Here is a 57,671-nt window from a genome sequence, read left to right on the forward strand (position 1 = left end):
TGCAAGTCTGTAGATAGGTAATCTTTTCCAAAGATAGCCATCAGACATTCTTCGCTTCAAAACGCTTTCATAAATCTCTCTAAAGCGCTTTTTATAATCAACACAATACCCTTATAGTGTGAGAGATAGCCCTCTTTGGGAATTGAGTTATTTGACCTTAAATTTTTATTAGCGTTACAATTTGAGCCATTCTTTAGCTTGTTTTTCTAGCCAGATCACATCACCGCTCGCATGAAATTCCACTTTAGGGAATGCGTGTGCATTTTTCTTAAGGGCGTATTTTTGTTGCAAATACTCTACAATAGCATCGCCCGAATGGATGAGTAGGGGGGGCGTTGGAAGGGCAAAATGCCCCATGAAATAGCCCTCAATTTTTTGAGCGATTAAGGGAAAATGCGTGCAACCTAAAATGATCACTTCAGGTAAAATCTTTAAGGGAGTGAAATAATAACGCATGCAAGTTTCTAACAATTCGCCCTCTAAAATACTTTCTTCAATCAAAGGCACAAAAAGGGAAGTGGCTAAATGCGAAATGTTCAAATAGCCTTGTTGTTTCAGGGCGTTGTCATAAGCGTTGGATTGAATCGTCGCTTTTGTCCCTAGCACCAAAATAGGGGCGTTTTTATCTTCCACTTGCCGTTTGATCGCTAAAATGCTTGGCTCAATCACGCCCACAATAGGGATTTTAGAATGCTTTTGCATCTCTTCTAAAGCCAGAGCGCTCGCCGTGTTGCATGCCACAATCAATAATTCAATCTCATGCGGTTTGAAAAAATCCAAAGCCTCTAAGCCAAATTGCTTGATCGTGGTGGGGTCTTTAGTGCCATAAGGCACTCTAGCACTATCGCCATAATAGATGATTTCATCAAACAATCGCGCTTTTAAAAGGCTTTTTAAAACGCTAAACCCCCCCACACCGCTATCAAAAACGCCTATTTTCATGACACTTTTTTAATTTAATGGGATTAATTAGGGATTTTATTTTTCATTCATTAAATTTAAAAATTCTTCATTGTCCTTAGTTTGTTGCATTTTAGAATACACAAAGATTAAGGCTTCTATGTCATCCATTTGTTGCATCACATTCCTTAAAACCCACACTTTAGTCAAGCGGTCTTTGCCAAGCAAGATATTATCTTTTCGTGTGCCGGATTTTAAAATATCAAAGGCCGGGTAAATGCGCCTGTCCGCAATATTCCTCGCTAAAACGATTTCGCTATTCCCGGTGCCTTTAAATTCTTCAAAAATCACCTCATCCATTCTAGATCCCGTTTCAATCAACGCCGTAGCGATAATCGTCAAGCTCCCGCCTTCTTCAATATTCCTTGCGGCCCCAAAAAAGCGCTTAGGCCTGTGCAAGGCGTTCGCATCCACGCCTCCGCTTAAAACCTTACCGCTTGAGGGCGTCACGGCGTTATACGCCCTTGCTAAACGGGTGATAGAATCCAATAAAACCACCACATCTTTACCCATTTCCACTCGCCTTTTAGCCCTTTCTAAGACTAATTCAGCGATTCTTATGTGGTTATTGGCCGGCAAATCAAAAGTGGAGCTAAAAACTTGACCCTTAACGCTTCGCTGCATATCCGTAACTTCTTCAGGGCGCTCATCCACTAAAAGGATGATCAGCTCCACTTCAGGGTGGTTAGAAGTGATGCCTTGGGCGAGCTCTTTCATCAGCTCCGTTTTCCCGGTCCTTGGCGGCGCAACAATCAAAGCCCTTTGCCCTTTCCCCACAGGGCTGAATAAATCTAGCATCCTACCGGTAACTTTAGTGGATTCGTATTCTAATTTGATCTGTTCATCAGGGAATAGGGGGGTTAGATTGTCAAACAAAGGGCGGTTTCTAATCTCATCTGAAGGCGAGTAATTGATAGCCTCTACTTTTAAAAGGGCGTAGTATTTTTCCTGGTCTTTGGGGGATCGCACTTGACCGGTAACAATATCGCCATTCCTTAAAGCAAAACGCCTGATTTGAGAAGGGCTAACATAAGTGTCATTATGCCCGTCTGAAAAACTCCCATCAAACCCTCTTAAAAAGCCATAGCCATCAGGCATGATTTCTAAAATCCCGGTAAAAAGAATGTATCCGCCTTGCGTAACTTGGGTTTTTAAAATTTCAAACATCAAGTCTTGTCGTTTGAATTCTTGGGGGTTTTCCACTTTGAGCTTGTTAGCGATTTCTAAAAGCTTTTCAGTAGGGTAGGCGCGTAAATCTTCAATGTGATAACCGCTCACTGGCGTGTGGGTTTTAACCTTGTGCGAACTTTTGTGCGTAGGCGCGTTTTCGTTCATTAAATTTCCTTTTAATTAAAAAGAGGTTTCTAGTTGTTTCAATTAAGATAAAAGTACAAAAAGCTAAAGCATTCTTAAAGAATTAGTGTAATCAAAAGATGCTAATAAGTGGCGCATGCCACAAGCGTTGAATTTCGTAATGCTTCGTTATGCTATCATAATTTTTTTAACAAAGTCAAATTTTATTTTAACTTTAGAGTGGTTTTAATTTATTGTTACTTATGCTATAATTTTAAGTTTAAATTTAAGAATAAAGGATACTTGATGAAAAAAGGCATTCACCCCGAATATATCCCATGCAAAGTTACTTGCGTAACGAGCGGGAAAGAAATTGAAGTTTTAAGCACCAAACCTGAAATGCGTATTGATATTTCTAGCTTTTGCCACCCTTTCTATACCGGTAGCGATAAAATCGCTGACACTGCAGGGAGAGTAGAGAAATTCAAGCAACGCTACAATTTGAAGTAACTTTTTTAAAAAGCGTGGCTTTTTGTGTTGTATTTTTTGCCCACCCCAATAGGTAATCTCGCTGACATCACGCTACGCACTTTAGAAGTTTTAGAGCGTTGCGAGGTTTTTTTATGCGAGGATACAAGGGTGAGTAAGAGGCTGTTGCACTTGCTTGCAAAAAACCCTATTATTGGCCATTCTTTCCCTAATATTGCGGCTAAAAAAAGGGAGTTTATCGCCTTCCATTCGCACAACGATCAGGAATTTTTAAACCAAATAGAGCTTTCTTTTTTTGACAAAGAAGTTGCTGTGATGAGCGATGCGGGCATGCCTAGTTTGAGTGATCCATGCATGAGTTTAGTCGCTTACGCCTTAAAACACAACCTCCAATACGATGTTTTGCCCGGGGCTAACGCGCTCACTACGGCGTTTTGCGCGAGCGGGTTTTTAGAAGGGCGGTTTTTTTACGCCGGCTTTTTACCCCATAAGAGTAAGGAAAGGCGCTTAAAAATCGCTAAAATTTTAAACGCTTTAGCGTATTTAGAAGAAAAAACCCCAGTAGTTTTTTATGAAAGCCCGCACCGATTGCTAGAGACTTTAAAGGATTTAAATGATTTGGCTAAAGGCATGCATTTGTTTGCGGCTAAAGAGCTTACCAAACTCCACCAGCAATATTATTTAGGAGAGGTTTCTCAAATCATAGAGCGGTTGCAACAAAGTAATATCCAAGGGGAGTGGGTTTTAGTGCTTTTGAATGAAAAAAAAATAGAGCCTTGCATGGGGCTATCGGCGTTATTGGAGTTGGATTTACCTCCTAAAATTAAGGCTAAAATTCAAGCCACTATGACACAAAAAAACGCTAAAGAGCTTTATTTCCAGCGTTTGTTAGAAGAAAAAAATCAATAAAAGGGGTTTAGCATGCAAGCAGTAATTTATGGCAAGCAGGTGATTATGCACATTCTAAACTCTCATCAAGAAAAATTGCAAGAAATCTATCTTTCTAAAGAAATAGACAAAAAATTTTTTTTCGCGCTCAAAAAAGCATGCCCTAATATCATCAAAGTGGATAATAAAAAAGCGCAAAGCTTGGCTAAGGGGGGGAACCATCAAGGGGTTTTAGCTAAGGTGGAATTGCCATTAGCGGTTTCTTTAAAAGAGATTAAAAAAGCTCAAAAACTTTTGGTGCTTTGCGCCATTACGGATGTGGGGAATATTGGGGGTATTTTTAGGAGCGCGTATTGCTTAGGAATGGATGGTGTTATTTTAGATTTTGCTAAAGAATTGGCTTATGAGGGGATTGTGCGATCCAGCTTGGGGCTTATGTATGATTTGCCTTTTAGCGTTGCGCCTAACACGCTGGATTTAATTAATGAATTGAAAACGAGCGGGTTTTTATGTTTGGGCGCGAGCATGCAAGGCACTAGTGAAGTAGAAAATCTATCCTTAAAAAAATGCGCTCTTTTTTTGGGGAGCGAGCATGAGGGGTTGTCTAAAAAAATCCTTGCTAAAATGGACGCTATATTGAGCGTAAAAATGCGAAGAGATTTTGATTCGCTCAATGTGAGCGTGGCAGCAGGGATCTTAATGGATAAAATCAACTAGGTGGTCAATTGAATGGAACAGAATAAAAAAAGTTTAGAAAATTTAGATATTTCTGATGTTCAAAACATTTCTAAAGATATTTCTGGTGCGGCATTAGAAGAATTATCGCTTAAAAATTTAGATAAAAATTTGCAGATTTTAAGAGAGATTGGCATACAAGAAATTTACAAGGCGACTAAAATCGCTTCTAAAAATATCAACTATATATTAGAAAAGCGTTATGAGTCTTTATCAAGGGTGCGTGCTAGGGGTTTTATACAAATTTTAGAGCGCGAGTATAAAATTGATTTGAGCGCATGGATGAAAGAATTTGATAAGGCGTGCGCTTTTAAAGAGGGTGCAAGTGAAGAGCAAAATCAAGAAACAGACCCTGAAGAAAAAACAAAAAACCCTTTGAAAGTTGAAATAGATTACAGCATCAATCAAGCTAATATCAAATTATCTAAAGGATTGTCCAAATGGAAACCCTTTGTTTTGGTTTTAGGGGTGGTTGTCATTGTTTTGGCGGTCGTTATCATTCAAAACAGCTCTTCTTTAAAAGAAGAGAGAAAGCAAGAAAGCGCTATTAAGCCCGACACCAAAAATAGTTCTTTCAATGAAGTTAGTCCTACAGAAGAAAAAAAGTTAGAGCCAACGCCTAAACCAAAAGAAAAACAAGAAAAACCAAAAGAACAAGACAAGCAAGGCAAAGAAGCGATCAAAGAAAATCCTAATACCATTTACATTATCCCTAAACGAGATATTTGGGTAGAAGTGATTGATTTAGATGAGAAAAAAAACTCTTTTCAAAAGGTTTTTAAAAAAAGTTATCCTTTAGAGGCTAAAAACCACCGCTTGTTGTTGCGCTTTGGGCATGGGCATCTTATTCTTAAAAACAACCATCAAGAACAAGATTATAACGACAGCAAAACTAGGCGGTTTTTATACGAGCCAAATAAAGGCTTAACGCTCATCAATGAGACCCAATACAAAGCGCTCCAGCAATGAACAAGCTTTTTTTAGCTTTTATTGTTGGGGGAATGCTATTAAGCGCTGATGCTTTAAACGATAAGATTGAGAATTTAATGGGGGAGCGATCCTACCACATGAACAAGCTTTTTTTAGAGCGTTTGTTTAAAAATCGTAAGGATTTCTATGTAATGGGGCGTTTGGATTCCTTAAAATTGCTTAACACTCTCAAAGAAAACGGGCTTTTATCGTTTAATTTTGACAAACCAAGCGTGTTAAAAATCACTTTCAAAGCTTCAAGCAATCCCCTAGCGTTTGCCAAAAGCATCAACAATTCTTTGAACATGATGGGGTATTCGTATGTTTTGCCCATTAAAATGCAAAGCTCTTTGGGCGAGAATGTTTTTTCATACGAGCTTAAAACGGAATATGTTTTAGACCCTAACATTTTAATAGAAACGATGAAAAGGCATGGTTTTGATTTTACAGATATTAGACGGGTGTCTTTAAAAGAGTGGGAATACGATTTTGTCTTGCAAAAAATCAAGCTCCCTAACGCGAGAGTCTTAGTTTTGAGTAGCGATCCTGTGGAGTTTAAGGAAGCGAGCGGGAAATATTGGCTGAGCGTGAATGAGAATGCGTATTTAAAAATAAGCTCTAATAACCCTCTATGGCAACCCAAAGTGATCTTTTATGATGAAAACTTAAAGATCATTCAAATCATTGCTAAAGAAAACAGACAACAAGAAATCGCTCTTAATTTGCTTGATGGCGTGCGTTTTATCCATATCACTGACGCAAAAAACCCTATCATTTTAAAAAATGGGATTAGCGTGGTTTTTGATGCGATGCCTTAAGTATAGGGGTAACCCTTATTTAATTGATTGGAATATAAGAAAATCCGCTTTTAGATTTGAAAAAAGAGAGCCTTAATAATAGCGATCCACCCAATATTTACCAAAAAAAATCTTTTGTATCACACAGCCCACCAATAGCCCAGCTCCCGCTTCTATAAAAAAGACAGCCCACCAATTAATAAAACCAAACCATACAAAAAATAAATGCGCTGGTAAAGCGCCAAGCAATAGTGAAACGCCGCTCACAATAGAAATTCCAAAGCGGGTTTTAAGGATTTTACTTTTTTTGCCAAACGCCATGTCTGCTACAAATTCCCCACTAAAAGAAATCAAAAACCACCCAATCAAATGTTCAGGCATCAATAACCAAGCAACTGCACTACTTCTATTAACCGCTGTAATGACAAAAAGTGAGAAAAAATACACGCTTGCAGATGCAAAATGCCTACCCCTATTCCTTAAAGACCAATTCCTAGAAAAGCGGCTTTTGATTTTTTCATGTGTAACCATGGGATTTCTTTCTTTTTTAAAATACTATTAAACCTAGCTTTTGTATTGTAAAATAAGAATGCTTTCATTCAATACTCTGATCATGATGATTGTCTTTTTATATTCAAACAAAAGGATAGAATAGCAGATTAGTAACACAATGATGTTTTTTATATTATTTTACAAACTATGTAAAATATCCGCTTTTTTCTAAAATAATAGCAAGTGGTGAAAAATTTGGCTTTGTTTTTATCGAGCGTTGGTTATCAAAAAAATATTGCATTTTTAAGATTGGATAATAGAGAGCCTGATTTTATCAAGCGGTATTTTTAAAAGCGGTCTTTTAGGGGATTTTAGTTGGGGAATTATTTCAAAACACCCCTTATCTCCTTAAGAAAATGGGTTTAAAATAAAGCTTAAAAACACAATTTTAAAAGTTAAAGAACCAATCATCAATATATTAAGGTAAAGTTTTTTATAGATCTAATTCATGCTCTCTACAAACGAACCAAGCGACATTAATTTTTGGTAGCGGTTGTCAAGGAAATGAGGGTCTTGTTGGATAGTCCTTAGAGCGTCTAAAAAATACTCTTTGATCGTGTTGGCGGCTGAAAATTTGTCTCTATGAGCCCCTTTGCTAGGCTCTAAGATAATATCATCAATAAGCCCCGCCTCCTTTAAGTCTCTGGGCGTGATTTTCATCGCTTTAATAGCCACTTCAGTTTTGCTAGGGTCATCCCAAAGAATCGCCGCGCAACCTTCTGGGGATATAACGCTAAAAATGGAATATTCCATCATAGCCAATTTGTCAGCCACTGCAATTGCTAGCGCGCCACCACTACCCCCTTCACCGATAATTACAGAAATAGTAGGGACTTTTAAGGAAGCGAACTCTTGGAGGTTTTTAGCGATCGCTTCACTCTGGCCTCTTTCTTCTGCACCAATCCCCGGATACGCCCCGGCTGTATCTACAAGCATTAAAATAGGCAAATTAAACTTTTCAGCAAATTTTGCCATTTTCAAAGCCTTACGATAGCCACAAGGGTTAGGCATGCCGAAATTTCTTAAGAGCTTGTTTTTAGTCCCTCTGCCTTTTTCTTCTCCGATCACCACAACCGGAACATTATCAATTTTCCCTATAAAACACACAATCGCTTTATCATCGTTATAGTGCCTATCCCCAAAGACTTCATACTTATCTTTTAAGATGAGATCAATGTAATCCATAGCGTAGGGTCTGTCAGGGTGTCTTGCTAACTGGAGTTTTTGAAAATCAGTGAGATTGGAGTAAATGCTTTTAACTTCCTTATCCAATCTTTTTTCTAAGATTTCTTTAGCGTCCTCATCGCCTCTAATAAGGGCTAATTCAATTTCATTTTGAATCTCTTTAATATGATTTTCAAAATCTAAATAGATCGCCATTCACAAAATCCTAAATTAAAACTAGGCTTTTTTGAAAATCACAACACCATTAGTGCCACCAAAACCAAATGAGTTACTCATCACCGCATCCACTTGCTTTTCTCTGGCCACATTAGGGATATAATCCAAATCGCATTCTGGATCAGGCGTTTCTTGATTGATGGTAGGAGGTAAGATCCCTTGATTCATGGCCATGATAGAAATAACGGCTTCTAACGCGCCCGCAGCGCCCAAGCAATGCCCAATCTGCCCTTTAGTGGAACTAACAGGGGGGACTTTTTCTTTAGAGCCAAACACATTTTTTAGAGCGATGCTTTCATACCAATCATTATAATGCGTGCTTGTCCCATGAGCGTTCACATAGCCTACTTCCACTTTCGCCATTTCCAAAGCCATTTTCATGGCTCTAAAAGCCCCTTCGCCCTCAGGGGCCGGAGCTGTGATATGGTTAGCATCGCCGCTCTCGCCATATCCGGCAAACTCTGCATAAATTTTTGCCCCTCTTTTTTTCGCGCTCTCGTATTCTTCAAGCACCAAAGCCCCAGCGCCTTCGCCCATCACAAAGCCATTGCGATCCTTATCAAAAGGTCTTGAAGCTTTTTTAGGCTCATCATTCCTTGTAGAAAGGGCTTTAATGCTCGCAAACCCTCCAATCCCTACAGGACAAATGGTGGATTCCGCTCCCACGACTAGCATTCTATCAGCCCCATTGAGCAAAATGGTTTTAACGGCTTCAATAATCGCATGAGTGCCTGCTGCACAAGCCGTTACGCTAGAGAGGTTAGGCCCTTTAATGCCAAACTCAATGGAAGTGAAACCTCCAATCATGTTCACTAACGCAGAAGTGATGAAAAAGGGATTGACTTTTCTAGGGCCTTTTTCAAAACAAAAAATGGAATTCGCTTCAATATTGCCTAACCCGCCAATCCCAGAGCCAGAGCTTACGCCCATGCGGTTTGCCAACTCTTCAGGGCATCTATTGTGAGCGTCTAAAATCCCACTATCTTTCATCGCCTCTCTTGTGGCTTTCAAGGCTAATTGAATGAAACGACCCGCCTTTTTAACATCTTTGGGATTCATCACCTCTGTAGGGTCAAAGTCAGTGATTTCTCCAGCGATACGCACAGGAAACGCGCTCGCATCAAAACTTTCTATATGTTTGATACCGCATTCCCCTTTAGCGATCGCCAAAAAAGAATCTTCTTTATTTAAACCTAGCGAATTGATCATTCCCATTCCAGTTACTACAATCCGACGCACCAATAGCTCCTCATTTCAAAACTTTAATTCAATAAAACTAGATTTTAGCTAAAGCTAAATTTTTGACTAAAACCTGGAGACAAACGCTCCAAGTTAAAAAAAGATTAAGCCAGTTTATTGTCCTCAATATACTTCACCACATCGCCCACATTGACGATTTTTTCCGCTTGCTCATCAGGAATTTCAATGTTAAACTTTTCTTCTAACGCCATGATCAATTCCACGACATCTAAAGAGTCCGCACCCAAATCCTTCACAAATTCCGCCTCTGGGGTAACTTGCGCCGCATCCACATTCAACTGCTCAGCAATAACTGCCTGAATATCTTCAAATAAAGCCATGATTAAAACTCCCTTGTTTTGTAAAAATTAAATCCAATCATCATTGGAGCGTTTATTTTTGCTCCAAAACATCTAAAATCCTATACAACAAATAAATTACAATGAGAAACAATATTAAGTAAATAATCCCCATTTGACAATAACCTCTTTGTTTTAGAATAACCTCATAATGGTAGCATGATTTTTGCTACTTACAAACTTTTATCGCTAAAAGAATGTTTAGGACTACATATAAAGCCCGCCATTGACCTTGAGAGTCTCCCCGGTGATATAACTAGAGTGATCGCTCAAAAGAAACGCTACCGCTTGCGCCACTTCCTTAGCAGACCCTAGCCTGTTTAAAGGAATGTTTTTAACATAATCCGCTTTGAGTTCGTCTTTCAAATTAGCGTTCATGTCGGTTTCTATAAAGCCTGGCGTTACAGAGTTGAAACGAATGTTCCTTAAAGCTCCCTCATAAGCAAAGGATTTGCTCATCGCAATCATCCCCCCCTTACTCGCTGAGTAGTTTGTCTGCCCCATATTGCCTCTTTCACCAATGATAGAAGCGACATTAACCACGCTCCCAAAACGACTCTTACTCATCACCTTTAAAGCCTCTCTGCAACCTATAAAAGCTGAAGTGAGATTATTGTCTATGACATGGTGAAAATCTTCTGTCTTCATTTTGATGGCTAATTTATCGCGCACCACACCAGCGTTATTCACCAAATAAGACAAACCTCCATCGCTTTGAACAATGGTTTGTATCGCTTCAACAAAATCGCTTTCAGAAGTCGCATCAAATTTAATAACGGCCGCTTTATAGCCTTTTTCTTCAAGCTCATTTTTCAAAGCATCAGCCACTTCAGCATTACTGCGGTAATTGATCCAAACTTTCAGCCCCATAGAAGCGAGAGTTTTGGCGATTTCGGCCCCAATGCCTTTAGAAGCTCCAGTAATGAGAACATTTTTCCCTGTGAATTGCATTATTCAATAATCCTTAAATTTTAAATTTGTTCAAGTTCTTATAGTCTTGATTCATAACGCCTTAACATGTAAAGACGCTTTAAGACCTTCTTTTTAGCGCTGATTTTTTGTTTTTTGCGTTTTTCAGTTTTAGACTCAAAGAACCTTCTAGCGCGGCATTCTGTTACCACTAGATTGCGATCGGTTTGCTTTTTGAATCTCCTGTAAGCTTCATCAAACGCATCGCCTTCTCTAACCTTAATCCCTGGCATACTGCTATCACCTCTTTTCCATAGCTTAAAATCATTGCTTAACAATGGCTACAAACGAAATAATATTATATAAGACAGATTAACCGATTGTCAAGAATTTTCACTTTTTTCTAGCGATTTTGTTAATAAGGTTATAAGGATCAAAGGCGACCGTCATATACACTTGGTAGGATTCTGACCAAGGCAAGCTCCTATCAAAGCCTCCACGCATCGCATTAAGCACGAAGTTGATCCGAACAGACGCAAAGTCGTTTTTCCAATTGTAATAAAAATCAAAACGATTGTATAAATTGGCTTGAAAGAATGGCACACCACGATAAATAGGCGTGGGGCAATAAGAAGGCGTGCAATACATTTCAACATATTGGTATTGGTTATAAAAAGGCATTTCTGGGGTTTTAGCGAAATAAAATAAATTGTGTATTCCAAAGCCTTTGTATTGGATCTCCACATCAAATTGCCCCCCCACGCTATTCATAAAAGGCACATTTTTGTGAATTTGCCTCAATCGGCTTAATTCAGAAACCATGCCAAAACTGGCATCGAGCTTTTCCATAAAGGGGGCGATGTCTAAAAGGCTTGTCCCTATGTAAGCGTTAAAATAAAGGCGATCCATAAGATAAATATTATTGCTATCAATCGCCTTTTTTTCATTAAACTGCATGCCATCAGCCCCATTCAAAAGGTATTTGTCTTCGTTGTGGAACAAGACAAAATACCCTCCAATACCCAATAAATCCTTAAAGAAATTATAAGCGACAGAGCCGTTCATTTGAAACCTGTCCATTGCATTCCCATAAGGGTTTCTCCCGAATTTACAAGTGTTATAACAATTGCCTCCAAACCAATCTAGCATAAACTCCGCATGCCCATAATAGGGTTTTGAAGGCGAATAATGGTTTTGAAATTGCAATAAAAACCCTCTAGCGTTGGGATCTATGAACCAATAATAAGGGGCAAAAATATTCAAACCATACCTCCCTAAGAGGTTTTTTCTAGGAAAGATGCCGCCATAAAAAGTAAAACGCTTTCCCCTAGCCTTATAATACATCGTAGGCCCCCAACGGTAGGGAAAATTGGTGCTGTAGTTATGGAAGTTTTGAAAGAAATACGCCCCCACAGTCAAGCTTTGCTCCACACCTCTTGTATAAAATTGGATCCCAAAATTTGGAGTCAAACGGGTTTTAAGATTGGTGTTAGTATTGACCCAATAAGGCGTTGAGCCTTCATGGTCCATGATGAACATATTGAAACCCAGATTGTATTTAAAAATATTCCAATCAAAAGCGTAAGAATTAACCGCTAACAAACAGACTAAAAAAGAATGTTTTAAAAAGGTGTTTATTGCCACTTGTTACCCCTATGTCATCATTATTTTTGATAAAAAAGCTTATCTTGTAACCAATGGGTATTCTAGCACATCTAAAAATATTTTTCTTTAGATTTAATATTAAAATAGCGCTTATTTCATGTTAGAATTTATGATGTTACAACATACTAACTAAAAAAGGAAATTTTAATGGAATTAGGAAATAAAAATATAAAACCCGGTCGCAAGCGTGTCGCTGTAGATGAGTTGAAACGCAATTTTTCAGTTACTTTTTATCTCTCTAAAGAAGAGCATGATGTTTTAAGACGACTAGCTGATGAAGAAGTAGAAAGTGTCAATTCCTTTGTCAAACGCCACATTTTAAAAACAATCATTCATAAAAAAGGCGCTAACCAAGATTCTTCTATCAATTGTGATTCTTCTAGTAGGCTTTAAGCCTACTTTAAGGCATTCGCTCTTTAAGAGCAACACCCGCTAGAGCATTTAGTTTTAATCCCTACCGATGAGCGATCCATCAAGCAAAACCCTTTCCCCTCTAAATAGCGTTTCGCATCAAACCCGGCCACAAACAAGCCTCCAGCAAATAACGCCAAGTCTTTAACCACTAGCCTTCCAGCCCCAGAAAGCCATGGGAAATGCTGATTGACAAACACTTCTGGCGTTGTGAACAAAAAGGATAGAGTCGTGATCGTCATTCCAGCGACAAGCAAGCCCCCAATCACGCCCATTAAAGGCATCCAAAGCCCTAAAAGCACCAAAATACCTAGGATCATAATCGTGATCCCTAAGGCTTCAGCCACTAAATAAGTGCGGTTTTCTTTATGCCATTCTTTGTTTTCAACGATTTTAGGGTCATCTTGCATTTCTTCTTGCATGGATTGGGATTCAGACATTTTGTGTTGTTTGTATGCGGGCTTTTCAAATTTATACATGAAAGAAAAGAAAGGGGAATTAGCCACAAAAGGAGCGATCCCTTCGGCTTCATACGGCACAAACTTAAGCCCTCCAATCCAAATAAAAATGATGAAAATAGCTATATGCATCAAATAGCCGCCTAAATTTTGAAGTTTTGTAATCACTTCAAGCAATGATTTTAACGCTTGCATGGTTTTATTCCTTTAGGATATTTTTTATATTGCTAAAAACAGCTCGCAAATGATAGCGCATTATGTTTAATTACGACAAAATCATTACCATTACAAGAAATAATGATCAAAAACACCCATTTTCAAAAACACTGCCCAAAACGCTCATGCCAATATAACGCACCGCGCCCTTATAAAAAATCCCATCATTTTTTAAAGAAAGCTCTAAAGATTCGTTGCTTTTAGGGATGAGAGTGGCTTTTTTAGGCGTGTTATAAAAAATGCGCGCGGCGATAAAAACCGCCGCCATGCCTGTCCCGCAAGCTAGCGTGAAATCTTCAACCCCTCTTTCATAAGTTTGTAAAAAAATCGTCTCTTTATTTTCTATAAAAGCGATGTTAATATTAGCGTTAAACGCATGCCTTAAAGCCCTTAATTCCAGCGTGTTAAGGGAATTTAACCACTCTTTATTTTTTACAAATCCCACTAAATGCGGCACTCCTGTATCTATGAGGTAGAACATAGGGATATTTTCTAAAACGCTGTTATTAGTAAAAAATTTTTTGCATCTTAAGGCGGGTATGGTGTCTAGGATTTTGTAGTTACCGAGATTGCTCTCTATGATATTGGGTTCTTCTATACGGATAGAAATCTCTCTTTTTCCGGCTAAAAAAACATGCTCTTTAGGGGCTATATTATGCTGGTAGGCAAATAACCCCACGCAACGGCTCGCATTCCCGCACATGCCCGCTTTAGAGCCGTCTGAATTGTAAAAATCCCATTCATAGTCATAATTTCTGCTCGGTAAGACGACCACAAGCCCATCAGCCCCAAAACCCTCATGCCTATGGCACACCTGTTTGGCTAAATTAGAAAAATCTTTTTTTTTGAAACTTTGCGTGATTAAAAAATCATTCCCGCTCCCTGAATATTTGTAAAACACCATTAATGCAAGCCTTTTTGATTTTAATTATAAGTTAAAAGAGGTTTTTTATCCTTAAAAGAGCGTTTTTTAGCTAACATTTGATAATTTTTGGTTCAAGTTTAATGGGGATAATTTCATGAAAGCTCAGTATTTCTTTTGGATTCTTTTTTTGATTGGTTTTTATTGGATGATCTATCTATATCAAGATTTTTTAATGGATGCACTGATCGCTGGGCTTTTGTGCGTGGGGCTTTTTCAAGTGAAAGTTTTTTTAGATAAGCGCTTTTCTAATGTTATCAGCTCGTTTTTATGCGTTTTAGTTTTAGCGAGCGTCTTGATCGTGCCGTTGTATTTTATTGTTTATAAAAGTTCTAATATCATTTTTGAAATCAATTTTGAAAAATTTTCAGCCCTAATCAAATGGCTTAAGGGGACAATCACTGAAAATTTATCGCATTTTCCTGCCATTCATGATGGAGTGAGCAAGTTTTTAGAAAATTTTAGCGCCGCTTCCATCACGGGTTATTTGTTGAAAATAAGCAGCTATGTGGGAAGATACAGCTTGAAACTCATTACAGACGCTTTGTTTATCTTGGGGCTGTTGTTTTTCTTTTTTTATTATGGGGAGAGATTTTATCGTTATTTTTTAGGGGTCTTGCCTCTTGGAATGAATCAAAGCAAAAAGATTTTTGAAGAAGTGGCTGGGATTTTACGCATCGTGCTTTTAACTTCTCTCATCACGGTTATTTTAGAGGGAGTGGCGTTTGGGGTGATGATCGTATGGTTTGGGCATGACGGCTGGTCTTTAGGGATTTTATACGGCCTAGCGTCTTTGGTGCCGGCTGTTGGGGGGGCTTTGATTTGGATCCCTATAGCGATTTATGAGCTTTATCATGGGAATGTGAATGAGGCGATATTTATCGCTTTGTATTCCATTTTATTGATTAGCGTGTTGATTGATAGCGTGATCAAGCCAATTTTAATCGTCTTCATCAAAAAAAGAATCTTTAAAACCACCCTTAAAATCAATGAAATGTTGATTTTCTTTTCTATGATTGCTGGGATTTCACAATTTGGTTTTTGGGGGATCATTGTGGGGCCTACTATCACGGCGTTTTTTATTGCGTTACTGCGATTGTATGAAAATTACTTTATCCAAAACGATCAAAAAGCATGCGAATGATATAAGGGCTCACAACGAAATTTTTAAAAATGATATATAAGAGTGAGTTATAGAAATAACCATTCTTATGAAGAATTTTCAAACACCTCATTCAATGCGAACGCAAATTTAAACCCATATCTTATAGATAGATGCAAATTTTATTTTTTATAACGAATGAGAGGGTAGGAGCAGTTTTTGCATAAAAGTTCTAACGCTTCGCCCTTTAAAAAATGGGTTTTGATAACCATAGCTTTTTGGCTGTTTAAAATATCTTTTAAGGGCGTATGGTTTAAATCGCCAAGGTTGATATGAGCTTGCGTGTCCATGCAGCACGGCACGACAACGCCATTAGATAAAATAGCGATTTGCTTGATCAAGCCGTAACAATAGGGGATTTTTGATTCCTGGTTTAAAGGGTTTTGGGCGTTTAAATTCGGCCATTTAAAGGTTTTTTGGATATTCAAAAAACTTTTTTTAAACAAACGAACGCGGCCTTGCGATTTTAGAGTCTCTAAAGAAACGCATTCAAAGCTTTCTAAAAAAGGCTTGATCAAATTCTGGTGTTTTTCAAGAGTGCTATCTTGAATGCGTAAATTCAAAAACACTTCGCTATTTTTTTCACATTTGTAGCGGCAAAATTCTAAAATTTTTTGGATATAGCGGTGCTGGTTGAGTTTGTTATGATTGTCTAGCCCTGCGTCTAAAGAAATAGAAATTTGATAGATTGCATCTTGTAAAAGCGTCTCAAAATTATGCAAATACGCCCCGCTAGTAACCAGATCCACTTTTAAAGAAAAGCGTTTGGCGGTGCTTAAATAGTGGTTTAAATTTTTGAGTTTGCAAGGATCGCCTAAAACATGAAAGGTGATGATTGGGGTTAAGGGGGCCGCTTCTTTGCAAATTTTTTCAAACAATTCTAAAGGCATCACGCCTCTGATATTTTTAGGGTTAGGGCAAAAACTACACTGCAACCCGCAAATATCGCTTAATTCTATATAGATCTTTTTAAAAGGTTTCTTGTTGGGTGTCAATTCTTGAAAAGATGCTAGACATTGAAGCGAAAATGCAATACATCGCCATCTTGAACGATATAGTCCTTACCTTCAATGCGTAACGCCCCCTTTTCTTTCGCCCCGGCTTCGCCCTTATAAGCGATAAAATCGTCATAACTGATGGTTTCAGCTCTGATAAAGCCTTTTTCAAAATCCTTATGGATCACCCCAGCAGCCACAGGCGCACTAGAACCTTTTTTAATCGTCCATGATCGCACTTCCTTGACTCCAGCGGTAAAATAATTGATCAGACCTAATTCTTTAAAACTCAAACGAATGGTCTTTTCTAGCCCGCTTTCTTCTACGCCCAAACTTTGCAAAAATTCTTTGACTTCATCTCCACTCATAGAAACCATTTCTTCTTCCAATTTAGCACACAAGGCGACAAACTCGCTATTTTGCCCTTTCGCATGGTTTTTAACTTTTTTGGCATGCTCATTGAGGATATTTAAATCTTCTTCGCCCACATTAGCAACATAGATCATTTTTTTATGAGATAAAAAACGCAATTCCTTATCCAGCTCCAAAAAAGCCTCGCTCGTGTTTAAGGGGAAAGTTTTCGCCGGTTTTAATTCTTCTAAATGCGTTTTTAAACTCAAAGCGCATTCTAAAAGATTTTTAGCGTCTTTTGAGCTTTTTAGGGCTTTTTGCAAGCGATCGATCCTTTTGTCTAAAGTGGCAATGTCCGCTAAAATCAACTCCAATTCAATGGTTTCTATATCATTTAAAGGGTCAATCTTGTCGTTCACATGCGTGATATTGTCATCTTCAAAACAGCGCACCACTTGCAAGATCACTTCGCATTCCTTGATATTGGCTAAAAACTGATTGCCCAAACCCTCCCCCTTGCTCGCTCCCTTAATCAATCCGGCAATATCCACAAATTCCACCACAGAATGCAAAATGCGTTCAGGCTTTACGATTTGAGCCAACGCATCAAGCCGCTTATCAGGCACATTCACAATGGCTTTATTGGGTTCAATGGTGCAAAAAGGGTAGTTCGCACTTTGGGCGTTTTGGGTTTTGGTGAGCGCGTTAAAGGTGCTGGATTTGCCCACATTAGGCAAACCCACAATGCCTACAGACAAGCCCATTTCAAGCCTTTTTCAAAAGCTCTTCCACAAAAGCTGTGCAAGCTCTCACGCCAGCCCCACTCGCTCCAAAGCTATTCACATCCCATTCTTTTTCCACATAAGCAGGACCTGCAATGTCAATGTGTAGCCACTTATCCTTAAACTCATCTCTAATAAATTCATTCAAAAACAAGCCCGCCGTGATCGCACCGCCATAGCGTGAAGAAGAAATATTGCACACATCAGCGATTTTAGATTCAATCAATTTCTTTAAATGGCGGTTAAAGGGGAGTTTGGCTAATAATTCGCCGGATTCTAACCCTGAAGTTTCAAAGAGATTTTTCAATTCTTCATTATGCCCCATGATCGCTGAAGTGAATTCGCCTAAGCCCACAACGCATGCCCCAGTAAGGGTCGCAAAATCCACGATCACATCAGGGCTTAAATCTTGAGCGTAGCTCAAACAATCCGCTAAAACCAAACGCCCTTCAGCGTCGGTATTACGGACTTCTATGCTCTTGCCTTCTTTAGAGATTAAAATATCATCAGGCTTGTAAGCAGCCGGGCCTATCATGTTTTCTGTAGCCCCAATAATGCCATGCACTTCAGCTTCCACGCCCAGTTTGGCTAATGCGTTTAAAAGCCCAATCACCGCAGAGCCACCGCCTTTATCCGCTTTCATGGTAACCATGTAATCGGCCGGTTTCAAGCTCAACCCTCCGCAATCATAAGTCAAGCCCTTACCCACTAAAGCGATTTTTTTCTTCGCTTTTTTAGGTTTATAGACTAAATGGATCAAGCGGGGGGGATTGACAGCGAGAGAGGCTTTATTGACCGCTAAAAAGGCGTTCATTTTCTTTTCTTCTAAAAATTTTTCATCATGGACATGGATTTCTAAATGGTTTTCTTTAGCCACTTTTTGCGCCACTTCAGCCATATAAACCGGGGTGCCAATCATAGGGGGGGTATTGACTAGATCCCTAACGATATTCAAGCTTTCTGTCATGATTTCAGCGTATTTTAAAGCTTCTTTAGCGCTCTTTTCTAAAGAATTTGCGCAAGTTTTTTCGCAAGGTTTGTGCAATTCTAAAGCGACAATGACTTCTTTTAAAACGCTTTCTTTTTTGTTGGATTTAAAAGTGTCGTATTCATACAAGCCTAATTTCAAGCCCAAAAACAGCGCTTTCAAGTTTTCTAAAAGCACATTATCTTTAGAATGCGCGCCGCAAGTATAAACGCCCACTTTAACGCTTTTAAAAGCGAGTTTTTTAAGGGTGCGAACGGCTAAACATGCGCCCTCTCTCAATAAATGCACATCATCTTCTTTAACGCCCACATACAGGATTTTATTTTCTTGGTCTAAAAACGCGCCTTCGCCTTCGTATTTAAAGGTTTCTAACAATTTTTTATTTTTGACCCAAGCATGATCAAAATCCTTATTGATAATAAAAACTAAACTGCATTCAGCTTTCGCGTTTTCAAAAGTGGTTTTTTCTAATTTGATTTTTAACATAAAGTCTCCTTTTTTAATTTCATATCTTTCAAGAATTGTATTGCGCTCTAGCGGTTTTTCTTACTATAGTATTGGAAATACCATAAAACCAACGCCAAGAAAGATACTAATAGTAATATTAGCGCATAAGGGTGTTTTTTAAGCCATTCTAACGCATGCAATAACTCTTCTCCTAAATACCACGCTAGAATAATGGTAATGCTCGCCCACACCATCGCGCTAATGAGGTTGATGATAGCGAATTTTAAAGCACTATAGCGCGTGAGTCCTATGCTAATGGGAATGATGGTACGCATGCCATACATGTAGCGTTGGATAAAAATGATAAACCAGCCATGTTTTTGCAACAATAAATGGGCTAGGGCTAGTTTTCGGCGTTGTTTTTCTAGCTTTTTTTGGATGTAAGCTTTATTGGTGCGGCCGATGTAAAAATAGATCTGATCCCCCACAAAACCCCCAATCCCTGCGACTAAAATGGCTAACCCCAAATGCATATGACCGGTATAGCTGGCAATCCCTGCTAAAATCAACCCGATCTCGCCTTCTAAAATGCTCCACCCAAATAAAATGAGATACCCCCAAGTCGCTGCATGCTGATTCCATAAGTCAATGATGTATTCTTCCAAAATTCACCCTTATCCTAGCATTCTAACAAACAAAAGGTTTTCATGCGCTCTTCTAAAAGTTGGATACCCGGTAATTCTTTTAACCCTATCAAAAAGCATGCTTCTATGCATTCGGCTTGTAGGGCTTTGATAAGCTCAAGGCTCGCTAAAGCTGTGCCTCCAGTGGCTAATAAGTCATCAATTAACACCACCCTTACCCCCTTAACCCCCCTAAAAGCGTCAGAGTGGATTTCTATGCTGTCGCTCCCGTATTCTAGGCTGTAGCTTTGAGACAGGGTGTGCGCGGGGAGTTTGCCCTTTTTCCTCACAGGCACAAAACCCACCCCAAGCGCATAAGCGAGAGCAGAGCCTAAAATAAACCCTCTCGCTTCAATGCCCACGATAAAGTCTATATTGAGAGCGAGATAGCGTTTTTTAAGCGTGTCAATGAGTTTGTTAAAAAGTTTAGGGTAGTTGAGTAGCGTGGTAATGTCTTTGAATAAAATCCCTTTTTTAGGGTAGTCTTTCACTTCTCTGATGCTTTGTAAAAGTTCTTCTTTGAGCGTTTCATTCATTTTGATTTCCTTTAATATAACGGATTGGTTGTAGAATTTTGATTTATTATAGCGTTTTTAAAGGAGAGCTTCTATTTTTTGCTCCAATTCTTTAATACGATTTTTATATTTATCCGATTCGCCTTTGTATTCAGAGTTGCGCTGTTTAAGGGCTTTCAGTTCTGTTTTTAACGAGCTCATTTCTTGGGTAAGAATATCGATATTACCCAAAGCTCTTTGGAGTTGCAACTGGTGTTTTTGGATCAAAATTTCAGCTTCTTGTAGGGTGAGCTTCATGGACGCATTGGTGCGTTCTTGCCGTTTAGCCACGGTTTTAAAAAAGAAAGTGCGCACGCCCATATAAAGGATAAAAACAACAGCGATAGTGATGATAAACCATTGGGTAAACATTCTATTAAAATATCCTTTTAGCGAAACGATGCAATTATACTATATTAGCCCTATGATTTCAGCGATTCATCTAGCTTTTGGATACGCAACACATGACGGCCTTGTTCAAATTCTGTAGAGAAAAACGCTTCCAAAATGCTTTCTGTTACGCCGATACCGCTAATCTTTTCGCCCAAGCACAAGACATTGGCGTTATTGTGCAAGCGAGTCATTTTAGCCATGTAGGCATCAAGGCACAAGGCGGCTCTAATACCCTTAAAACGATTAGCACCCATGCTCATGCCTATCCCTGTGGCGCACACTAAAATGCCATAGCTTTGCGGATTTTCTAAAACTTTTTGGCACACTAATTTGGCGTAATCAGGGTAATCCACCCTCATGGTGGGTAAAAAAGCTTGGATCTTAAAATCCTTGTCTTCTAAAAAATGTTTAACAAATTCTGCAAGATGCACCCCTGCATGATCGCTTCCTATAAAAACTTGAGCAATATTCAAAGGCTTATTCATCAGCCCTCCTTGATAAAAGATTAAGAAAGGAGTAAGGAAAATAAAAATCTTGTGGGCGCATGGATAAAAAACTCCGATAAAGGGGGGATAAATAAAAAGACAAACACTACCAACATGCCGTAGCGTTCCATTTTAGAAAACCATTCCAATAAAAACGCGCTTTTAAAATGCAACGCTAAAAAGCCTAACGCTTTGGATCCGTCTAAGGGCGGGATAGGGAGACTGTTGAAAACGCCTAAGACAAGATTATAAAGAATGCCTTGAATGAGAAAGGTTACTAAAGCGAGCTGATAAAGATTCAATTCATTGATGCTTAAAGCGTTGATCCCTAGTTTTTGAAAGCTCCAATGCGTGATGGAAGCGAGCAGAACGGCTAGAGTGAAATTATAAGCCACCCCAGCTAAACTCACCACTACGCATGCTAGAGAGCCTTTTTGAGAGACAATGTAGCACATATCCACAGGCACGGGTTTGGCCCACCCAAACAAAAAAGGGGCTTGAAAAATGAGTAATAAAGCCGGTAAAAGCACCGATCCCATCATGTCTAAATGCCTAATAGGGTTTAAACTCAAACGCTTAGCGTCTTTAGCGCTCCTGTCCCCAAATAAAAACGCGCTCAAGCCATGCATGATCTCATGCCCTATGATAGCGATTAAAAGGGCTAGGATTTTCATTAAGGTGGTAATAAAACTTTCTAAAGAGAAATCAAAAAATTGCACAAAAAACCTTAACGCGTTGCGTTTTCTTTTTTAATGATTTTTTCTAAGCCTTCAACGCTTTTAAACATGCGTTCCCAACGCACCAGATAGCGTTTTTTGGGGTTATTTTCTGCATCCATCTCCAAGCTATTTTTTAAACTCAAACTGAAATAAACAAACCATGGCGAACCCACGATGTTTTTATAAGCCACGCTCCCCCAAAAGCGCGAGTCGCTAGAATTATCCCTGTTATCGCCGATCATGAAAAATTCATCGTTATTGATTTTTTTATAAAACACCTTTTCGCCCTCCATTTGGATGAGTTGCATGCTGATATTAGCTTCTGCGCCTTGAGTGGCTAACTGCTCCATTAAGTGGAAGGTTTCATTGTCTTTTTGGTAATGGATACCCGGATGCTTATTTTTATAAGGGTTTAAAACAAAAATTTTACCCATAAATTCTTTTGTCATGGCGTTAGGGTAATGTTTAGCGATGTAAGTTTTGTCCGTGTCGCTCTCAAAAGGGTGCAAATAAAACCCCTCACTAGTGAATAACACCTCATCGCCCCCAATGGCAAAATTCCTTTTGACATAGTAAGATTTTTTTTCATGGGGAGGGATAAACACCACCACTTCGCCGCGTTTAGGGCGATCCCCCTCTATCAAATGCCCGTTATTTTTAAAATCAGGCATAACAGGAAGCTCAATCCATGGGATTTTAGGAATGGGTATGCCGTAAGAAAACTTTTTGACAAAGAGCATGTCGCCCTCATAGAGCGTGCCTACCATAGAGCGAGAGGGAATGATAAAGGCTTGCGCGACAAAAAAGATAACCAACAGCACAATAATGATCGTCCCTACCCAACTGGAGCAAAATGCATAAACAGAGCGTAAAAATTTCATTTAAAATCCCTTCCTTTGTTGTTTTTCAAAAGCGATTAGAGTGTTTTCTAAAAGCGAGACGATCGTCATAGGCCCCACGCCTTTAGGCACAGGAGTGATAAAACCGGCAACTTTTTGCGCGTTGGTGAAATCCACATCGCCCACGATACGCCCATCGTTCAAATGATTGATCCCAATATCCACCACTACAGCCCCTTTTTTTAACATGCTCGCTTTAATCAAATCAGGCTTACCCACGCCCACGCAAACAATATCAGCGTTTTGGGTGTAAAAGCTAATGTCTTTAGTCAAAATATGGCACACGCTCACGCTAGCCCCAGCGTTTAGCATGAGCATGCTCAAAGGCTTTCCAATGATATTGCTCGCCCCGATAATCGCCACATCCTTGCCCTTGATTTCAATGTGATAATGCTCTAAAAGACGCATCACGCCCATAGGGGTGGCTGGCAGAAACGATTCCTTTTGGGTGCAGAGTTTGCCGATATTAAGGGGGTGGAAACCATCCACATCTTTGTTTGGGTCAATGGCTTCTAAAATCATTTTAGTATCAATGTGTCTGGGCAAAGGGAGCTGGACTAAAACGCCTGAAATGTTTTGATCGGTATTGTAATCTTTAATCAAGGATAGCAATTTGGCTTCAGTAATATTTTCTTGGAGGGTTTTTAAGTCAAAATCCATGCCCACCCTTTCGCACGCTTTGATCTTCATATTGACATAAGTGATACTAGCGGGATCTTTCCCCACTAAAATCACGGCCAGTTTGGGGCGTTTATGCGTTTGTGCGGTTATTGTTTGGATTTTATTTTTCAAATCTTTTTCTATATCATAAGCTAACGCTTGCCCGTCTAATAAAACAACGCCCCTATTTGGCATGCCCATTTATCCTTTATCAATTAAAATCCTATTATTGTAGCAAAAATCATGCGTTTAATGGATTAAAAACCCAGTTTGTCAATCTTTAAGATTAGCCCCATGATAGAGCAAGTAGAAACTAAGGGCTTTCAAAGATTCTAATTGCTGATAAAACTTAGAAGCTTCTATTTTGTCGTTTTGTTTCTTGTCGTTTTGTTTATCCTTTTGCTCTTTGTGTTTTTCGTTCAAATACCTTAACCCCAAACTTGGGTTATAAAAATAATCTTTGGTAGCGATCGCTTCATAACCTAGCGCGTAATTGGGGTGGCTTGGGGGGGTTGTTGTATTGTTAGAAAATAAGGGTTTTCCAAAACTCACAAATTGAAAACCTTTAGGAGCGACTAATTCAACAATCGTAGGAGCGATGTCTAAATGCGATCCGACTTGACTGATTTTTTTAGGCTTTAAAGTAGGGGCATATAAAATAAGCGGCACGGATTTAATGATATATAAATCGTTTTTAGCGTATTCATAGCTCCTGTCAAAATGATCTCCTGTGATGATAAAAAGCGAGTTAGGGAATTTTTGGCTGGCTTTTTTGATGAAATTGACTATCACTTTGTCATACCAGTAAATATGCCCTAAAGAATTAGCGTCCGGTAGATTTTCTGATTTGGGGGTTTTTTCCACAAATTTTTGGATTTTTTCTAAAGGCACACCAAAGGCTTTGAGATTCACGTTTTTGATCGCGTGGTTGCTTAAAGTCATGACCATGCTGAAAGTTTTCTCATTGGGGTTGGTGTTTTCTAAAATATAGTCAAATAAAATATTATCATGCACTCCCCAGTTGCTCTCTATGGGTTTGGGGTAGGGCTTGTTTTTAACAAATTCTAAGAGGTGATTGTTAAAATAAAGGGCGTGAAAACCTTGTTTTTTGGTGAAACTGGTTAATTTATTCCAAATCCCGCTGCCTCCATAATAAAAGTTGTTTCTATACCCTAGAGTCTTCATGATATTGCCAATCGCCATAGGAAAGCTAGGGAGGATCACCCCTGAATTGACTAAATTATTATCATTGATATAGGGTAAGCCTGTGATCTGGACATCCAAGCTTTTAACGGTTCGTGGGGCGCCTTCAATAAAAGCAGAGAGCATGTGAGCATGTTCTTTTTTAACCAAATCTTGTAAAGCGCTCGTTAGCCCTATAGAATCAAATTTTTTATCAAAATGCCATGAGCTTAAGGACTCTGAAACGATATAGAAAACATGTTGAATGGTTTGAAGAGAATCGTTGTGGCTTGTTTGAGAAAGCAACTCATAGAGGTTGTTTGAAGGGTTTTCTTTAAGATGGAAATAATTTTTCGCCACTTCTAAAGGCGTTTCTTTAGCAAAATCGCTGAATTTAAGGTTATGGCTTTGTCTGTAATTGCGCGCTAAAAGATAAAGGTTGCGAAACGCTCCGGGGGTGATTTTCATTAAAAAAGGATCTTTGGCTGGCTCTATGCTGAGATCTAAAGACGCACCCACAAAGCTCAATTGCGCGTTAATGTAAAACATTTGCGTGAGGGAAAAAAGCGCAAATAAAATGAAAGTTTTAAGGGGTTTGGTGGTTTGATAAATATTGGTGGGCTTAAAAAGGGCGTTTTGGAGTTTGAAATAGATAAAAGAAATTAAAACGCTAAGGATTAAAAAGAGTGAAAAACTAGAAAAAATAGGGTATTCCCAGCTCATTTTTAAAATCGTGAGCGTGTCTTCATGCAAAAATTCCAATAAATTTTCATCAAACACATTCCCATAAATGCCATAATAAACAATGTTAGCAATATTTAAAAACAGGATAATAGCGATAGAAAAATACGCCATAATATTAAGCATTTTTACTTGGTGTTTAGGGGCAAATAACCCCAATAACCCGATGATGATAAAAAGAATCGCTAAGCTTGAGACCACACGATTATCGTATCTTGCCCCGTTGAGTAGGGTTTTGATGATTTCATCAAAAATAGGGTTTTTTAAAGCATGCTTATAATAGCCTGTATAAAGGATAAAGCCGATACGATTGAACACAAACAACAAGCTCATAAAAAAGGTGAAGTAAAAACCTTTTAAAAAGAGCGAAAATAGGGCATTAGATAAGGGTTTCATAAGCGTTAATATAACCTTTTTTTAACAAGAGATAAAGTTTTAAAAAAGACAAAAAGAAACAAGGGGAAATCCAATAAAGAATCTAAGATTTGAAAATGAGAACGCATCAAAAGCGAACTGGATAACGCTACTAAAGCGATCACGCCTAATAAGGGGCTGCTCAAAAATAAACTGCTGCAAAAAAGCGCGCTAAAAATCAGAGAAGCCATGAAATGATGATAGATTGAAAAAGGCAAAAACCCTAAAATATCTGTCAAAAGCAACAGATTGAAAAACAGCATGACGCTATAAGATTGCAAGGTTTCTAAAGGGGGTTTTTTGAGTATATGACAAGAAAAGATCACATAAGCAAGGATTAAAAGACAGCTAAAGGGGCTTAAGGGGGCTGTAAAACTGCTTAAAAATTCATTGAGCGATAGAGAGTCTTTCAAAGCGATATTGCTTAAAATCACGCTTATAAACGAGAGCGAAAACCTCAAACCCAATGGCTTATTTTTGAAAAAAAAGAAAATTAAAAAAAGCCATGCAAAACTCAGCGTGTAAGAAGAAGATATAAGCATGACTGATTACTTGAGAAGGGATTTTAAATAATCCATATTGAAACGGATGTGTTTGATATGAGAGCGGTTATAGGTATAGACAATATCTATAAAATGAGGATTAAGGCTATAGCTTGGGTAACTCACTTCATCCGCTTTATCTAAAATTTTTAAGGTTTTAAAAGAGTTTGGGTTTTCTAATTTAGAAAGCAAGAGTTCCTTACGACGCAAAGATAAATCGCTAGGGTTGTGGATCAAATACAATTCTTTGTTTAAATTGATCAAATTCAAAGCGTCATTCAAGTTTTTCAAATTCGTGAGCGTGGGTTTTTTCCAAGCGGTGGGGGTTTTACAGGTTTCTAGCATGAGGCTATCTTTAAAAGAATGGTTTCTAAACGCCATGACAGCGCAGTCTTTAAAGGGGGTTAGGCTTGGCTGGAGCTGGTGGTTTAGGGCATTAGGCCTTAAAAGCTCTCTTGGGTTATTGTGTTTGTCAAATTTCAACAATAAGGGGTATTGGGTGGCTAATTCGTGATAGAGTGGTAGCATAAACCCGCCATCAGTGGTGTTTAAAGGCTTATTTTTTATCAAATGGCTTAAGTTTAAAAAAGGGCTTAAAGAGAGTTTTCGCACAAACTTAAAATGAATCGGCTCTAAAGCGCTTTCAAGTTGATAGATTTTAGAAGTGGCCCACCCGCCCATGCTCACCCCTACGACAAACAACAAAATTTTATCGCCATGCAAAAAAAGCAAGGGGTTACCCAGTTTTTTGATGTATTCATGCGAATAATGAGAAAGCTCTTCTTTGGTTAAAATAATGAAGGCTTCGCTCCAGCGATTAGTCTTGTTATTAAAAAGATTCGCGCTGATTTTCACATCCCTTGCCCCTTCTTTAGTGCCGCTAAAATAAGCGTTCAAAAGATTGTCGTTAGGCAAGCTGATTAAAGAGCTTGCATGCACGCTTAAAGCGTCATTTGGTTTAGGGATAGTGAGTTGCGTGAAATAGGGGGGGGTTTGAGTAACAAGGGTTTGATTATGCGTGAAAGCATAGGGGGGGGTTTGGCGCTTCATTATAATTAAAAATGAAACGATAAAAAGCCCCACAAAAAAGGCGGCATGTTTTAGGCGATTTCTTGAAGATTCCAAGATAGCGTTTCGCCCCCTCTTAAGATAGCGATTTTTTCATTCAAGCAAAGCGTGTGCGTAGGGACTATAAAGGGTTTTTTAGACAAATGCGCTTTTTTACTGGGCAGATTGTCTAACGCGTAGATTTTTTTAGCGTTATCGCTGATAAAGGCTTGCAAATTTTCTAAAGCGTTGTGTTTTTCAAAAAGTTCGCACAGTGCAGGCAGCAAAATAGGGGCAGAAAAGATGCCTGCCGGGATGTTAGCGCTATGCTTTTTAGAGACAAAATGCGGGGCGCTATCCGATCCAAAAGAGATTTTAGGGTGGGCTTTTAAAGCAAGGGATAAAAGCCTTTCTTGGTCTTTTTTGGTTTTGATTAAGGGTTTGCAAAAACAATGCGGGTTCAAACTCCCCCCTAATAAGTCATCTAAAGTCATGCTGATATGGTGTAAGGTCAAAGTCGCATAGAGGTTGTCATGCTTTTCAATTAAAGCGATACTGCGCCAATCGCTCAAATGCTCTATAATGATTTTGAGTTTAGGGAATGAAAGGGCGAAAGTTTCTAAAACGCTATGGCATAAAAATTCTTTATCCAAACAAAACCCGGCTTGTTCTGCGTGGATGCATAAAATAAAGCCTAATTTTTGGGCGTTTTCTAAAATCTCTAAAGTTTTTTCACCCAACAAATCCGAAGTGCCGTTTTGCGCGTTTGTGGTCATGCCTTTGGGGTAGAGCTTTAAAAACCTGACGCCTTTTTCTTGGGCGCGTTGCAATTCTTCTAAAGTCAAACCATCATTAAAATACAAACTCATTAAAGGCTTGAAGTTTGAAGAATGGTTTAAAATTTCTTCTTCGTATTCAAGGGTGGTTGGAGTGTTGATTAAGGGCTTACTGAGATTAGGCATGATCACCGCAGCACTAAAAGGCTCGCTAGAATATCTTAACACCGCTTTTAAAAGCGCATTTTCTCGCACATGCAAGTGGGCGTCTATGGGGTCAAAAAGCGTGATTTCCATTTTCTAATTGCCCCCTAAGTAATAACGCACTCTAATGCGAATGAGGGTTTTAGTTTTGGGGCGTGGGTAATCCTTATAAGCGATCTGAATGGTTTTTAAAGTGTTGTCATCAAGCATTTTGTATTCAGAGCCAATAATGATTTTAAGATCGGTAATATCGCCGTTAGGGTGCAAGTAAAACTCTACCGCATTCGTCCCGTCCTGCCCTAAATAAGCCGCTACTTGAGGGTATTCTAAATACTTTTGCGTGATGCGCCCAATATCCCTTAAATTATTCCTGATGAAATCTTTTTCGGCTGTGCCTAAATCCCCAAATTCTTCGCCATACAATTCATCAATATCCCTTCTGGTTTGGTTATCCAAGCCTTTATTATTTTCTTGTCTGGGTGGCGCAACTTCTTTAGGCAAGAAAGAAAGCTGATTAGGGTCAAATTCTTTTTTAACAGGTTTTTTCTCTTCTATTTTTTTCTGCTCTACTTTTTGTTCCACTACTTTTTTCTCCTCTTTTTTCTCCTCTACTACTTTTTTCTCTTCCACTTTTTCCACTTTTTTGAGCGCCTTATGTTTGTGGTTGGGCTTTTTGGGTTCTGGTTTGGGCTTTGGTTTAGGCTCAGGCTTTGGCTTTTCTATAGGTTTTGGTGGGGTTGGCGGAGTTGGCGGAGTTGGGGGCGTGGGTGGGGTAGGGGGTTTTTGGGGGCCAGCTAGCGTGGGTTTAGGAGCGCCTGGGTTGTTTTTACTGGGATCTTGCGAATGGCCTCTTTTTAAAACCAATAAGTTTTCAGGATCTAATTTAACGAGCTTGGGTTTTGAAGGAAAAAAATCTTCTCTGTGTTCAAATAAAAAATAAATCAACCAGTGTAACAATACAGACAGAATGAGAGAAAAGAAAAAATTCCTGTTAGAATGATCCACAGGGTCAAAATTTTTCCCTAACTTAGCAGGTTGTAGTTTAGAATTTTCCGGCATATAAATTTCCTAATTTTGAATTCTTTATATTATTTTCAGCTTCTTTAATCAGTTCTTCTTTAGATGTTTTTGGGCTTATTTTGTCTAAAAGCAGGCCGTATTTGTCGCTCAGTAAGACCAAGTAACGCTCCTTATTAGTTTCTATGGAAATGATTTTATGGTTCGCACCAACACGACCCAAAACACTAACTTCTAACTTAAAATCTTTTGCAGAAAAAGATCTTTGTGTGGGAACAATTTTTTTTTTGATTACATACAATATTAAGAGTAAGGCAGCAATAACCGCTAACCCCTTGTAAGCATGGCTTAAATCTAGTGGGGGTTTTAACTCTAGGGTGTTTGAGAGGCTTTGGGGTTGCTCTTTCTCATCTTGGCTTGCGAGATTGGCATGTTGAGATTTTTCTTTCAAGCTAGGCGGTGGGGCTAAATGAAAACCTTTAGGCAAAAAAAGAAAGCGGAGTTGCTTTTTATCTTTGCTGTTTGAAGCTTGGATTTCTAATTCCACTTTAGCTTTTTTAGACAAGAGGTAGATGTCATTTTGGTAGGAAAACATTTCTAAGGCATTCAAAGAGGCTTCTTTAAAATCCATCGTTTTTTTAGAATCCAATTGAGCGTTTTTTAAAACGATCACTTTTTGCCCTTCAACTTCCATGATTTTAGGCGTTTTATTAAAAGGCGTTTCAAAAGTGAGCGTGGTTTGCACGGCTTTTATGGGTGGTGTTGCTAGAGCGTTTGAATCAGGTTGGACTTCTTTTAATGCATTTTGCCAATGCACCAGTTTAATGGGGGCATCATCATTTAAAGGTATTTTTTCTTCAGCCAGTAACATCAAAGTAGCGCTCAGTAACAAGAACAACAATCTCATGAATTTTTAGCGAGATAATACACAATGGCGTTAGAATCAAGGATTTCATTCAAACGAATGGCTAAATTCCTTTCAAAAACCATCACCTCACCCTTACCAATAACCCGCCCGTTCACAAAAGTATCCACGCTCTCTCCGGCGGGTTTTTGCAAATCAATCACAGAGCCTTTTTCAAAACGCAAGATTTGCAATAAAGGGATTTGCGTAGAGCCAAGTTCCGCGCTAAAAACAATCTCCATGTCCAAAAGGTTTTTATAATCGCAGATGAGTTCTTCTAAATAAGTGGAAAGCTCTAGTTCTCTTTCTTTATTCGCTTTCTCTTTTTCTTTTTCGGCTATTTTTAACTTATTAGCTTCTGTTTCTGGCATTAAACTCTACTCTTTCAAGAATGATTTGACTTTGATTATAAAATCTTAATTTTACTATAAATTTTATAACAAATAAAGCCACTACGCTTTAAAGCTAGCCTTAGAAACGCAAAATTCCTTTAAAAAACACGCGCCGCATAAGGGGTTTTTAGCCTTGCAGGTGTAGCGGCCAAACAAGATTAAGGCATGGTGGAGTTTGGATAGGTTGTCTTTAAACAGATCGCTGAGTTCTTCTTCGGTTTTAATAGGCGTTTTAGCGTTGCTTAAGCCTAAGCGGTGCGTTGCGCGGAACACATGGGTATCTACCGCTATACAATTTGCATCAAAGCACACTGAAAGCACCACATTAGCGGTTTTTTGCCCCACGCCATCTAAGCTCATCAATTCTTTTTGCGTAGAGGGGATAACGCCCTTAAAATCCCTAACCACTTTTTGCGCCATACTGATTAAATGCTTGCTTTTATTATTGAAATACGAAACGGATTGGATGATCTCTTTAACCTCTTCTAAAGAAGCGAGGGCTAAATCGTTCACGCTCGGGTATTTTTCAAACAGCTTGGGCGTTATTTGATTCACTCTAGCGTCCGTGCATTGAGCGCTTAAAATGGTCGCCACTAGCAATTCATAGGGGTTTTTATGGTGCAATTCGGTGGTTTGGTTGGGGTAATGTTTTAAAAGTAGCTCTTTGATTTGTTGGGCTTTTGTTTTAGCGCGTTTTAAGCTCATTCTTGCGCGCTTTCTTTGATGACAAGGTATTGCGCTTCATGGGATCTTAAAGCCACTTGAATGCGGTTGATTTTAACCGAAAGCGTGGCTTTTTTCATGGAAGAATGCAAAAGAATGCATTGAACCCCTTCATGAATACCAAAAGAGAGGAAGCGTTTTTTAAGGGCTTCATCGCAGTTGGTGATTTCTACGATTTCATAAACTTTGTCTTTAATGGCTTCATTGAGCGTCATTTTACTTCCTTTTTGATTCAATGTTTTTTTTGACTTCATCTACGATAATATCAATGGGCGTGAAAATACGGCGCAAGATTTTAAAAGGCGCTTGGATAATATCTGATGCTAAAGTGACTTGAGTTTTAGGTTTATCCAGCGTGCCTTTGACATTCACATTAGTGGTGATTTTACCTCCTTTTCCTAAAATGAGATAGCCCACAATAGGGATTTTATTTAAGACATTACTCAAAGCCTTGATAGTGGAAACTTCTAAATTCAAATCCAATTTGTTTTTGTCTAATTCAATGATCCCATTGCCAGCAATATCAAGCGTTTTGCCGACAAGATCAATTTTTTCTAACCCTAAATATTCTTTAGTGATCCCAAAAACAACAGATCCTTTTTTGATTTGATAGCCATTAGCCCCTAAATGAGGGTTCCTAAAGACAATGAGAGAGGGAATGGTGTTGATGAGATTGATCATGTTTTGCATGAGGGCGAAATTCTTTAAGCTTGTGTTTTGGAATTTCAATTCGCCGTTGAAAACCTGATCTTCAAGAGCCCCAATAAGCGTGAATAAGCCCCCTTCTACGAAATCTTTTTGGAGAATGGTGTTGATATAATCCCCGCTAAAATTATGAGCTTTAAGATACAAAGCCCCATGCACTAAATCCGCCATGATCATGCCGTTTTTATAATTGCCATCAATTTTCACTCTGTCATCTTGAGCGACAATATCAAGATTTTCTAAAGGAAAAGGCATTTTTTTATAGATTAACACGACATCTTTAGCATGGATGCGTGTAGAGATAGGGATAATTTTGTGGGCTTTTTCATAGCGTTGTTTGGCGCTAATGAAAATATCTTCATCTTGGATTTCTTTAGAGCTAGGCTTTTCTTTTCGTTCTTTGGAGAATAATCCCGCAATCGCTGGCATTTTGCTATCTAAAAAATCATCAATACTCAAATCAATGTTATTAAGGGTAATATCCTTTTGATCCCCCTTAACTTTTATAGATATGCTTTTGCTTGGAGTATAGACAGAAATTTCATCTTTATTGATAGAGCCAAATAAAGAGAGGGAATTAAATTGCTTGCCGTTGCTATGATAGATGGGTAAAGTGATTTTCAAATCCTTAGCGAAAAAATCAATATTGATAAAATCGCTCGTAGAAACTTCTAAAGAGCCATCTTCTAAGGCGAAATATTTCATAATAGGGGAATAGGGCTTGATTTTTTTCAAATCTTTGACTCTAAAAACATAGGCGTTATCTTTAAATTCGCCCTCTAATAAAAGTTGTGGCACGCTCCATTGCATGTGGTCGGGGTTAGAAAAATCAAAATTCAAAGAAAGGTTTTTAAGAGTGTCTCCTGTAGCGTAGAAAACATCTTTAGTGAATTTATCTTCGCTTTGGGCTTTAATGGTGTCTATGATTTTTCTTCTAAAAACCTCTGAGTTTTCACCCTCTTGAATGATAGAATGCAAGCTTTTTAAATCTAAAGAAAATTTAGTGGGTTGTGGGTTATCTTGGTCGTTATTCAAGCCATAAGAACGCATGTTGATATTATTGTTAGTGTTGAATCGTATTTTATGGACTAAAGAATCCAAAGAAAGGGTTTTTTTATTCAAATCTAAAGCGATTTTAGCGTCTAAATCCAGCATGTTTTCATAGCGGGTGTGGGTAGTTTCTATGTAGATGTATTGGTATTCTTGGGTAATATCTAGACTTATATTAGCGTTTTGCGTATAAAGGGGGATATTATAGAGCGAGAGAGTGCCTTCTTGCAAATTAACGCTGCCTTGAACGCTAAATAAGGGGGCGGTGTTTTTCAAGAATTGTAAGGTGAGTTTCAAATCCGCGCTAGATGGCATGCTGATTTTATCCAAAGGTAAAACGACTTTATAAGCGCTCAATAAATCCTTAATGCTATCGCCATAATAATTAGGGGTCGTTTTTAAAAAAATCTCCAACTTAGGGGCTTCTAACAAATTGGAAAAAGTGGCGTAAGAGCCGGTTAATTCCATGGTTTCATAAGTGATTTTTTGGGGCTGTATGAGAAGCTGTTTGTTTTTGAAGATCAATTCGGTTTTATCCATTTTAATGGGCGATAAGCCATCATTAAAAACGACTGAAGGCTTCATCAAAGTGGCTTTAACTACAGAATTTTCCAAAAGCGATGGGACAAACTCGCCAGGAGTGAAATTAGCTTTGATTAAAGCGTTATCAATCTTAAAGCTAGCAAATTGGATCTTATCAAAAATCCATGTTTTTAAATTTTTTTGCGATTGGTGTTGGAAAAGAGGCTTTAAAAACGCTAGGCTTTTCATTGGGGAAGTGTTAATTTTTAATTCTATGGTTTTTAAATCGGTTAGCCCTTGCAAATAAATTGCAGCGCTGGGTTCAACTAAGGGCTTGACAATCAAATTGAACGCCATTTTCCTAGCTTTAGGTGAATAGTGGGCGTTACCATCCACTTGGACTTTAATGTCTTTAAAGAGCAAATTGATGATTTTAAGCTTGATGTTTTTATCGTCTTCTAGAGAAAATTCCCCTTTGACTCCCGGGAATTCTAACTCGTATTTATTCCCATCAAAAAAGATATTGGCTTTATTTTTATCGTCTAAAATGATTTCTTTGACTTTAAGCTTTTCAAAATAAGACACCGCCCAGATGCCATAACGGATATTTCTAATCAGATCAGAAACTTCTAAACGCTTTTTAGTGGGTTTTTGATGGAAGAAAGAAGAGAGATCAATGCGTTCAACTTCTAAAGAAAGCTTGTTATTGAGTTTTAAGTATAATTCAGAAATGCCAAGCTTTCCAATTTTTAAATTTTGTATGTGAATGCCGTTTGAAAGGGTTTTGTGAATGACGACTAAAAGAGTGAATACTGCCACAAACAAAATAATGACATTAAACACTTTCTTGGATACATGTTTTCTTTTGTTCATTAGTATTCTTTTTTATTTAAGTATACCAATTTATCCTAACAAAGTGGTGGTTGTCCCGCAAGGTTCGCTCAAAAAAGTGTTTTTTTCTTTAAAAGATCAGGGCGTGGATATTAACGCTTTGGATTTGCTTTTGTTACGCCTGATGGGCATGCCTAAAAAAGGTTATATTGATATGGGCGATGGAGCTTTAAGAAAGGGGGATTTTTTAGTCCGTTTGATTAAAGCAAAAGCGGCGCAAAAAAGCGCGACTTTAATCCCTGGAGAAACCCGCTATTTTTTCACGCAAATTTTGAGCGAGACTTACCAGTTAGGAGTTGGCGATCTCAATGAAGCTTATGAAAGTATCGCTCCACGATTGAATGGCGCTGTGATAGAAGATGGGGTGATATTACCAGACACTTATCATTTGCCTTTAGGGGAGGACGCTTTTAAAATCATGCAAGCTTTAATCGGTCAATCCCTTAAAAAACACGAAGCTTTAAGCAAACAATGGCTTGGATACTACCATAAAGAAGAATGGTTTGAAAAAATCATTCTCGCTTCTATTGTGCAAAAAGAAGCCGCTAATATTGAAGAAATGCCCCTAATTGCGAGCGTGATTTTTAACCGCTTGAAAAAAGGCATGCCTTTGCAAATGGATGGGGCTTTGAATTACCAGGAATTTTCACACGCTAAAGTGACCAAAGAGCGCATTAAAACCGATAACACCCCCTACAATACTTATAAATTTAAGGGCTTGCCTAAAAATCCTGTGGGGAGCGTGAGCCTAGAAGCGATTAGGTCGGTGGTATTCCCTAAAAAGACTAACTTTTTGTATTTTGTGAAAATGCCGGATAAAAAACATGCTTTCAGCGCGACTTATAAGGAGCATTTAAAAAATATCAATCTTTCTAATAATCATTTTTATGATTAGGGTTAATGGGGCGTTTTTTCTTTTAAATTGGTTAAAAAGTGTTTAGTATTTTCTCATTTCAATTTTAAGTTCTTACTATTAAAGCATTTTAGATTTTATTAAAAAAGGCTTGCTACAATTTTAGGCAAATTTTGATTGCTAGGGCTTAAAATACAGCTTTTAGCACAAAGGAGAATGAATGGCTAAAATGAGCGCTCCAGATGGGGTTGCCGTTTGGGTGAATGAAGACAGGTGTAAGGGTTGTGATATTTGCGTATCGGTATGCCCTGCTGGGGTTCTTGGCATGGGGATTGAAAAAGAAAGGGTGCTTGGAAAAGTGGCCAAAGTAGCCTACCCAGAGAGCTGTATCGGTTGCGTGCAATGCGAGTTGCACTGCCCGGATTTTGCGATTTATGTGGCTGACAGGAAGGATTTCAAATTCGCTAAAGTTTCTAAAGAAGCCCAAGAAAGAAGCGAAAAGGTTAAGGCCAATAAATACATGCTCTTAGAAGAGACTATTTTAGAAGGGAGAGGCAAATAATGCGTGAGATTATTTCTGATGGGAATGAATTAGTCGCTAAAGCGGCGATTGAAGTGGGGTGTCGGTTTTTTGGGGGCTATCCTATCACGCCAAGCTCGGATATTATGCATGCGATGAGCGTGGCTTTACCCAAATGCGGCGGCCATTTTATCCAAATGGAAGATGAAATCAGCGGGATTAGCGTGTCTTTAGGAGCGAGCATGAGCGGGACGAAGTCTATGACAGCAAGCTCTGGGCCTGGCATTTCATTGAAAGTGGAGCAGATCGGTTATTCTTTCATGGCAGAAATCCCTTTAGTGATCGCTGATGTGATGCGTTCAGGCCCATCAACCGGAATGCCCACTCGTGTGGCTCAAGGCGATGTGAATTTCTTAAGACACCCCATACATGGGGATTTTAAAGCCGTTGCGCTCGCTCCTGCTAGTTTGGAAGAAGCTTACACAGAAACCGTTCGTGCGTTCAATTTGGCTGAAATGCTCATGACTCCTGTATTCTTGCTCATGGATGAAACCGTGGGGCATATGTATGGCAAGGTGCAAATCCCGGATTTAGAAGAAGTGCAAAAGATAACTATTAATCGTAAGGAATTTGTGGGCGATAAAAAGGACTACAAGCCTTATGGGGTCGCACAAGATGAGCCGGCTGTCTTAAATCCTTTCTTTAAAGGCTATCGCTACCATGTTTCAGGCTTGCACCATGGGCCTATTGGCTTTCCTACTGAAGACGCTAAAATCGGTGGGGATTTGATTGACAGATTATTTAATAAGATTGAATCCAAACAAGACATTATTAATGAAAATGAGGAAATGGATTTAGAGGGCGCTGAAATCGTTGTTATCGCTTATGGTTCGGTTTCTCTAGCGGTTAAAGAAGCCTTGAAAGATTACAATAAAGAAAGCAAGCAAAAAGTCGGCTTTTTCAGGCCTAAAACCTTATGGCCAAGCCCGGCTAAACGCTTGAAAGAAATAGGGGATAAATACGAAAAAATCCTTGTGATTGAATTGAATAAAGGGCAGTATTTAGAAGAAATTGAAAGGGCTATGCAAAGAAAAGTACATTTCTTTGGGCAAGCCAATGGGCGCACGATTTCGCCCAAACAAATCATCGCAAAGTTGAAGGAGCTTTAAAATGGCGTTTAATTATGATGAATATTTGCGTGTGGATAAAATACCCACTTTGTGGTGTTGGGGCTGTGGCGATGGCGTGATTTTAAAATCCATTATCCGCACGATTGACGCTTTAGGTTGGAAAATGGATGATGTGTGCTTGGTGAGCGGGATTGGTTGCAGTGGGCGCATGAGCTCGTATGTGAATTGCAATACCGTTCATACCACGCATGGTAGGGCTGTGGCGTATGCGACAGGGATTAAAATGGCTAACCCTAGTAAGCATGTGATCGTGGTTTCTGGCGATGGCGATGGCTTTGCTATTGGAGGCAATCACACCATGCATGCATGCAGAAGAAACATTGATTTGAATTTTATTTTAGTGAATAATTTCATTTATGGTTTGACCAACTCTCAAACTTCGCCCACCACGCCTAATGGCATGTGGACGGTTACGGCTCAATGGGGCAATATTGATAACCAATTTGACCCATGCGCTTTAACCACCGCTGCAGGGGCGAGTTTTGTGGCTAGAGAGAGCGTTTTAGACCCTCAAAAATTAGAGAAAGTGCTTAAAGAAGGTTTCACGCACAAGGGCTTTAGCTTCTTTGATGTCCATAGTAATTGCCATATCAATTTAGGGCGTAAAAATAAAATGGGCGAAGCGTCTCAAATGCTAAAATGGATGGAAAGCCGATTAGTGAGCAAACGCCAGTTTGAAGCCATGAGCCCTGAAGAAAGGGTGGATAAATTCCCTACAGGCGTTTTAAAGCATGACACGGACAGGAAAGAATATTGCGAAGCGTATCAAGAAATCATTGAAAAAGCACAAGGAAAACAATAATGGAAGCGCAATTACGATTTACGGGCGTTGGAGGGCAGGGCGTGTTGTTAGCGGGAGAGATTTTAGCTGAAGCTAAGATCGTGAGCGGGGGCTATGGCACTAAGACTTCCACTTACACTTCGCAAGTGCGTGGAGGGCCCACTAAAGTGGATATTTTGCTAGATAAAGATGAAATCATTTTCCCTTATGCTAAAGAGGGCGAGATTGATTTCATGCTTTCAGTCGCTCAAATCAGCTACAACCAGTTTAAAAGCGATATTAAAAAAGGCGGTATCGTTGTCATTGATCCCAATCTGGTAACCCCCACTAAAGAAGATGAGGAAAAATACCAGCTTTATAAAATCCCCATTATCAGTATCGCTAAAGATGAAGTGGGTAACATCATCACGCAATCTGTGGTAGCGTTAGCCATTACCGTGGAGCTGACTAAATGCGTAGAAGAAAATATCGTGCTAGACACCATGCTTAAAAAAGTCCCTGCAAAAGTCGCTGAAACGAACAAAAAAGCCTTTGAAATTGGCAAAAAACATGCTTTAGAAGCTTTGAAAAAATAAGGGGGTAACTCCTTATCTTATTTTTCTTTAGCTATAGCTTTTTCCCCTTTTTCTTGTGTTTTTGAAAAAAAAAAAAAATGATATAATGCTCAAATTTTACAAAGGATTCTTGTATGCACAAATTTTTGGATGGGGCAAAAAGTGAGGTTTTAAAATATGATGTGATTTCTTTTGATATTTTTGATACCCTCCTTCTAAGACCTTTCATTAAACCCACAGATTTATTTTGGTATATTGAGACTAAATACAATATTAAAGGTTTTCATCAAGCAAGGATCCTGGCAGAAATGCAATCTAGAGAAATCAGTAAAAAACAAGACATTACTCTAGATGAAATTTATCATCAAATCCCAAAAGAGTTTCATTCATATAAGGGAGTAGAAATTGCCACTGAAAAAGAGGTGCTTGTTCCAAACTTGGAGATGTTGGAACTCTATCGTTTCGCTAAGGAGAACAATAAGAGAGTGATTATTGTATCAGATATGTATTTACCATTAGAAGTCCTTGAAGATATTTTAATTTCTAAGGGTTTTGGTGGTTATACAAATTTCTATCTTAGTAACCATATAATGCTCACTAAACATTCAAAGGATTTGTTTAAACATGTTTTAAAACAAGAAAATATTACTCACGCACAAATGTTGCATGTTGGTGATAATTCTTGGGCAGATGACGCTATGCCTAAAAATTTAGGTATAGCAACGCTATTTAGAAAAAGCGTGTTGAAACAATTTGAAGAAATTTTTCCTAAATACAAAACATTTAGTCCAACTAGTGTTGCACAAAGCTTTATTTTAGGATCTTTATGCGTTTTTTATAAAAATTATATTCAAAAACATGAAAAGTTTGATTATTGGTTTCTTTTGGGAGCGATGCAGGCAGGAATTGTAGCCATTGCTTATTGCCAGTTTATCTATAAAGAGATTCATAAAAGAAATATTGATACTTTAGTGTTTGTTGCGCGAGATGGTTATTTATTGCAAAAAATTTTTAATATTTTATATCCAAATTCATATAAAACTACTTATGTCTATGCTCCCAGAATTTTAAAAAAAGCGGTATTTTTAGAAGTCGTAGAGAGCGAGAGTTTGGAAATTTTGCGTATTTTAGAAGGCGAAGAAGAAATTAAAAAGAAGCAAATCACCACCAACCAACAGGCGTATGTATATCTCTATAGCAATTTTGAACATTGCCGCCATTTAGCGTTAAAATGTTTGGATAATTACAGAAGATATTTGTATTCACAAAATTTAGAGGGAAATATCGCTATTGTAGATACGATTACTTTAGGCTATTCTTCGCAAGGGTTAATCCAAAAAGCTTTAAACAAAGAAGTTTTTGGGTGCTATGTGGATCTCCTAAGAATTTTAAATTATGATTGCGTGAGTTTCTTACCTTTTTCACACCCTAAACCCGTTTATTTTCATAATTGGGATTTTATGGAGTTTTTGCTAACAAGCCCTGAATACCCTATTTTAAATGTAGAAAATGGCGTTCCAATTTATCAAAAAGACGTTTTATCTTGTGAAAAACACCGCTCTAAAGCTTATGAAGAAATAGTAGAAGGGGCTGTTGGATATGCTTCATATTTTAAAGAAAGTCAAATTTCTTTAGGCATTCATGATGTGATAGAATGGGTGAATTTCTTCATTGACAATCCTAGTATTCAAGATCAAGAGCAATTCAAACAAATTTATTTTCTTCCAGACGCGACGCATAAAAACGCTCTGCCCTTGTTTTGTAACGATATTTCTTTGCTGTCTTGTATTTTAAAACCTTCACAAAGTTATAGCGTATTAAAAAGGAGTCTTAGGACAAACAAGCAAGAGAGATTGTTTAAAATATTGTCTCTAATTAAAAAAATCTATGGGAAGTTAAAAAATAAACCATAAAAATTGGCTCTGTTTCAATCAAATATGGATAACTAGGGATTTCTCCCTTAATATAATTCTCTCAAAAGTTATCCACTAGATAATTTTTTTATTTATTAAATAGTTTGTTTTTGAGTATAATCCTACGAAAATTTTAAGGAATGGCATGGAGTTTTTAGGACTGATTTTAAGTCTGGCCGCTATTTTGATAGCGTTTAAAAAGCCTGAAAAAGAAAATTGGGCGTTTGGGACTTTGATTGTGGTGTGGTTGGTGGAGCTTATTATTTTTATAGCCCACAGCTCTAGCGTTTTGCCTAATATGAATCTATAGGGGGATGCATGAATAAAGAAACCCGATTTTATAATCTTTTTTCTTTGGCGGTTTTAGGGATTTTGATCTTTCCTGTGGGTTTGGCGAATTTTTATTTTGGCTATGTTTTGAAAGATTCGCCTTGTATTTTTTGCTGGGCGCAACGCATCAACATGATTTTAATAGGGGCGGTGGCGCTTTTGGTGGTGCGTTTTGGGTTGAAACCTAAATACATTGCCTTGCTGTTGCTTATGGCTAGTAGCGGGCTGTATGAGAGCTTTTATCACACGGGTAGCCATGCTTTAGAAGATGTGGGGCAGGGATTCGCGCTCGCTATTTTGGGCTTGCACACGCAGTTTTGGGCGCTTTTTGTCTTTTTTAGCGTGGTGGTGCTTTTAGCGGTTTTGCTCTTTTTTGCCCCTAATACCCAACTTTTTAAAGATTATTCATTAAACGCGCTCCAAAAAAGCGCTTTTTATGTTTTCTTTATGGTGGTGGGTTCTAATGCGATACAGGCGTTTGTTTCTACCGGGCCTTTCCCTTACATAGGGCAAAGCGATCCCGTGCGTTTTTCTTGGAATTTGAAAGAATCGGTCTGGTCTATGGAGAATTGGGATCATTTGAAATTCCCAAGAAGCGTTTTAGGCAGAAGAGATGTGGGCGAGCCTTTGAAATTGAGCGCTTTACCTAAAGACAATGATTATGATCATTCGCCTCTAGAAATCGCTAAAATTTTGAAGATTGGAAAAAAAGAAGAGCTTTTTTTAAAACTGAATGGAGCGATCACGGATTTGAATTTCAATGAAGACAAGGCGATCCTCACCACAGAAAACCAAGGCCTTTATCTTGTGGGTAACGATTTGAAAACCATTCATAGCCACATGGTGTTGGATAGCTATTATAGCGCGACGGTGGGGGCGTTCGTGGGGGCGGATTTTAACGAAGATGAAAACATTGTGATCATGGGCAATAATAAAACGAGCGTAGAAATCACTCCTAACAAAAACGCCAACGCGCTTAAAAACTTCCCTTATTTTTTAGAGGGGGCTGACTCTTTTGATGAAGTGGAACGCAGCCGCTTAAAAACTTCTAGGGCGAAAAACTATTATGTTAGCGCTGTAAGAAGAGGGGCTAAATTCACTTATTTAATTACCGCTCCTAACAAGCGTTATAAGGATTTGATTATTATCTCCATGCTCAATAGCGACAAACAGGTGCATGGGGAGTTTTTACTGGAATTAGGCAATGCCAAACTTAAAGCAAAAAGGGAACTGGGCGAGTTAGTTATCAGTGCATTGGCTTTAAAGGATAACAAGCTTTATGCGTTCAGTAAGGAATTTAACACGCTTTTAGTTATAGACCCTACAAAAGAAGAGATTCTTGAAGTTTATGGCTTGCCTAAAGAGATTAAAAATATCAGCGCTGGGGGGTTTAGGGATAATGAGCTTATCCTTGTGAGCTATGAGAATGATAAAAATATTCTCTATACCCTTAATTTTTAAACTCTTTTAAAGCTACTTTTTTCTAATATATTAACGCATTAGAAGATGGTCGCTATTTTAGAATAGAGGAAAGTCCGGGCTACATTAGACAAAATTCCATCTAACGGATGGCTAGCGCAAGCTAAGGGAAAGTGCCACAGAAAGCAAACCGCCTTTTTAAGGTAAGGGTGAAAGGGTGGGGTAAGAGCCCACCAGAGCTAAAGCGATTTAGCTTGTTTGGGCAAACCCAATTTGTAGCAAGAAGCGCATGGTAAGTCTAAATTGATACACGCTTCGCTTGAGGAATATTGCAAAATATTTCCCAGATAAATGGCCATCCATCGACAGAACCCGGCTTATTCTAATGCTCAACTGCGTGTTGATTTTTTTAATAAAGTTTCAATCATTTTATTTTTTTTTATTTTTTACCTAATTATTGTTTAAAATCTTAAAGATTTATGTTACACTCTGTAAAATCAAAATCAAAGGGGATAGCGTGTTAGAAAAACCTTTTTTAAAAAGCAAGCAATTATTTTTATGCGGATTGGGTGTTTTGATGCTGCAAGCTTGCACTTGCCCAAACACTTCACAAAGGAATTCTTTCTTGCAAGATGTGCCTTATTGGATGTTGCAAAATCGCAGTGAGTATATCACGCAAGGGGTGGATAGCTCGCACATTGTGGATGGTAAGAAAACTGAAGAAATAGAAAAAATCGCTACCAAAAGAGCGACAATAAGAGTGGCACAAAATATTGTGCATAAACTCAAAGAGGCTTACCTTTCCAAATCCAACCGCATCAAGCAAAAGATCACTAATGAAATGTTTATCCAAATGACACAGCCCATTTATGACAGCTTGATGAATGTGGATCGTTTAGGGATTTATATCAATCCTAACAATGAGGAAGTGTTTGCGTTAGTGCGTGCGCGTGGTTTTGATAAGGACGCTTTGATCGAAGGGTTGCATAAAATGGCATTAGACAATCAAGCGGTGAGTATCCTTGTGGCTAAAGTGGAAGAAATCTTTAAAGATTCTGTCAATTACGGAGATGTTAAAGTCCCTATAGCCATGTAGGCTTAGAACAACAAGCGTTCTTCGCTATCGTCTGTTCTTTTGGGGGTGGGGGTGATGGAATTAGGAGTTGAGTAGTAGGGGATTTTATCCACGATTTCTTTACGCAATCCTTTGGGGACATCAAACTTTCTTTTTAAAGAAGGTTCAATGCTTAGAATGTTACGCATGAAATACGAATACACAGGTGCACTCACAACGCCTCCTCCTGTCGCTCCTTTACTAATAGGCGTGTTATCGTCCCTCCCAAACCAGATCACGCTTTGTAAGGTGGGGGTAAAGCCAATAAACCAAGCGTCAATATTGTTGTTAGAAGTTCCGGTTTTACCGGCAATTTCTAAACCTTTAATGCGAGCCAAACTCCCTGTGCCGTTTTCTACCGCATTCATCAGCACTGAAATGGTTAAAAAAGCCTGTTCTTTGGAGGTGATCTTTTTAGTTTCAATGGGCGTGAAAGTTTTGACATCGTTTTGTTGGTTAGTGATGCTTTCAATGAGCATGGGTTTGAGCATGGTGCCGTAATTAGAAAATAAAGAATACTTTTCAGCCGCTTCAATCGGTGAGATAGCAAAGCTCCCTAACACGATAGACAAGTCTTTAGGGAGGTTTTTAAACCCCATATCGCTTAAAGATTGATAAATTTTTTCAAAGCCAAGCTGATCGCTTAAATTAATCGTGGCTAGATTTAACGAATGGCTCAAGGCTTCTTGCAAGGTTACAAGCCCTAAAAATTTGCGAGTATAATTGCTAGGGTGCCATGCGTGGTTTTGTTCGCTGTTTTTACTATAATTGCCATTTTCAAAATTTCGCGCGGTATCAGGGATTTTAGAAGTGGTGGAATAGCCATTATCAAAAGCGATTTGATACACAAAGGGTTTTATCGCGCTCCCAAATTGCCGTTTGGCTTGCGTGGCGCGATTGAAAGCGCTTTTTTTATAATCAATCCCCCCCACTAAAGCTAAAATCTTACCGGTGCTCGTGTCTGTAACGATCATGCTAGCGTTCAAGTTGTCTTCATCTTCATTAGATGCGTTAGTTTTTGGCTTTTCTTTAGCGATTTTTTCTAAGATTTTTTGATGCCCAAAACGCAAGGACTCTAACGCCAAGCGTTGGTAATCCAAATCTATCGTGAGCTTTATGGTATAGCCTTGAGTTTTTAGCCCGTCTAATTGATCCAATTGCTTCAACACCTCATCCACGACATAGGGGGCGATGTTTTGCGTGGAGGTTTGGTTATAGACGATTGGCACTTCATTGAGAGCGCCTTTGAGCTCGTTAGAAGAAATCCAGCCTAAAGAATACAACCGCCTTAAAATATCATTAGCCCTAGAGAGTGAAAATTCTAAATTTTTGGTAGGGTCATAAAAACTTGGAGCTCTGGGCAAGGCGACTAACATGGTGATTTCTTTAAGCGTGAGTTTGTCAAGGGGTTTTTTAAAATACCCTAAGCTTGCGGTTTTCACGCCATAATACCCATGCCCAAAAAAAGTTTGGTTCAAATAACGCTCTAAAATTTCTTCTTTGCTTAAGACTTTTTCAATGCGTATGGAGATGATAGCTTCTTTGAGTTTTCTGGTCAGGGTTTTTTCTCGTGTGAGCACCATGTTTTTAACGAGTTGTTGGGTTAGAGTGCTACCCCCTTCGGTGTAACGACCGCTTTTAGCGTTTTTAATCATAGCGCGCATGACAGCGTCTAAATTGATCCCCCCATGCTCAAAAAAGAGGGTGTCTTCTACCGCTAAAAGGCTTTCAACAAATCGTGGGGGGATTTCTTCAAAATGCGCATAAAAACGGAATTCCTTATCATAAATATTAGCGATCAAACGCCCTTTTCGGTCTAAAATCTGTGAAGCGACACTGGGGCGATAATCTTTAATTTTAGCAATATCCTTATCCGTAGTTACCCAAACTTGAGCGATAAGAATGGCCAATAACCCTATGATAATCAAAAATAAAACGATAAAACCATAAAAAATCTTTTTTAGCATTTAACCACTCTTAAAAGAAGATTGTATTTTAGAATAATTTAAAAGGGTGTTCGCAAGCTCTTTAGTGTCTTCTAGGCTGTTTTTGAGGGATAAAGAGACGCGTAAAAGGGGTTTAGAAACCGTAGGGGGGCGGATAGCTCCCACTAAAAACCCTTTTTCTTTCAAAAAATGATGAGCGTTTAAAAGAGCGGAATTGTTTTCAAACTCTAAAGTAAAAAATCCTGCGAGCGTTCTAATACCTAAGGTTTCAAAAATAATCTGTTGGTGTTTGCTAAGCTCATTTTTTAATTCTTGTTTTTGCGCGATAAAGTATTCTAAATGGGCTAAAGTTAAAGCGGTGTCTAACAGGCTTAAAGCGGTGGTGTAAATCACGCTTTTAGCGCGATTGGTTAAAAACTCTATGACTTGTAAAGGGGCTAAAATACACGCCCCATAGCTCGCAAGCGCTTTAGAAAAAGTGCTGAGCTTAATGATTTTGTCTTTTTCTTTGATGCGATAATATTCTAAAAAACCCAATAAATTCTCGCCGATAGTCCCAAAACTATGGGCTTCATCTACGATTAAAAAAGCGTTAGGAGTCTCTTGAATGATTGCATAAAAATCATAAGGAGCGACGCTCGCATCCATAGAATAAACCCCTTCAATGGCTATGAATTTGAGCTTATTTTTAGGAGCGTTAAAGAGTTTTTGTTGTAAATCTTTAGCGTCATTGTGCGAGAAAAAAACCACTTGATTAGGCTTCGTTTTGGTGCTAAAAATCCCGCTTGCATGGTAGTGTTCGTCCATGAATAAGAGGGCGTTTTTGACTAAAAGGGTGTCTATTAAAGCCAGATTGCCCAAAAAACCACTCCCCACTAAAAGAGCGCTTTCAAACCCCAACAAATCCGCTAATCGTTCTTCTAATTCTGCATGCAAAGGGTGGTAGCCATTCACTAGCATGGAAGCCTTGGGGGAATGAGCGTCAAAGGATTGGAGCTTATCAAAGGCGTTTTTAAGCAAATCTTTTTTAACGCTCAAACCCAAATAATCGTTAGAAGCGTAATCCCTTAATAAAGGGTCAAACAACTCTCTTTTGCGGTAGCGTTTGGCATGGTGTAAGGCTTCTAAGGATTTAGAAAACATCAAAAACGCTTCATTGAGTGGAATCATTCGCCTTTTTGAATTTTTTCAATGATTTTATTGAGTTCATCTTGTTTTTCATAAAACATCTTATCAATATTTTCTTTGACATGCTTAGCGCTATCTTCCATTAAATGCACTTTATGTTCTAGGTATTTTGAATCGGTAACATGATCTTCTTGAACGGCTTTAACCAAATCATTAGCTTCAGCATGTACGCTCGCATGGTGGCTTTCTAAAGCTCTATAGCCTGAAGTGTTAGCAAAGTTTTCTTTACCCGCGCCCTCATAATACCATTTGCCTAAGCGGCAATTCTTATGGCTGGTAATATCAAAGGAATTGAGACCAAAGACCATGCCATAAAGATTGTTTTTAAAGACCACATGATCCAGTTTAGCCAGACCGCAAAACACCCGGTTATTGATATTGTAGACGGTGTATTTTGCGGCTTGCGCGACAATCATGTTATTTTTTACGGTGGATTTAAGCTCTTCCACATCGCCCTTAATAGAGCCTACAATAGAATTAATATCGTGGGTGTTGGTTTGAATATCGTTCGCTTCTTGTTGCATGCTTTTAACCACGACAGCGATTTCTTTAGTGGCTTTTTGGGTTTTTTCAGCGAGCTTTCTCACCTCATCAGCCACCACCGCAAACCCTCTGCCATGCTCGCCCGCTCGTGCGGCCTCAATAGCGGCATTTAGGGCTAAGAGATTGGTTTGTTCTGCAATATCATCAATCAAAGAAATGACTTGAGTGATTTCATTGCTCCGTTGGTTTAGAGAGTCCGCTAACGAAGTGGCGTTTTGCATTTTTTCATAAAGCGATTCAATGTCTTGACCCGTTTTATTAACGGTTATTAACCCTTCATTAGAATGCTCTTCACCATTTTTAGCCGCATTCAAGAGCAAGCCTGTTTCTTGATGGAAATACTGCATGCTTTCTTGCGCGTTCTCTAAGCCTTCTTTTAAGCTCGCGCAAAAAGTCTTAAACAAATCATTTTTATGGTATTCCCCCACACAACTTGTCTTTTTAGCCAATGAAAAATACTGCACGCCATCAATATTTTGGCTTTTTAAAGAATAAGAAACCCCTTGTAAATTAACGCTCTCTGCATTTTCTTTAAAATGAACGCTTTGCTCTTCTAGATTGCTTAAGCCTGCAAGATTCCCGCTTTTAAAAACGACTTTATTGTTTTTAATACCTACAAAACCCTCATGCAAGCACAAATTTAAAAGGCTTTGATAGAGATTGACTTCTTTTTTTAACTCCGCAATCTCAGAATCTTTCTGACTGATTTGAAGTTGCAACTGTTTATTCCCAAACATGGTGGCATTCCTTATTTAAATTTGAATCTTTTGAGATTATACCCAAAATTACCAAACATTTTAAGCGCTCGTTAGTATTGTTGTTTCAAAAACAATTCGTAAAATAATCCCTGTTTTTTCATAAGGGTTTCAAAGTTGCCCTGTTCTATAAGTTTGCCTTGATCTAAAACGATAATTTCATCAGCTTGCTTGACACTATTCATGCGGTGTGTAATAATTAAAGCCATCTTAGAATGCGATTTTTTAAAAATAAAATCCAAAAACTCTTTTTCTATAATGGGGTCAATAGTACTGCTTGGCTCATCTAAAACAACACAATGACTTGGTTTTAAAAAGGCTCTTATAGTGGCTATGCGTTGCTTTTGACTCAGAGAAAAATCTATCCCATTATACTGTGTTCCAAATAATGCATTGCTATAATCATTAAGACAATTTTGAAAATTTTCATCAAAAGATTTTAGCATTTCTCTCTTTTGCTTTAATTGCTCTCTTGTGGGGTTGTTTTGCATGAAAAGATTATCATCAATGCTATACCCAGCATAAAGAGAAAAATCTTGGAATATGGCACTCATTTGTTTGTGGTAGCTGTTTAGCTCTAAATCCTGTAACGAGTATTTGTTATTGATAATAATTTGACCTGAATTTGGGGTATAAAACCCTAACAATAGTTTAATCAGCGTGGTTTTTCCGCTAGCATTCTTGCCGACTAGTGCATAAATTTTATTAGAGTGTAAAGAGAGATTAAAGTTTTCAAAAATAAGTTTTGAATTAGGATAAGAGAAACTAATATTTTCAAATGTAATGCTATGGATTTTTTCTTCTAATTTGATTTGTGTTTCTGGTTTTGGCATTTTGTAATCTAAAATACAGAAATAATTTTCAAAGTATTTATTGATAGCAAAAAACCACTTTCCATAAAATGATAAATCTTGTAGTTGCTGCTCAGTAGAGCTAAATGCTTGGATATACCCAGCAATTGCTCCCACACCAATTAATTTTGAAAGGATAATAAAAACCATTAGAAAAAATAGTGCGATACTTAGGAGTGGTGATTAAAATATCAGCATATATGGTAAGCATTAAGTTTTTTTGGGCGATTTTCACAAAATGATTGATATATAATTCTTTGTTTTCAATGAATTTATGATGAAAATTTAGCATGAAGTTAAATAATAGGTTGTCCTTGTTCTTTTGGTTATCTAGTCCAGAATATAGATAATTTTGTATGCTTTCTTTTTGGTCTTGAAGTTTATCTATGGAAGCGCTATGTTTTTTTGCTGTATGATTAGTGATAAACATGCAAGGAACTGTTGCAAAAATCATTATAAAGGGTAGATAAATACTAATAGAAAATAATATACCCAATAGACTAATAAGCCCTATAATGCGTTGCAAGTTAAAAAATAGATTACTGACATAATTTAGGGGACGGATGTATAGACCGTTATGGATAGCGTTAAGCTTAATAGTGTGATCTTTGTTTTCAAAAAAATTTAGATTTTTAACTTTTGTGAGTTTATTAGCAAGCTGAGTGATGATGTTTATAGAAAATTGTTCAGCAATAATGGTTTGCAAGCTTGATGAAATTCCTGAGAACACATGCGTTAAAAACAGCAAGGCTCCCCATAGTAGCAAAGTTGGTAACAGCAAGCTGTATTCAAAATGCGTATGATTTTGCAATAGGTCTACCACAATATCAATCAATCTTATCATAACAAGAATATTTAGAGATGGAATAATGCCGATAAATAGCACTGTAATTGATGCCAACACAACACATTTTGGTGAGCTTTATAGAGTAAAATGAAAGTCCTTAGGGAATGTTTTTTATGGTATCCATTGGTGTTTGCATTCAATAATCAAATTTTCTTTATTATAACCCATTTTCATGCCCCTAATTTTATTTTTAAAAAATAAAGCCCTTTAAAATTTCAAACTTTAACCGATAATAGTTTCAACCAAAAGCAAGGATGCCTTTGGGTTTTTTATAACAAGGAGTTACAACAATGGCTTTTCAGGTCAATACAAATATCAATGCGATGAATGCGCATGTGCAATCCGCACTCACTCAAAATGCACTTAAAACTTCATTGGAGCGATTGAGTTCAGGTTTAAGAATTAATAAAGCGGCTGATGACGCATCAGGCATGACGGTGGCGGATTCTTTGCGTTCACAAGCGAGCAGTTTGGGTCAAGCGATTGCCAACACGAATGACGGCATGGGGATTATCCAGGTTGCGGATAAGGCTATGGATGAGCAGTTGAAAATCTTAGACACCGTTAAGGTTAAAGCGACTCAAGCGGCTCAAGACGGGCAAACTACGGAATCTCGTAAAGCGATTCAATCTGACATCGTTCGTTTGATTCAAGGTTTAGATAATATCGGTAACACGACTACTTATAATGGGCAAGCGTTATTGTCTGGTCAATTCACTAACAAAGAATTCCAAGTAGGGGCTTATTCTAACCAAAGCATTAAGGCTTCTATCGGCTCTACCACTTCAGATAAAATCGGTCAGGTTCGTATCGCTACAGGTGCGTTAATCACGGCTTCTGGGGATATTAGCTTGACTTTTAAACAAGTGGATGGCGTGAATGATGTAACTTTAGAGAGCGTAAAAGTTTCTAGTTCAGCAGGCACAGGGATTGGCGTGTTAGCAGAAGTGATTAACAAAAACTCTAACCGAACAGGGGTTAAAGCTTATGCGAGCGTTATCACCACAAGCGATGTGGCGGTTCAGTCAGGAAGTTTGAGTAATTTAACCTTAAATGGGATCCATTTGGGGAATATCGCAGATATTAAGAAAAACGACTCAGACGGAAGGTTAGTCGCAGCGATCAATGCGGTTACTTCAGAAACCGGCGTGGAAGCTTATACGGATCAAAAAGGGCGCTTGAATTTGCGCAGTATAGATGGTCGTGGGATTGAAATCAAAACCGACAGCGTCAGTAACGGGCCTAGCGCTTTAACGATGGTTAATGGCGGTCAGGATTTAACAAAAGGCTCTACTAACTACGGAAGGCTTTCTCTCACACGCTTAGACGCTAAGAGCATCAATGTCGTTTCGGCTTCTGACTCGCAACATTTAGGCTTCACAGCGATTGGTTTTGGGGAATCTCAAGTGGCGGAAACCACGGTGAATTTGCGCGATGTTACCGGGAATTTTAACGCTAATGTCAAATCAGCGAGTGGCGCGAACTATAACGCTGTCATCGCTAGCGGTAACCAAAGCTTGGGATCTGGGGTAACTACCTTAAGAGGTGCGATGGTGGTGATTGATATTGCCGAATCAGCGATGAAAATGCTGGATAAAGTCCGCTCTGATTTAGGTTCTGTGCAAAATCAAATGATTAGCACCGTGAATAACATCAGCATCACTCAAGTGAATGTTAAAGCGGCTGAATCTCAAATCAGGGATGTGGATTTCGCTGAAGAGAGCGCGAATTTCAACAAAAACAACATTTTGGCGCAATCAGGCAGTTATGCGATGAGTCAAGCCAATACCGTTCAACAAAATATCTTAAGGCTTTTAACTTAGTTTTGAGAAAAGTGTTTGTATGGGGCTAACGCTTTAAGCGTTGGCTTTTCGCTTTTATTTTTGCTTCTTTTTTAATAAAATACTCTTTTTGATTTCTTTAATTTATACTTTAATTACAGGCGGTTATTGTGTTAGATAGTTTTGAAATTTTAAAGGCTTTAAAGAGCTTGGATTTATTGAAAAACGCCCCTGCTTGGTGGTGGCCTAACGCTTTGAAATTTGAAGCTCTACTAGGGGCGGTTTTAACGCAAAATACCAAATTTGAAGCCGTTGTGAAATCTTTAGAAAATCTAAAAAACGCTTTCATTTTAGAAAATGATGATGAAATCAATCTTAAAAAAATCGCTTATATAGAGTTTTCAAAGCTTGCAGAGTGTGTCCGCCCTAGCGGGTTTTATAACCAAAAAGCCAAACGACTGATTGTTTTGAGCAAGAATATTTTAAAAGACTTTCAAAGTTTTGGAAATTTTAAACAAGAAGTAACCAGAGAGTGGCTTTTAGACCAAAAGGGCGTTGGCAAAGAAAGCGCGGATGCGATTTTATGCTATGTGTGCGCTAAAGAAGTGATGGTGGTGGATAAATACAGCTATCTTTTTTTAAAAAAATTAGGCATAGAGATAGAAGATTATGACGAATTGCAACATTTTTTTGAAAAAGGCGTTCGAGAGAATTTAAATGCCGCTTTAGCGCTTTATGAAAACACCATTCCTTTAGCGCAACTTTATGCGAGATTCCATGGAAAGATTGTGGAATTTTCCAAACAAAAATTGGAATTAAAACTTTGATTTTTAGATTTTTCTTAATCTTAAGCCTTTTAAAAGGCGTTTTATTGGCCAAAAAGGATTGGAATTTTTTCAAACCTTTAGAGCCTACTAAAAAATATTTTGGCTCTTTTAAAATCGGCTATCTTTACCAGCATGCAGAAACGACTAAAAGATCCCCCATCCGCCCTAAAAACCGCCCACCTATTTTAATGGATAAAATTTACCATGACGCTTCTTTAGGCTTTCAAGCAGGGTTCGTTTTAAAAAAGAAAGCTTTATTGGGGGGGTATTTGGATGCTGGAATGGGCGATTCGTATTTCATGAGCGCTGGGTTTATGGCTGGGGTTAGGCTTTTTAGGGGGTGGGTTATCCCTAAAATCGCCTTAGGCTATCAGCTTCAAATTTTAGGGGCTAAGATTGATAAGTATCAATTCAATATCCAATCAGCGGTGGGGAGTGTGGGTTTGTTTTTCAATGCGGCTAAAAATTTTGGCTTGGGTATAGAAGTAAGGGGTGGTATCCCTTTTTATTTCATCCAAAGCAAATTTTCTAAAGCCTTTGGCACGCCACGATTGAATATCTATTCTGTTGGTATCACATTCACTTTTTATGACTTTACGAGATTTTTAGGGTAAAATATTCATTTTAAAAATAACTATAGAGTATAAAAACCATAATTAGACAAACCTTTAAGGAGTTTATGATGATTTTCATTGATGCATGTTTTAGAAAGGAAACACCTTACACGCCCATTTGGATGATGAGGCAAGCGGGGCGTTACCTTAGCGAATACCAAGAGAGCCGTAAAAAAGCGGGGAGTTTCTTGGAATTGTGTAAAAATAGCGATTTAGCCACAGAAGTTACCCTACAGCCGGTAGAGATTTTAGGTGTGGATGCGGCCATTTTGTTTAGCGATATTTTAGTAGTGCCTTTGGAAATGGGCTTGAATTTGGAGTTTATCCCCAAAAAGGGGCCGCATTTTTTAGAGACGATTACGGATTTAAAAAGCGTGGAAAGCCTAAAAGTAGGGGCTTATAAACAACTAAACTATGTCTATGATACGATTTCTCAAACGCGCCAAAAGCTTTCTAAAGAGAAAGCGTTAATCGGTTTTTGCGGATCGCCTTGGACTTTAGCGACTTACATGATAGAAGGCGAGGGGAGCAAATCGTATGCCAAAAGCAAGAAAATGCTTTATAGCGAGCCTGAAGTTTTAAAAGCACTTTTAGAAAAATTAAGCCTTGAATTGATAGAGTATTTGAGCCTTCAAATCCAAGCAGGGGTCAATGCGGTGATGATCTTTGACTCATGGGCTAGCGCTTTAGAAAAAGAAGCGTATGTGAAATTCAGTTGGGATTATTTGAAAAAAATCTCTAAAGAGCTTAAAAAACGCTACCCTAACATTCCGGTCATCCTTTTCCCTAAAGGGATTGGTGCTTATTTGGATAGCATAGATGGGGAATTTGATGTGTTTGGCGTGGATTGGGGTACGCCTTTAGAAGCGGCAAAAAAGATTTTAGGCGGTAAGTATGTTTTGCAAGGGAGTTTAGAGCCAACGCGCCTTTATGATAAAAACGCTTTAGAAGAAGGGGTTGAAAAGATTCTAAAAGTCATGGGCAATCAAGGGCATATTTTTAATTTAGGGCATGGGATGCTACCGGATTTGCCCAGAGAAAACGCCAAGTATTTAGTGCAATTAGTGCATGCTAAAACCAGGCGATAGGGGGGCTTGATGAAAACTATTATAAGATGCATGAGCTTATTAGGCTTGTGTGTTACTCTAACTCTAGCGCAAACCCCCTCTAAAACCCCCGATGAAATCAAGCAAATCCTTAACAATTACAGCCATAAGAATTTAAAGCTCATTGATCCGCCGACAAGTTCTTTAGAAGCGACACCGAGTTTTTTATCCTCGCCTAAAGAAACAGCGACCACGATCAATCAAGAGATTGCTAAATACCATGAAAAAAGCGATAAAGCCGCTTTGGGGCTTTATGAATTGCTAAAGGGGGCTACTTCTAATCTCAGTTTGCAAGCGCAAGAACTCAGTGTCAAGCAAGCGATGAAAAACCACACCATCGCCAAAGCGATGTTTTTGCCTACTTTGAATGCGAGTTATAACTTTAAAAATGAAGCTAGGGATACTCCAGAATATAAGCATTATAACACCCAACAACTCCAAGCTCAAGTCACATTGAACGTGTTTAATGGCTTTAGCAATGTGAATAATGTCAAAGAAAAGTCTGCGACTTACCGATCCACTGTGGCTAATTTAGAGTATAGCCGCCAAAGCGTGTATTTGCAAGTGGTGCAACAATACTACGAGTATTTTAACAATCTCGCTCGCATGATCGCTTTGCAAAAAAAATTAGAGCAAATCAAAACAGACATTAAAAGGGTTACTAAGCTCTATGACAAAGGGCTGACCACGATTGATGATTTGCAAAGCTTAAAAGCGCAAGGGAATTTGAGCGAATACGATATTTTGGACATGCAATTTGCTTTGGAGCAAAACCGCTTGACTTTAGAATACCTCACCAATCTCAGTGTGAAAAATTTGAAAAAGACCACGATTGATGCGCCTAATTTGCAATTGAGAGAAAGGCAGGATTTAGTCTCTTTAAGGGAGCAGATTTCCGCAATCAGATACCAAAACAAGCAACTCAATTATTACCCCAAGATAGATGTGTTTGACTCATGGCTTTTTTGGATCCAAAAACCCGCTTATGCCACAGGGCGTTTTGGGAATTTCTACCCAGGTCAGCAAAACACGGCTGGGGTTACTGCGACTTTGAATATTTTTGATGATATAGGGTTGAGCTTGCAAAAACAATCCATCATGTTAGGCCAATTAGCGAATGAAAAGAATTTAGCGTATAAAAAGCTAGAGCAAGAAAAAGACGAACAACTTTACAGAAAGTCGCTTGATATTGCCAGAGCTAAGATTGAATCTTCCAAGGCTAGTTTGGATGCGGCCAATCTTTCTTTTGCCAATATTAAAAGGAAATACGACGCTAATTTAGTGGATTTCACCACCTATTTAAGGGGCTTAACCACGCGCTTTGATGCAGAAGTGGCTTACAATTTAGCGCTCAACAACTATGAAGTGCAAAAAGCCAATTACATTTTTAACAGCGGGCATAAAATAGACGACTATGTGCATTAAGGGAATAAAAATGATACGAAAAATTTTAATAGGACTTTTTTTGAGTTTTTTGAGCATGGAAGCTGGCGAAAGAGTGTATGCGATTTTCAATGTGAAAGCGATGCAAGATTCCAAACTCACCTTAGACAGCACAGGGATTGTGGATAGCATTAAGGTTACTGAGGGGAGCGTGGTCAAAAAGGGCGATGTTTTGTTGCTTTTGTATAATCAAGACAAACAGGCTCAAAGCGATTCCACCGAGCAACAACTCATTTTCGCTAAAAAGCAATACCAACGATACAGCAAAATTGGGGGTGCTGTGGATAAAAACACTCTAGAGGGTTATGAGTTCACTTACAGGCGCTTGGAATCAGATTACGCTTATTCTATTGCGGTATTGAATAAAACCATTTTAAGAGCCCCTTTTGATGGCGTGATAGCGAGCAAAAACATTCAAGTGGGCGAAGGGGTGAGCGCGAATAACACGGTGTTACTAAGATTAGTCAGCCATGCTAGGAAATTAGTCATTGAATTTGATTCTAAATACATTAATGCGGTCAAAGTGGGGGATACTTACACTTATTCTATAGACGGGGATTCCAATCAGCATGAAATTAAAATCACTAAGATTTACCCCACGGTTGATGAAAACACCAGGAAAGTGAGCGCTGAAGCCCTTTTATCTAAGCCTATGGCAGTGGGGCTTTTTGGCGATGGGTTTATCCAAACGAAATAATAGGATATTTTGATGTATAAAACAGCGATTAATCGTCCTATTACGACCTTAATGTTTGCTTTGGCGATTGTCTTTTTTGGGACTATGGGTTTTAAAAAATTGAGCGTGGCGCTTTTCCCTAAAATTGATTTGCCTACAGTGGTGGTTACTACGACTTATCCTGGGGCTAGCGCTGAAATCATAGAGAGTAAGGTAACTGATAAGATTGAAGAAGCGGTGATGGGGATTGATGGGATCAAAAAGGTTACTTCCACGAGTTCTAAAAATGTGAGTATTGTTGTCATTGAATTTGAGTTGGAAAAGCCTAATGAAGAAGCCTTAAACGATGTGATGAATAAAATTTCTTCGGTGCGTTTTGATGACTCCAACATTAAAAAACCCTCTATCAATAAATTTGATACCGACAGCCAAGCCATTATTTCATTGTTTGTGAGCAGTTCAAGCGTGCCGGCTACAACCCTTAATGACTACGCTAAAAACACCATTAAGCCAATGCTCCAAAAAATCAATGGGGTAGGGGGCGTGCAGCTCAACGGCTTTAGGGAGCGCCAGATTAGGATTTATGCAGATCCCACTTTGATGAATAAATACAACTTGACTTATGCGGATCTTTTCAGCACGCTTAAAGCGGAGAATGTGGAAATTGATGGGGGGCGCATTGTCAATAGCCAAAGGGAATTGTCTATTTTAGTGAATGCGAATAGTTATAGCGTGGCGGATGTGGAAAAGATTCAAGTGGGTAATCATGTGCGTCTTGGCGATATTGCAAAAATTGAAATCGGTTTGGAAGAAGACAACACTTTTGCGAGCTTTAAAGACAAACCCGGTGTGATTTTAGAAATCCAAAAGATTGCCGGAGCGAATGAAATTGAAATCGTGGATAGGGTGTATGAAGCTTTAAAGCGCATTCAAGCCATTAGCCCTAGCTATGAAATCAGACCCTTTTTAGACACCACGGGCTATATCCGCACCTCTATTGAAGACGTGAAATTTGACTTGATTTTAGGAGCGATTTTAGCGGTTTTAGTGGTGTTTGCATTCTTGCGTAACGGCACGATCACTTTAGTTTCAGCGATCTCTATCCCTATTTCTATCATGGGGACTTTTGCGCTCATCCAATGGATGGGCTTTTCATTAAACATGCTCACCATGGTGGCTTTAACGCTAGCGATAGGGATTATCATTGATGATGCGATCGTGGTGATTGAAAACATCCATAAAAAGCTAGAAATGGGCATGAGTAAACGAAAAGCGAGCTATGAGGGGGTGAGGGAAATTGGCTTTGCTCTAGTGGCGATTTCAGCGATGCTGCTCTCTGTTTTTGTGCCTATAGGGAACATGAAAGGCATTATCGGGCGCTTTTTCCAAAGCTTTGGGATCACGGTGGCTTTAGCGATCGCTCTATCGTATGTGGTGGTCGTTACGATTATTCCTATGGTAAGCTCAGTCGTGGTCAATCCCAGGCATTCTCGTTTTTATGTGTGGAGTGAGCCTTTTTTTAAGGCTTTAGAGTCTCGTTATACCAAATTGCTCCAATGGGTATTAAACCACAAACTCATTATCTTTATAGCGGTGGTTTTGGTGTTTGTGGGTTCGCTTTTTGTGGCTTCTAAGCTCGGCATGGATTTCATGCTGAAAGAAGATAGGGGGAGGTTTTTAGTGTGGCTTAAGGCTAAACCGGGTGTGAGCATAGATTACATGACACAAAAGAGTAAGATCTTTCAAAAAGCGATTGAAAAACATGATGAAGTGGAATTTACCACCCTGCAAGTGGGTTATGGCACCACACAAAACCCTTTTAAGGCTAAGATTTTTGTGCAGCTCAAGCCTTTAAAAGAGCGTAAAAAAGAGCACCAATTGGGGCAATTTGAGTTGATGAGCGCTTTAAGGAAGGAATTAAAAAGCATG

Annotated in this window: 58 protein-coding genes, 1 other RNA gene and 1 pseudogene (1 of these 60 running past the window's edge); 24 read left to right on the forward strand and 36 right to left on the reverse strand. The window is 38.6% G+C overall.

Annotated features, from left to right (window positions below; genetic code table 11):
- Positions 1 to 174 precede the first annotated feature (174 nt).
- Complete coding sequence (murI, locus tag EWZ81_RS00405; protein ID WP_165548552.1) at positions 175 to 942, reverse strand: glutamate racemase; 768 nt, start codon at positions 940 to 942, stop codon at positions 175 to 177.
- Between the two features lie 36 nt (positions 943 to 978).
- Positions 979 to 2,295, reverse strand: a complete 1,317-nt coding sequence (gene rho, locus EWZ81_RS00410; protein WP_165548554.1) for a transcription termination factor Rho — start codon at positions 2,293 to 2,295, stop codon at positions 979 to 981.
- 264 nt (positions 2,296 to 2,559) lie between these two features.
- On the opposite strand from rho, the gene rpmE reads away from it, so the two are divergent.
- From rpmE to EWZ81_RS00435, 5 genes are read left to right on the forward strand one after another with little or no spacing between them, the layout of a single operon-like run.
- On the forward strand, positions 2,560 to 2,763 hold the full coding sequence (gene rpmE / locus EWZ81_RS00415; RefSeq protein ID WP_000715278.1) for a 50S ribosomal protein L31: 204 nt from the start codon (positions 2,560 to 2,562) through the stop codon (positions 2,761 to 2,763).
- Positions 2,764 to 2,787: 24 nt separating this feature from the next.
- A complete protein-coding gene (rsmI, locus tag EWZ81_RS00420; RefSeq protein WP_165548556.1) occupies positions 2,788 to 3,651 on the forward strand; it encodes a 16S rRNA (cytidine(1402)-2'-O)-methyltransferase in 864 nt (287 codons plus the stop codon).
- Between the two features lie 12 nt (positions 3,652 to 3,663).
- Positions 3,664 to 4,347: a 23S rRNA (guanosine(2251)-2'-O)-methyltransferase RlmB gene (gene rlmB / locus EWZ81_RS00425; protein WP_165548559.1), complete on the forward strand. Its 684-nt coding sequence runs from the start codon at positions 3,664 to 3,666 to the stop codon at positions 4,345 to 4,347.
- Positions 4,348 to 4,359: 12 nt separating this feature from the next.
- Positions 4,360 to 5,334 carry a sialidase gene (locus tag EWZ81_RS00430; RefSeq protein ID WP_165548561.1) on the forward strand — a complete coding sequence of 325 codons (975 nt, stop codon included), beginning with the start codon at positions 4,360 to 4,362 and terminating at the stop codon, positions 5,332 to 5,334.
- A complete protein-coding gene (locus tag EWZ81_RS00435) occupies positions 5,331 to 6,152 on the forward strand; it encodes a hypothetical protein (RefSeq protein WP_165548563.1) in 822 nt (273 codons plus the stop codon). The genes EWZ81_RS00430 and EWZ81_RS00435 overlap by 4 nt, the downstream gene beginning before the upstream one ends.
- A gap of 72 nt (positions 6,153 to 6,224) precedes the next feature.
- On the opposite strand, the gene EWZ81_RS00440 is transcribed toward EWZ81_RS00435, so the two are convergent.
- From EWZ81_RS00440 to EWZ81_RS00470, 7 genes are all read right to left on the reverse strand, one after another.
- Entirely contained in the window at positions 6,225 to 6,662 is a 438-nt protein-coding gene (locus tag EWZ81_RS00440) for a hypothetical protein (protein ID WP_165548565.1), read from the reverse strand.
- A gap of 462 nt (positions 6,663 to 7,124) precedes the next feature.
- Positions 7,125 to 8,063: an acetyl-CoA carboxylase carboxyl transferase subunit alpha gene (gene accA, locus EWZ81_RS00445; RefSeq protein ID WP_001029386.1), complete on the reverse strand. Its 939-nt coding sequence runs from the start codon at positions 8,061 to 8,063 to the stop codon at positions 7,125 to 7,127.
- 21 nt (positions 8,064 to 8,084) lie between these two features.
- A complete protein-coding gene (locus EWZ81_RS00450) occupies positions 8,085 to 9,323 on the reverse strand; it encodes a beta-ketoacyl-ACP synthase II (RefSeq protein ID WP_033594237.1) in 1,239 nt (412 codons plus the stop codon).
- Between the two features lie 104 nt (positions 9,324 to 9,427).
- Positions 9,428 to 9,664, reverse strand: a complete 237-nt coding sequence (gene acpP, locus EWZ81_RS00455) for an acyl carrier protein (RefSeq protein WP_001163095.1) — start codon at positions 9,662 to 9,664, stop codon at positions 9,428 to 9,430.
- Between the two features lie 225 nt (positions 9,665 to 9,889).
- Complete coding sequence (gene fabG, locus EWZ81_RS00460) at positions 9,890 to 10,633, reverse strand: 3-oxoacyl-ACP reductase FabG (RefSeq protein WP_001160858.1); 744 nt, start codon at positions 10,631 to 10,633, stop codon at positions 9,890 to 9,892.
- Between the two features lie 38 nt (positions 10,634 to 10,671).
- Positions 10,672 to 10,884, reverse strand: a complete 213-nt coding sequence (rpsU, locus tag EWZ81_RS00465) for a 30S ribosomal protein S21 (RefSeq protein WP_001117778.1) — start codon at positions 10,882 to 10,884, stop codon at positions 10,672 to 10,674.
- A 100-nt stretch (positions 10,885 to 10,984) separates the two neighbouring features.
- A complete protein-coding gene (locus tag EWZ81_RS00470; RefSeq protein ID WP_165548567.1) occupies positions 10,985 to 12,235 on the reverse strand; it encodes a hypothetical protein in 1,251 nt (416 codons plus the stop codon).
- 168 nt (positions 12,236 to 12,403) lie between these two features.
- Between EWZ81_RS00470 and EWZ81_RS00475 the strand changes: the two genes are divergently transcribed.
- Positions 12,404 to 12,649, forward strand: a complete 246-nt coding sequence (locus EWZ81_RS00475) for a ribbon-helix-helix domain-containing protein (protein WP_165548569.1) — start codon at positions 12,404 to 12,406, stop codon at positions 12,647 to 12,649.
- Positions 12,650 to 12,672: 23 nt separating this feature from the next.
- On the opposite strand, the gene EWZ81_RS00480 is transcribed toward EWZ81_RS00475, so the two are convergent.
- Both EWZ81_RS00480 and dapF read right to left on the reverse strand, forming a co-directional pair.
- On the reverse strand, positions 12,673 to 13,320 hold the full coding sequence (locus EWZ81_RS00480) for a YkgB family protein (protein WP_001148292.1): 648 nt from the start codon (positions 13,318 to 13,320) through the stop codon (positions 12,673 to 12,675).
- A gap of 106 nt (positions 13,321 to 13,426) precedes the next feature.
- On the reverse strand, positions 13,427 to 14,245 hold the full coding sequence (gene dapF / locus EWZ81_RS00485) for a diaminopimelate epimerase (protein WP_165548571.1): 819 nt from the start codon (positions 14,243 to 14,245) through the stop codon (positions 13,427 to 13,429).
- Positions 14,246 to 14,360: 115 nt separating this feature from the next.
- Here dapF and EWZ81_RS00490 point away from each other — a divergent pair, with 115 nt between their 5' ends.
- Positions 14,361 to 15,407 (forward strand): AI-2E family transporter, encoded by a 1,047-nt coding sequence (locus EWZ81_RS00490; RefSeq protein ID WP_042633551.1) that lies wholly within the window; start codon positions 14,361 to 14,363, stop codon positions 15,405 to 15,407.
- 140 nt (positions 15,408 to 15,547) lie between these two features.
- Here the strand turns inward: EWZ81_RS00490 and EWZ81_RS00495 are convergent, their stop codons facing one another.
- From EWZ81_RS00495 to EWZ81_RS00590, 20 genes are all read right to left on the reverse strand, one after another.
- Entirely contained in the window at positions 15,548 to 16,420 is an 873-nt protein-coding gene (locus EWZ81_RS00495; RefSeq protein WP_165548573.1) for a radical SAM/SPASM domain-containing protein, read from the reverse strand.
- Between the two features lie 14 nt (positions 16,421 to 16,434).
- Positions 16,435 to 17,535, reverse strand: coding sequence for a redox-regulated ATPase YchF (gene ychF, locus EWZ81_RS00500; protein ID WP_000524586.1), 1,101 nt, complete (start codon positions 17,533 to 17,535; stop codon positions 16,435 to 16,437).
- A gap of 1 nt (position 17,536) precedes the next feature.
- The gene (locus tag EWZ81_RS00505) at positions 17,537 to 19,027 is read right to left on the reverse strand and encodes a leucyl aminopeptidase (protein WP_165548575.1); all 1,491 of its coding nucleotides are present in this window, start codon (positions 19,025 to 19,027) and stop codon (positions 17,537 to 17,539) included.
- Between the two features lie 47 nt (positions 19,028 to 19,074).
- Entirely contained in the window at positions 19,075 to 19,653 is a 579-nt protein-coding gene (locus EWZ81_RS00510) for a DedA family protein (protein ID WP_000393402.1), read from the reverse strand.
- Between the two features lie 14 nt (positions 19,654 to 19,667).
- Complete coding sequence (gene apt, locus EWZ81_RS00515) at positions 19,668 to 20,207, reverse strand: adenine phosphoribosyltransferase (RefSeq protein ID WP_165548578.1); 540 nt, start codon at positions 20,205 to 20,207, stop codon at positions 19,668 to 19,670.
- A gap of 57 nt (positions 20,208 to 20,264) precedes the next feature.
- Entirely contained in the window at positions 20,265 to 20,597 is a 333-nt protein-coding gene (locus EWZ81_RS00520) for a hypothetical protein (protein WP_000495091.1), read from the reverse strand.
- A 50-nt stretch (positions 20,598 to 20,647) separates the two neighbouring features.
- Positions 20,648 to 21,103 carry a ribose 5-phosphate isomerase B gene (rpiB, locus tag EWZ81_RS00525; RefSeq protein WP_165548581.1) on the reverse strand — a complete coding sequence of 152 codons (456 nt, stop codon included), beginning with the start codon at positions 21,101 to 21,103 and terminating at the stop codon, positions 20,648 to 20,650.
- A 20-nt stretch (positions 21,104 to 21,123) separates the two neighbouring features.
- Positions 21,124 to 21,822, reverse strand: coding sequence for a zinc metalloprotease (locus tag EWZ81_RS00530; RefSeq protein WP_165548583.1), 699 nt, complete (start codon positions 21,820 to 21,822; stop codon positions 21,124 to 21,126).
- Positions 21,823 to 21,830: 8 nt separating this feature from the next.
- The gene (gene lepB, locus EWZ81_RS00535) at positions 21,831 to 22,703 is read right to left on the reverse strand and encodes a signal peptidase I (RefSeq protein WP_165548585.1); all 873 of its coding nucleotides are present in this window, start codon (positions 22,701 to 22,703) and stop codon (positions 21,831 to 21,833) included.
- The gene (folD, locus tag EWZ81_RS00540; protein ID WP_187855076.1) at positions 22,704 to 23,576 is read right to left on the reverse strand and encodes a bifunctional methylenetetrahydrofolate dehydrogenase/methenyltetrahydrofolate cyclohydrolase FolD; all 873 of its coding nucleotides are present in this window, start codon (positions 23,574 to 23,576) and stop codon (positions 22,704 to 22,706) included.
- A gap of 78 nt (positions 23,577 to 23,654) precedes the next feature.
- Complete coding sequence (locus EWZ81_RS00545) at positions 23,655 to 25,700, reverse strand: LTA synthase family protein (RefSeq protein WP_165548589.1); 2,046 nt, start codon at positions 25,698 to 25,700, stop codon at positions 23,655 to 23,657.
- A gap of 5 nt (positions 25,701 to 25,705) precedes the next feature.
- The gene (locus tag EWZ81_RS00550; RefSeq protein WP_165548591.1) at positions 25,706 to 26,260 is read right to left on the reverse strand and encodes a 3-deoxy-d-manno-octulosonic acid hydrolase subunit 1; all 555 of its coding nucleotides are present in this window, start codon (positions 26,258 to 26,260) and stop codon (positions 25,706 to 25,708) included.
- Between the two features lie 6 nt (positions 26,261 to 26,266).
- Positions 26,267 to 27,385 carry a 3-deoxy-d-manno-octulosonic acid hydrolase subunit 2 gene (locus EWZ81_RS00555; protein ID WP_165548593.1) on the reverse strand — a complete coding sequence of 373 codons (1,119 nt, stop codon included), beginning with the start codon at positions 27,383 to 27,385 and terminating at the stop codon, positions 26,267 to 26,269.
- Positions 27,361 to 28,380 (reverse strand): dihydroorotase, encoded by a 1,020-nt coding sequence (gene pyrC / locus EWZ81_RS00560; protein WP_165548595.1) that lies wholly within the window; start codon positions 28,378 to 28,380, stop codon positions 27,361 to 27,363. The genes EWZ81_RS00555 and pyrC overlap by 25 nt, the downstream gene beginning before the upstream one ends.
- A 3-nt stretch (positions 28,381 to 28,383) precedes the next feature.
- Complete coding sequence (locus tag EWZ81_RS00565; RefSeq protein ID WP_165548597.1) at positions 28,384 to 29,346, reverse strand: energy transducer TonB; 963 nt, start codon at positions 29,344 to 29,346, stop codon at positions 28,384 to 28,386.
- Complete coding sequence (locus EWZ81_RS00570; protein ID WP_165548599.1) at positions 29,330 to 30,211, reverse strand: hypothetical protein; 882 nt, start codon at positions 30,209 to 30,211, stop codon at positions 29,330 to 29,332. Before EWZ81_RS00570 ends, EWZ81_RS00565 begins: the two co-directional genes overlap by 17 nt.
- A complete protein-coding gene (fliN, locus tag EWZ81_RS00575) occupies positions 30,208 to 30,579 on the reverse strand; it encodes a flagellar motor switch protein FliN (RefSeq protein WP_001115284.1) in 372 nt (123 codons plus the stop codon). Before fliN ends, EWZ81_RS00570 begins: the two co-directional genes overlap by 4 nt.
- 81 nt (positions 30,580 to 30,660) lie before the next feature.
- Positions 30,661 to 31,305, reverse strand: coding sequence for an endonuclease III (nth, locus tag EWZ81_RS00580; RefSeq protein WP_165548601.1), 645 nt, complete (start codon positions 31,303 to 31,305; stop codon positions 30,661 to 30,663).
- Entirely contained in the window at positions 31,302 to 31,538 is a 237-nt protein-coding gene (locus EWZ81_RS00585; protein WP_165548603.1) for a FeoA family protein, read from the reverse strand. The genes nth and EWZ81_RS00585 overlap by 4 nt, the downstream gene beginning before the upstream one ends.
- A gap of 1 nt (position 31,539) precedes the next feature.
- Positions 31,540 to 34,473, reverse strand: coding sequence for a DUF3971 domain-containing protein (locus EWZ81_RS00590; RefSeq protein WP_165548605.1), 2,934 nt, complete (start codon positions 34,471 to 34,473; stop codon positions 31,540 to 31,542).
- Here EWZ81_RS00590 and mltG point away from each other — a divergent pair.
- From mltG to EWZ81_RS00640, 10 genes are all read left to right on the forward strand, one after another.
- A complete protein-coding gene (gene mltG / locus EWZ81_RS00595) occupies positions 34,391 to 35,386 on the forward strand; it encodes an endolytic transglycosylase MltG (RefSeq protein ID WP_165548607.1) in 996 nt (331 codons plus the stop codon). The two genes, EWZ81_RS00590 and mltG, sit on opposite strands and share 83 nt — an antisense overlap.
- Before the next feature lie 178 nt (positions 35,387 to 35,564).
- Positions 35,565 to 35,906 carry a 4Fe-4S dicluster domain-containing protein gene (locus tag EWZ81_RS00600; RefSeq protein ID WP_001096895.1) on the forward strand — a complete coding sequence of 114 codons (342 nt, stop codon included), beginning with the start codon at positions 35,565 to 35,567 and terminating at the stop codon, positions 35,904 to 35,906.
- Positions 35,906 to 37,033, forward strand: a complete 1,128-nt coding sequence (locus tag EWZ81_RS00605; protein ID WP_120801803.1) for a 2-oxoglutarate synthase subunit alpha — start codon at positions 35,906 to 35,908, stop codon at positions 37,031 to 37,033. Before EWZ81_RS00600 ends, EWZ81_RS00605 begins: the two co-directional genes overlap by 1 nt.
- A 1-nt stretch (position 37,034) precedes the next feature.
- Positions 37,035 to 37,856 carry a 2-oxoglutarate ferredoxin oxidoreductase subunit beta gene (locus tag EWZ81_RS00610; RefSeq protein ID WP_000885326.1) on the forward strand — a complete coding sequence of 274 codons (822 nt, stop codon included), beginning with the start codon at positions 37,035 to 37,037 and terminating at the stop codon, positions 37,854 to 37,856.
- Positions 37,856 to 38,410, forward strand: coding sequence for a 2-oxoglutarate:acceptor oxidoreductase subunit OorC (locus EWZ81_RS00615; RefSeq protein WP_000388018.1), 555 nt, complete (start codon positions 37,856 to 37,858; stop codon positions 38,408 to 38,410). The genes EWZ81_RS00610 and EWZ81_RS00615 overlap by 1 nt, the downstream gene beginning before the upstream one ends.
- A 113-nt stretch (positions 38,411 to 38,523) precedes the next feature.
- A complete protein-coding gene (locus tag EWZ81_RS00620) occupies positions 38,524 to 40,302 on the forward strand; it encodes an HAD-IA family hydrolase (protein ID WP_165548610.1) in 1,779 nt (592 codons plus the stop codon).
- A 145-nt stretch (positions 40,303 to 40,447) separates the two neighbouring features.
- Positions 40,448 to 40,612 carry a hypothetical protein gene (locus tag EWZ81_RS00625; RefSeq protein ID WP_165548612.1) on the forward strand — a complete coding sequence of 55 codons (165 nt, stop codon included), beginning with the start codon at positions 40,448 to 40,450 and terminating at the stop codon, positions 40,610 to 40,612.
- A gap of 8 nt (positions 40,613 to 40,620) precedes the next feature.
- A complete protein-coding gene (locus EWZ81_RS00630) occupies positions 40,621 to 42,093 on the forward strand; it encodes a disulfide bond formation protein B (RefSeq protein ID WP_165548614.1) in 1,473 nt (490 codons plus the stop codon).
- Positions 42,094 to 42,128: 35 nt separating this feature from the next.
- Positions 42,129 to 42,444, forward strand: an RNA gene (gene rnpB, locus EWZ81_RS00635) — RNase P RNA component class A.
- Between the two features lie 184 nt (positions 42,445 to 42,628).
- Positions 42,629 to 43,147, forward strand: coding sequence for a tumor necrosis factor alpha-inducing protein (locus tag EWZ81_RS00640; protein WP_240146725.1), 519 nt, complete (start codon positions 42,629 to 42,631; stop codon positions 43,145 to 43,147).
- A gap of 2 nt (positions 43,148 to 43,149) precedes the next feature.
- Here EWZ81_RS00640 and pbp1a read toward each other — a convergent pair whose 3' ends face one another.
- From pbp1a to EWZ81_RS08375, 5 genes and pseudogenes are all read right to left on the reverse strand, one after another.
- Entirely contained in the window at positions 43,150 to 45,132 is a 1,983-nt protein-coding gene (gene pbp1a, locus EWZ81_RS00645; RefSeq protein ID WP_165548618.1) for a penicillin-binding protein 1A, read from the reverse strand.
- Entirely contained in the window at positions 45,133 to 46,254 is a 1,122-nt protein-coding gene (locus EWZ81_RS00650) for an aminotransferase class I/II-fold pyridoxal phosphate-dependent enzyme (RefSeq protein ID WP_165548656.1), read from the reverse strand.
- A gap of 23 nt (positions 46,255 to 46,277) precedes the next feature.
- Positions 46,278 to 47,579 (reverse strand): chemotaxis chemoreceptor TlpD, encoded by a 1,302-nt coding sequence (tlpD, locus tag EWZ81_RS00655; protein ID WP_165548620.1) that lies wholly within the window; start codon positions 47,577 to 47,579, stop codon positions 46,278 to 46,280.
- Positions 47,580 to 47,650: 71 nt separating this feature from the next.
- Positions 47,651 to 48,565: an ATP-binding cassette domain-containing protein gene (locus EWZ81_RS08370; RefSeq protein WP_341846684.1), complete on the reverse strand. Its 915-nt coding sequence runs from the start codon at positions 48,563 to 48,565 to the stop codon at positions 47,651 to 47,653.
- A pseudogene (locus tag EWZ81_RS08375) lies at positions 48,531 to 49,431 on the reverse strand (ABC transporter ATP-binding protein). Before EWZ81_RS08375 ends, EWZ81_RS08370 begins: the two are co-directional and overlap by 35 nt.
- A 154-nt stretch (positions 49,432 to 49,585) precedes the next feature.
- Here EWZ81_RS08375 and EWZ81_RS00665 point away from each other — a divergent pair.
- From EWZ81_RS00665 to hefC, 7 genes are all read left to right on the forward strand, one after another.
- On the forward strand, positions 49,586 to 51,118 hold the full coding sequence (locus tag EWZ81_RS00665) for a flagellin A (protein WP_000885496.1): 1,533 nt from the start codon (positions 49,586 to 49,588) through the stop codon (positions 51,116 to 51,118).
- Between the two features lie 128 nt (positions 51,119 to 51,246).
- Positions 51,247 to 51,903, forward strand: a complete 657-nt coding sequence (locus tag EWZ81_RS00670; RefSeq protein ID WP_165548623.1) for a 3-methyladenine DNA glycosylase — start codon at positions 51,247 to 51,249, stop codon at positions 51,901 to 51,903.
- Positions 51,900 to 52,517 (forward strand): hypothetical protein, encoded by a 618-nt coding sequence (locus EWZ81_RS00675; RefSeq protein ID WP_165548625.1) that lies wholly within the window; start codon positions 51,900 to 51,902, stop codon positions 52,515 to 52,517. The genes EWZ81_RS00670 and EWZ81_RS00675 overlap by 4 nt, the downstream gene beginning before the upstream one ends.
- 68 nt (positions 52,518 to 52,585) lie before the next feature.
- Positions 52,586 to 53,605, forward strand: a complete 1,020-nt coding sequence (gene hemE, locus EWZ81_RS00680) for a uroporphyrinogen decarboxylase (RefSeq protein ID WP_165548627.1) — start codon at positions 52,586 to 52,588, stop codon at positions 53,603 to 53,605.
- 9 nt (positions 53,606 to 53,614) lie between these two features.
- On the forward strand, positions 53,615 to 55,048 hold the full coding sequence (gene hefA / locus EWZ81_RS00685) for an efflux RND transporter outer membrane subunit HefA (protein WP_079303868.1): 1,434 nt from the start codon (positions 53,615 to 53,617) through the stop codon (positions 55,046 to 55,048).
- Between the two features lie 10 nt (positions 55,049 to 55,058).
- On the forward strand, positions 55,059 to 55,763 hold the full coding sequence (gene hefB, locus EWZ81_RS00690) for an efflux RND transporter periplasmic adaptor subunit HefB (RefSeq protein WP_000619671.1): 705 nt from the start codon (positions 55,059 to 55,061) through the stop codon (positions 55,761 to 55,763).
- Between the two features lie 12 nt (positions 55,764 to 55,775).
- Positions 55,776 to 57,671 carry the 5' portion of an efflux RND transporter permease subunit HefC gene (hefC, locus tag EWZ81_RS00695; protein WP_165548629.1) on the forward strand. Its footprint extends 1,191 nt past the window's final position, so only the first 1,896 of its 3,087 coding nucleotides appear in the window; the start codon lies at positions 55,776 to 55,778; its stop codon lies off the right edge, out of view.

It is taken from the genome of Helicobacter pylori (assembly GCF_011140715.1).
Lineage (GTDB): Bacteria > Campylobacterota > Campylobacteria > Campylobacterales > Helicobacteraceae > Helicobacter > Helicobacter pylori_DA.

Bases quoted from the DNA above. Each gene is read 5' to 3' on its own strand.
- murI (WP_165548552.1), bottom strand. From the start codon at position 942: ATGAAAATAGGCGTTTTTGATAGCGGTGTGGGGGGGTTTAGCGTTTTA.
- rho (WP_165548554.1), bottom strand. From the start codon at position 2,295: ATGAACGAAAACGCGCCTACGCACAAAAGTTCGCACAAGGTTAAAACC.
- rpmE (WP_000715278.1), top strand. From the start codon at position 2,560: ATGAAAAAAGGCATTCACCCCGAATATATCCCATGCAAAGTTACTTGC.
- rlmB (WP_165548559.1), top strand. From the start codon at position 3,664: ATGCAAGCAGTAATTTATGGCAAGCAGGTGATTATGCACATTCTAAAC.
- EWZ81_RS00430 (WP_165548561.1), top strand. From the start codon at position 4,360: ATGGAACAGAATAAAAAAAGTTTAGAAAATTTAGATATTTCTGATGTT.
- EWZ81_RS00435 (WP_165548563.1), top strand. From the start codon at position 5,331: ATGAACAAGCTTTTTTTAGCTTTTATTGTTGGGGGAATGCTATTAAGC.
- EWZ81_RS00440 (WP_165548565.1), bottom strand. From the start codon at position 6,662: ATGGTTACACATGAAAAAATCAAAAGCCGCTTTTCTAGGAATTGGTCT.
- accA (WP_001029386.1), bottom strand. From the start codon at position 8,063: ATGGCGATCTATTTAGATTTTGAAAATCATATTAAAGAGATTCAAAAT.
- acpP (WP_001163095.1), bottom strand. From the start codon at position 9,664: ATGGCTTTATTTGAAGATATTCAGGCAGTTATTGCTGAGCAGTTGAAT.
- fabG (WP_001160858.1), bottom strand. From the start codon at position 10,633: ATGCAATTCACAGGGAAAAATGTTCTCATTACTGGAGCTTCTAAAGGC.
- rpsU (WP_001117778.1), bottom strand. From the start codon at position 10,884: ATGCCAGGGATTAAGGTTAGAGAAGGCGATGCGTTTGATGAAGCTTAC.
- EWZ81_RS00475 (WP_165548569.1), top strand. From the start codon at position 12,404: ATGGAATTAGGAAATAAAAATATAAAACCCGGTCGCAAGCGTGTCGCT.
- EWZ81_RS00480 (WP_001148292.1), bottom strand. From the start codon at position 13,320: ATGCAAGCGTTAAAATCATTGCTTGAAGTGATTACAAAACTTCAAAAT.
- dapF (WP_165548571.1), bottom strand. From the start codon at position 14,245: ATGGTGTTTTACAAATATTCAGGGAGCGGGAATGATTTTTTAATCACG.
- EWZ81_RS00490 (WP_042633551.1), top strand. From the start codon at position 14,361: ATGAAAGCTCAGTATTTCTTTTGGATTCTTTTTTTGATTGGTTTTTAT.
- ychF (WP_000524586.1), bottom strand. From the start codon at position 17,535: ATGGGCTTGTCTGTAGGCATTGTGGGTTTGCCTAATGTGGGCAAATCC.
- EWZ81_RS00505 (WP_165548575.1), bottom strand. From the start codon at position 19,027: ATGTTAAAAATCAAATTAGAAAAAACCACTTTTGAAAACGCGAAAGCT.
- apt (WP_165548578.1), bottom strand. From the start codon at position 20,207: ATGAATGAAACGCTCAAAGAAGAACTTTTACAAAGCATCAGAGAAGTG.
- EWZ81_RS00520 (WP_000495091.1), bottom strand. From the start codon at position 20,597: ATGTTTACCCAATGGTTTATCATCACTATCGCTGTTGTTTTTATCCTT.
- rpiB (WP_165548581.1), bottom strand. From the start codon at position 21,103: ATGAATAAGCCTTTGAATATTGCTCAAGTTTTTATAGGAAGCGATCAT.
- lepB (WP_165548585.1), bottom strand. From the start codon at position 22,703: ATGAAATTTTTACGCTCTGTTTATGCATTTTGCTCCAGTTGGGTAGGG.
- folD (WP_187855076.1), bottom strand. From the start codon at position 23,576: ATGCCAAATAGGGGCGTTGTTTTATTAGACGGGCAAGCGTTAGCTTAT.
- EWZ81_RS00545 (WP_165548589.1), bottom strand. From the start codon at position 25,700: ATGAAACCCTTATCTAATGCCCTATTTTCGCTCTTTTTAAAAGGTTTT.
- EWZ81_RS00550 (WP_165548591.1), bottom strand. From the start codon at position 26,260: ATGCTTATATCTTCTTCTTACACGCTGAGTTTTGCATGGCTTTTTTTA.
- pyrC (WP_165548595.1), bottom strand. From the start codon at position 28,380: ATGGAAATCACGCTTTTTGACCCCATAGACGCCCACTTGCATGTGCGA.
- EWZ81_RS00565 (WP_165548597.1), bottom strand. From the start codon at position 29,346: ATGCCGGAAAATTCTAAACTACAACCTGCTAAGTTAGGGAAAAATTTT.
- EWZ81_RS00570 (WP_165548599.1), bottom strand. From the start codon at position 30,211: ATGAGATTGTTGTTCTTGTTACTGAGCGCTACTTTGATGTTACTGGCT.
- fliN (WP_001115284.1), bottom strand. From the start codon at position 30,579: ATGCCAGAAACAGAAGCTAATAAGTTAAAAATAGCCGAAAAAGAAAAA.
- nth (WP_165548601.1), bottom strand. From the start codon at position 31,305: ATGAGCTTAAAACGCGCTAAAACAAAAGCCCAACAAATCAAAGAGCTA.
- EWZ81_RS00585 (WP_165548603.1), bottom strand. From the start codon at position 31,538: ATGACGCTCAATGAAGCCATTAAAGACAAAGTTTATGAAATCGTAGAA.
- mltG (WP_165548607.1), top strand. From the start codon at position 34,391: ATGACGACTAAAAGAGTGAATACTGCCACAAACAAAATAATGACATTA.
- EWZ81_RS00590 (WP_165548605.1), bottom strand. From the start codon at position 34,473: ATGAACAAAAGAAAACATGTATCCAAGAAAGTGTTTAATGTCATTATT.
- EWZ81_RS00600 (WP_001096895.1), top strand. From the start codon at position 35,565: ATGGCTAAAATGAGCGCTCCAGATGGGGTTGCCGTTTGGGTGAATGAA.
- EWZ81_RS00605 (WP_120801803.1), top strand. From the start codon at position 35,906: ATGCGTGAGATTATTTCTGATGGGAATGAATTAGTCGCTAAAGCGGCG.
- EWZ81_RS00610 (WP_000885326.1), top strand. From the start codon at position 37,035: ATGGCGTTTAATTATGATGAATATTTGCGTGTGGATAAAATACCCACT.
- EWZ81_RS00615 (WP_000388018.1), top strand. From the start codon at position 37,856: ATGGAAGCGCAATTACGATTTACGGGCGTTGGAGGGCAGGGCGTGTTG.
- EWZ81_RS00620 (WP_165548610.1), top strand. From the start codon at position 38,524: ATGCACAAATTTTTGGATGGGGCAAAAAGTGAGGTTTTAAAATATGAT.
- EWZ81_RS00625 (WP_165548612.1), top strand. From the start codon at position 40,448: ATGGAGTTTTTAGGACTGATTTTAAGTCTGGCCGCTATTTTGATAGCG.
- EWZ81_RS00630 (WP_165548614.1), top strand. From the start codon at position 40,621: ATGAATAAAGAAACCCGATTTTATAATCTTTTTTCTTTGGCGGTTTTA.
- EWZ81_RS00640 (WP_240146725.1), top strand. From the start codon at position 42,629: ATGCTGCAAGCTTGCACTTGCCCAAACACTTCACAAAGGAATTCTTTC.
- pbp1a (WP_165548618.1), bottom strand. From the start codon at position 45,132: ATGCTAAAAAAGATTTTTTATGGTTTTATCGTTTTATTTTTGATTATC.
- EWZ81_RS00650 (WP_165548656.1), bottom strand. From the start codon at position 46,254: ATGTTTTCTAAATCCTTAGAAGCCTTACACCATGCCAAACGCTACCGC.
- tlpD (WP_165548620.1), bottom strand. From the start codon at position 47,579: ATGTTTGGGAATAAACAGTTGCAACTTCAAATCAGTCAGAAAGATTCT.
- EWZ81_RS00665 (WP_000885496.1), top strand. From the start codon at position 49,586: ATGGCTTTTCAGGTCAATACAAATATCAATGCGATGAATGCGCATGTG.
- hemE (WP_165548627.1), top strand. From the start codon at position 52,586: ATGATTTTCATTGATGCATGTTTTAGAAAGGAAACACCTTACACGCCC.
- hefA (WP_079303868.1), top strand. From the start codon at position 53,615: ATGAAAACTATTATAAGATGCATGAGCTTATTAGGCTTGTGTGTTACT.
- hefB (WP_000619671.1), top strand. From the start codon at position 55,059: ATGATACGAAAAATTTTAATAGGACTTTTTTTGAGTTTTTTGAGCATG.